At 44.5% G+C, this 57,671-nt stretch carries 54 protein-coding genes, 6 tRNA genes and 2 pseudogenes (1 of these 62 running past the window's edge); 19 read left to right on the top strand and 43 right to left on the bottom strand.

Annotated elements, in window-relative coordinates; all coding sequences use genetic code 11:
* From Xbed_RS15015 to fhuF, 3 genes and pseudogenes are all read left to right on the top strand, one after another.
* Positions 1–976: the 3' portion of a tRNA/rRNA methyltransferase gene (locus tag Xbed_RS15015; protein ID WP_086113710.1), read on the top strand. Its footprint begins 62 nt before the window's first position; the window shows 976 of its 1,038 coding nt (coding positions 63–1,038); the start codon falls outside the window, past its left edge; the stop codon is at positions 974–976.
* A gap of 407 nt (positions 977–1,383) precedes the next feature.
* Positions 1,384–1,764, top strand: a pseudogene (locus Xbed_RS15010) (ABC transporter ATP-binding protein); the annotation flags it as partial.
* 22 nt (positions 1,765–1,786) lie between these two features.
* Positions 1,787–2,554 carry a siderophore-iron reductase FhuF gene (gene fhuF, locus Xbed_RS15005; RefSeq protein WP_086113709.1) on the top strand — a complete coding sequence of 256 codons (768 nt, stop codon included), beginning with the start codon at positions 1,787–1,789 and terminating at the stop codon, positions 2,552–2,554.
* 259 nt (positions 2,555–2,813) lie between these two features.
* Here fhuF and emrB read toward each other — a convergent pair whose 3' ends face one another.
* The 5 genes from emrB to Xbed_RS14980 all read right to left on the bottom strand — a co-directional run bounded on the left by emrB (position 2,814) and on the right by Xbed_RS14980 (position 7,577).
* Positions 2,814–4,355, bottom strand: a complete 1,542-nt coding sequence (gene emrB, locus Xbed_RS15000; RefSeq protein WP_086113708.1) for a multidrug efflux MFS transporter permease subunit EmrB — start codon at positions 4,353–4,355, stop codon at positions 2,814–2,816.
* Positions 4,356–4,365: 10 nt separating this feature from the next.
* Positions 4,366–5,553: a multidrug efflux MFS transporter periplasmic adaptor subunit EmrA gene (gene emrA / locus Xbed_RS14995; protein ID WP_086113707.1), complete on the bottom strand. Its 1,188-nt coding sequence runs from the start codon at positions 5,551–5,553 to the stop codon at positions 4,366–4,368.
* 259 nt (positions 5,554–5,812) lie between these two features.
* Positions 5,813–6,328 (bottom strand): transcriptional repressor MprA, encoded by a 516-nt coding sequence (mprA, locus tag Xbed_RS14990; protein WP_086113706.1) that lies wholly within the window; start codon positions 6,326–6,328, stop codon positions 5,813–5,815.
* A gap of 129 nt (positions 6,329–6,457) precedes the next feature.
* Positions 6,458–6,793: an L-valine transporter subunit YgaH gene (gene ygaH, locus Xbed_RS14985; protein WP_086113705.1), complete on the bottom strand. Its 336-nt coding sequence runs from the start codon at positions 6,791–6,793 to the stop codon at positions 6,458–6,460.
* Positions 6,786–7,577, bottom strand: a complete 792-nt coding sequence (locus Xbed_RS14980; RefSeq protein ID WP_086113721.1) for an AzlC family ABC transporter permease — start codon at positions 7,575–7,577, stop codon at positions 6,786–6,788. Before Xbed_RS14980 ends, ygaH begins: the two co-directional genes overlap by 8 nt.
* A gap of 1,577 nt (positions 7,578–9,154) precedes the next feature.
* Between Xbed_RS14980 and Xbed_RS14975 the strand changes: the two genes are divergently transcribed.
* Together Xbed_RS14975 and cspE are read left to right on the top strand one after the other, a co-directional pair.
* On the top strand, positions 9,155–9,640 hold the full coding sequence (locus tag Xbed_RS14975; RefSeq protein ID WP_086113704.1) for a methylated-DNA--[protein]-cysteine S-methyltransferase: 486 nt from the start codon (positions 9,155–9,157) through the stop codon (positions 9,638–9,640).
* A 187-nt stretch (positions 9,641–9,827) separates the two neighbouring features.
* Positions 9,828–10,037, top strand: a complete 210-nt coding sequence (gene cspE / locus Xbed_RS14970) for a transcription antiterminator/RNA stability regulator CspE (protein ID WP_086113703.1) — start codon at positions 9,828–9,830, stop codon at positions 10,035–10,037.
* 79 nt (positions 10,038–10,116) lie between these two features.
* Here cspE and crcB read toward each other — a convergent pair whose 3' ends face one another.
* From crcB to lipB, 3 genes are all read right to left on the bottom strand, one after another.
* On the bottom strand, positions 10,117–10,491 hold the full coding sequence (crcB, locus tag Xbed_RS14965) for a fluoride efflux transporter CrcB (protein WP_086113720.1): 375 nt from the start codon (positions 10,489–10,491) through the stop codon (positions 10,117–10,119).
* 19 nt (positions 10,492–10,510) lie between these two features.
* The gene (gene lipA, locus Xbed_RS14960) at positions 10,511–11,476 is read right to left on the bottom strand and encodes a lipoyl synthase (RefSeq protein ID WP_086113702.1); all 966 of its coding nucleotides are present in this window, start codon (positions 11,474–11,476) and stop codon (positions 10,511–10,513) included.
* A gap of 117 nt (positions 11,477–11,593) precedes the next feature.
* Entirely contained in the window at positions 11,594–12,241 is a 648-nt protein-coding gene (gene lipB, locus Xbed_RS14955) for a lipoyl(octanoyl) transferase LipB (RefSeq protein ID WP_208612254.1), read from the bottom strand.
* Positions 12,242–12,411: 170 nt separating this feature from the next.
* On the opposite strand from lipB, the gene Xbed_RS14950 reads away from it, so the two are divergent.
* On the top strand, positions 12,412–13,872 hold the full coding sequence (locus Xbed_RS14950) for a TrkH family potassium uptake protein (protein ID WP_086113701.1): 1,461 nt from the start codon (positions 12,412–12,414) through the stop codon (positions 13,870–13,872).
* A gap of 159 nt (positions 13,873–14,031) precedes the next feature.
* On the top strand, positions 14,032–14,955 hold the full coding sequence (locus Xbed_RS14945) for a siderophore-interacting protein (RefSeq protein ID WP_086113700.1): 924 nt from the start codon (positions 14,032–14,034) through the stop codon (positions 14,953–14,955).
* A gap of 147 nt (positions 14,956–15,102) precedes the next feature.
* Here the strand turns inward: Xbed_RS14945 and ybeD are convergent, their stop codons facing one another.
* The 15 genes from ybeD to Xbed_RS14870 all read right to left on the bottom strand — a co-directional run bounded on the left by ybeD (position 15,103) and on the right by Xbed_RS14870 (position 30,206).
* Complete coding sequence (ybeD, locus tag Xbed_RS14940) at positions 15,103–15,366, bottom strand: DUF493 family protein YbeD (protein WP_086113699.1); 264 nt, start codon at positions 15,364–15,366, stop codon at positions 15,103–15,105.
* 109 nt (positions 15,367–15,475) lie between these two features.
* A complete protein-coding gene (gene dacA / locus Xbed_RS14935) occupies positions 15,476–16,690 on the bottom strand; it encodes a D-alanyl-D-alanine carboxypeptidase DacA (protein WP_086113698.1) in 1,215 nt (404 codons plus the stop codon).
* Positions 16,691–16,959: 269 nt separating this feature from the next.
* A complete protein-coding gene (gene rlpA / locus Xbed_RS14930) occupies positions 16,960–17,976 on the bottom strand; it encodes an endolytic peptidoglycan transglycosylase RlpA (protein WP_086113697.1) in 1,017 nt (338 codons plus the stop codon).
* A 12-nt stretch (positions 17,977–17,988) separates the two neighbouring features.
* Positions 17,989–19,101 (bottom strand): peptidoglycan glycosyltransferase MrdB, encoded by a 1,113-nt coding sequence (gene mrdB / locus Xbed_RS14925; protein WP_086113696.1) that lies wholly within the window; start codon positions 19,099–19,101, stop codon positions 17,989–17,991.
* Positions 19,102–19,109: 8 nt separating this feature from the next.
* Positions 19,110–21,035, bottom strand: a complete 1,926-nt coding sequence (gene mrdA, locus Xbed_RS14920) for a peptidoglycan DD-transpeptidase MrdA (RefSeq protein ID WP_244182510.1) — start codon at positions 21,033–21,035, stop codon at positions 19,110–19,112.
* Between the two features lie 36 nt (positions 21,036–21,071).
* Complete coding sequence (gene rlmH, locus Xbed_RS14915) at positions 21,072–21,542, bottom strand: 23S rRNA (pseudouridine(1915)-N(3))-methyltransferase RlmH (protein ID WP_086113695.1); 471 nt, start codon at positions 21,540–21,542, stop codon at positions 21,072–21,074.
* 2 nt (positions 21,543–21,544) lie between these two features.
* The gene (rsfS, locus tag Xbed_RS14910) at positions 21,545–21,871 is read right to left on the bottom strand and encodes a ribosome silencing factor (RefSeq protein WP_086113718.1); all 327 of its coding nucleotides are present in this window, start codon (positions 21,869–21,871) and stop codon (positions 21,545–21,547) included.
* A gap of 98 nt (positions 21,872–21,969) precedes the next feature.
* Positions 21,970–22,647: a nicotinate-nucleotide adenylyltransferase gene (nadD, locus tag Xbed_RS14905; RefSeq protein ID WP_086113694.1), complete on the bottom strand. Its 678-nt coding sequence runs from the start codon at positions 22,645–22,647 to the stop codon at positions 21,970–21,972.
* Complete coding sequence (gene holA / locus Xbed_RS14900) at positions 22,640–23,671, bottom strand: DNA polymerase III subunit delta (RefSeq protein WP_086113693.1); 1,032 nt, start codon at positions 23,669–23,671, stop codon at positions 22,640–22,642. The genes nadD and holA overlap by 8 nt, the downstream gene beginning before the upstream one ends.
* On the bottom strand, positions 23,668–24,213 hold the full coding sequence (gene lptE, locus Xbed_RS14895) for an LPS assembly lipoprotein LptE (protein WP_208612253.1): 546 nt from the start codon (positions 24,211–24,213) through the stop codon (positions 23,668–23,670). The genes holA and lptE overlap by 4 nt, the downstream gene beginning before the upstream one ends.
* Positions 24,214–24,273: 60 nt before the next feature.
* Positions 24,274–26,856: a leucine--tRNA ligase gene (gene leuS / locus Xbed_RS14890; RefSeq protein WP_086113691.1), complete on the bottom strand. Its 2,583-nt coding sequence runs from the start codon at positions 26,854–26,856 to the stop codon at positions 24,274–24,276.
* A 198-nt stretch (positions 26,857–27,054) separates the two neighbouring features.
* Positions 27,055–27,780 (bottom strand): amino acid ABC transporter ATP-binding protein, encoded by a 726-nt coding sequence (locus Xbed_RS14885; RefSeq protein ID WP_086113690.1) that lies wholly within the window; start codon positions 27,778–27,780, stop codon positions 27,055–27,057.
* The gene (gene gltK / locus Xbed_RS14880; RefSeq protein WP_086113689.1) at positions 27,780–28,454 is read right to left on the bottom strand and encodes a glutamate/aspartate ABC transporter permease GltK; all 675 of its coding nucleotides are present in this window, start codon (positions 28,452–28,454) and stop codon (positions 27,780–27,782) included. The genes Xbed_RS14885 and gltK overlap by 1 nt, the downstream gene beginning before the upstream one ends.
* A gap of 4 nt (positions 28,455–28,458) precedes the next feature.
* Positions 28,459–29,199 (bottom strand): amino acid ABC transporter permease, encoded by a 741-nt coding sequence (locus Xbed_RS14875; protein ID WP_086113688.1) that lies wholly within the window; start codon positions 29,197–29,199, stop codon positions 28,459–28,461.
* A 119-nt stretch (positions 29,200–29,318) separates the two neighbouring features.
* Positions 29,319–30,206: an amino acid ABC transporter substrate-binding protein gene (locus Xbed_RS14870; RefSeq protein ID WP_422641367.1), complete on the bottom strand. Its 888-nt coding sequence runs from the start codon at positions 30,204–30,206 to the stop codon at positions 29,319–29,321.
* A 644-nt stretch (positions 30,207–30,850) separates the two neighbouring features.
* On the opposite strand from Xbed_RS14870, the gene Xbed_RS14865 reads away from it, so the two are divergent.
* The gene (locus Xbed_RS14865) at positions 30,851–31,330 is read left to right on the top strand and encodes an Hcp family type VI secretion system effector (protein ID WP_086113686.1); all 480 of its coding nucleotides are present in this window, start codon (positions 30,851–30,853) and stop codon (positions 31,328–31,330) included.
* A 23-nt stretch (positions 31,331–31,353) separates the two neighbouring features.
* Here the strand turns inward: Xbed_RS14865 and Xbed_RS14860 are convergent, their stop codons facing one another.
* The 7 genes from Xbed_RS14860 to miaB all read right to left on the bottom strand — a co-directional run bounded on the left by Xbed_RS14860 (position 31,354) and on the right by miaB (position 38,252).
* On the bottom strand, positions 31,354–31,770 hold the full coding sequence (locus Xbed_RS14860) for a DUF1240 domain-containing protein (RefSeq protein WP_244182509.1): 417 nt from the start codon (positions 31,768–31,770) through the stop codon (positions 31,354–31,356).
* Positions 31,763–32,656: a hypothetical protein gene (locus tag Xbed_RS14855; protein WP_086113685.1), complete on the bottom strand. Its 894-nt coding sequence runs from the start codon at positions 32,654–32,656 to the stop codon at positions 31,763–31,765. The genes Xbed_RS14860 and Xbed_RS14855 overlap by 8 nt, the downstream gene beginning before the upstream one ends.
* Positions 32,657–32,795: 139 nt before the next feature.
* The gene (lnt, locus tag Xbed_RS14850) at positions 32,796–34,325 is read right to left on the bottom strand and encodes an apolipoprotein N-acyltransferase (protein WP_086113684.1); all 1,530 of its coding nucleotides are present in this window, start codon (positions 34,323–34,325) and stop codon (positions 32,796–32,798) included.
* Between the two features lie 9 nt (positions 34,326–34,334).
* Positions 34,335–35,213 (bottom strand): CNNM family magnesium/cobalt transport protein CorC, encoded by an 879-nt coding sequence (corC, locus tag Xbed_RS14845; RefSeq protein ID WP_086113683.1) that lies wholly within the window; start codon positions 35,211–35,213, stop codon positions 34,335–34,337.
* A gap of 73 nt (positions 35,214–35,286) precedes the next feature.
* The gene (ybeY, locus tag Xbed_RS14840) at positions 35,287–35,754 is read right to left on the bottom strand and encodes an rRNA maturation RNase YbeY (protein WP_086113682.1); all 468 of its coding nucleotides are present in this window, start codon (positions 35,752–35,754) and stop codon (positions 35,287–35,289) included.
* Positions 35,751–36,728 (bottom strand): PhoH family protein, encoded by a 978-nt coding sequence (locus Xbed_RS14835; RefSeq protein WP_422641368.1) that lies wholly within the window; start codon positions 36,726–36,728, stop codon positions 35,751–35,753. The genes ybeY and Xbed_RS14835 overlap by 4 nt, the downstream gene beginning before the upstream one ends.
* 93 nt (positions 36,729–36,821) lie before the next feature.
* On the bottom strand, positions 36,822–38,252 hold the full coding sequence (gene miaB, locus Xbed_RS14830; protein ID WP_086113680.1) for a tRNA (N6-isopentenyl adenosine(37)-C2)-methylthiotransferase MiaB: 1,431 nt from the start codon (positions 38,250–38,252) through the stop codon (positions 36,822–36,824).
* Between the two features lie 218 nt (positions 38,253–38,470).
* On the opposite strand from miaB, the gene ubiF reads away from it, so the two are divergent.
* The 4 genes and pseudogenes from ubiF (at position 38,471) to Xbed_RS14815 (ending at position 40,747) form a co-directional block, all read left to right on the top strand.
* Positions 38,471–39,658 carry a 3-demethoxyubiquinol 3-hydroxylase gene (gene ubiF / locus Xbed_RS14825; RefSeq protein ID WP_167371929.1) on the top strand — a complete coding sequence of 396 codons (1,188 nt, stop codon included), beginning with the start codon at positions 38,471–38,473 and terminating at the stop codon, positions 39,656–39,658.
* 189 nt (positions 39,659–39,847) lie between these two features.
* Positions 39,848–39,931 (top strand): annotated as a pseudogene (locus Xbed_RS20825) (Thoeris anti-defense Tad2 family protein); the annotation flags it as partial.
* 281 nt (positions 39,932–40,212) lie between these two features.
* Entirely contained in the window at positions 40,213–40,449 is a 237-nt protein-coding gene (locus Xbed_RS14820) for a ParD-like family protein (protein ID WP_086113678.1), read from the top strand.
* The gene (locus Xbed_RS14815; RefSeq protein WP_086113677.1) at positions 40,418–40,747 is read left to right on the top strand and encodes a type II toxin-antitoxin system RelE/ParE family toxin; all 330 of its coding nucleotides are present in this window, start codon (positions 40,418–40,420) and stop codon (positions 40,745–40,747) included. Before Xbed_RS14820 ends, Xbed_RS14815 begins: the two co-directional genes overlap by 32 nt.
* Positions 40,748–41,186: 439 nt before the next feature.
* Here Xbed_RS14815 and Xbed_RS14805 read toward each other — a convergent pair.
* The 9 genes from Xbed_RS14805 to nagB form a co-directional block, all read right to left on the bottom strand.
* Positions 41,187–41,261 (bottom strand) — tRNA-Gln (locus Xbed_RS14805).
* 18 nt (positions 41,262–41,279) lie between these two features.
* Positions 41,280–41,356: transfer RNA gene (locus Xbed_RS14800), tRNA-Met, on the bottom strand.
* A gap of 42 nt (positions 41,357–41,398) precedes the next feature.
* Positions 41,399–41,473: transfer RNA gene (locus Xbed_RS14795), tRNA-Gln, on the bottom strand.
* An 89-nt stretch (positions 41,474–41,562) separates the two neighbouring features.
* A tRNA-Gln gene (locus Xbed_RS14790) sits at positions 41,563–41,637 on the bottom strand.
* Positions 41,638–41,706: 69 nt separating this feature from the next.
* Positions 41,707–41,791 (bottom strand) — tRNA-Leu (locus Xbed_RS14785).
* Between the two features lie 5 nt (positions 41,792–41,796).
* A tRNA-Met gene (locus Xbed_RS14780) sits at positions 41,797–41,873 on the bottom strand.
* 154 nt (positions 41,874–42,027) lie between these two features.
* Positions 42,028–43,251, bottom strand: a complete 1,224-nt coding sequence (gene nagC / locus Xbed_RS14775; protein ID WP_086113675.1) for a DNA-binding transcriptional regulator NagC — start codon at positions 43,249–43,251, stop codon at positions 42,028–42,030.
* Between the two features lie 12 nt (positions 43,252–43,263).
* Entirely contained in the window at positions 43,264–44,421 is a 1,158-nt protein-coding gene (nagA, locus tag Xbed_RS14770; RefSeq protein WP_086113674.1) for an N-acetylglucosamine-6-phosphate deacetylase, read from the bottom strand.
* 24 nt (positions 44,422–44,445) lie between these two features.
* Positions 44,446–45,252 (bottom strand): glucosamine-6-phosphate deaminase, encoded by an 807-nt coding sequence (gene nagB / locus Xbed_RS14765; protein WP_086113673.1) that lies wholly within the window; start codon positions 45,250–45,252, stop codon positions 44,446–44,448.
* 567 nt (positions 45,253–45,819) lie between these two features.
* Here nagB and nagE point away from each other — a divergent pair.
* The 5 genes from nagE to Xbed_RS14745 all read left to right on the top strand — a co-directional run bounded on the left by nagE (position 45,820) and on the right by Xbed_RS14745 (position 54,106).
* Positions 45,820–47,850 (top strand): N-acetylglucosamine-specific PTS transporter subunit IIBC, encoded by a 2,031-nt coding sequence (gene nagE, locus Xbed_RS14760; protein ID WP_086113672.1) that lies wholly within the window; start codon positions 45,820–45,822, stop codon positions 47,848–47,850.
* Between the two features lie 176 nt (positions 47,851–48,026).
* Positions 48,027–49,694 (top strand): glutamine--tRNA ligase, encoded by a 1,668-nt coding sequence (glnS, locus tag Xbed_RS14755; protein ID WP_086113671.1) that lies wholly within the window; start codon positions 48,027–48,029, stop codon positions 49,692–49,694.
* A gap of 369 nt (positions 49,695–50,063) precedes the next feature.
* Positions 50,064–50,606: a hypothetical protein gene (locus Xbed_RS19485; protein WP_139837501.1), complete on the top strand. Its 543-nt coding sequence runs from the start codon at positions 50,064–50,066 to the stop codon at positions 50,604–50,606.
* A 77-nt stretch (positions 50,607–50,683) separates the two neighbouring features.
* Positions 50,684–50,959 (top strand): hypothetical protein, encoded by a 276-nt coding sequence (locus tag Xbed_RS14750; protein ID WP_086113670.1) that lies wholly within the window; start codon positions 50,684–50,686, stop codon positions 50,957–50,959.
* 450 nt (positions 50,960–51,409) lie between these two features.
* Positions 51,410–54,106: a beta-N-acetylhexosaminidase gene (locus Xbed_RS14745; RefSeq protein WP_086113669.1), complete on the top strand. Its 2,697-nt coding sequence runs from the start codon at positions 51,410–51,412 to the stop codon at positions 54,104–54,106.
* Positions 54,107–54,283: 177 nt separating this feature from the next.
* On the opposite strand, the gene fur is transcribed toward Xbed_RS14745, so the two are convergent.
* From fur to ybfE, 3 genes are all read right to left on the bottom strand, one after another.
* The gene (gene fur, locus Xbed_RS14740; protein ID WP_086113668.1) at positions 54,284–54,733 is read right to left on the bottom strand and encodes a ferric iron uptake transcriptional regulator; all 450 of its coding nucleotides are present in this window, start codon (positions 54,731–54,733) and stop codon (positions 54,284–54,286) included.
* A gap of 175 nt (positions 54,734–54,908) precedes the next feature.
* Positions 54,909–55,442, bottom strand: a complete 534-nt coding sequence (gene fldA, locus Xbed_RS14735) for a flavodoxin FldA (RefSeq protein WP_086113667.1) — start codon at positions 55,440–55,442, stop codon at positions 54,909–54,911.
* Positions 55,443–55,616: 174 nt separating this feature from the next.
* A complete protein-coding gene (gene ybfE, locus Xbed_RS14730; protein ID WP_086113716.1) occupies positions 55,617–55,907 on the bottom strand; it encodes a LexA regulated protein in 291 nt (96 codons plus the stop codon).
* Between the two features lie 289 nt (positions 55,908–56,196).
* Here ybfE and Xbed_RS14725 point away from each other — a divergent pair, with 289 nt between their 5' ends.
* Together Xbed_RS14725 and Xbed_RS14720 are read left to right on the top strand one after the other, a co-directional pair.
* On the top strand, positions 56,197–56,424 hold the full coding sequence (locus Xbed_RS14725) for a BrnT family toxin (protein WP_244182508.1): 228 nt from the start codon (positions 56,197–56,199) through the stop codon (positions 56,422–56,424).
* Positions 56,411–56,713, top strand: a complete 303-nt coding sequence (locus Xbed_RS14720; protein ID WP_086113666.1) for a BrnA antitoxin family protein — start codon at positions 56,411–56,413, stop codon at positions 56,711–56,713. The genes Xbed_RS14725 and Xbed_RS14720 overlap by 14 nt, the downstream gene beginning before the upstream one ends.
* Positions 56,714–57,124: 411 nt before the next feature.
* On the opposite strand, the gene Xbed_RS14715 is transcribed toward Xbed_RS14720, so the two are convergent.
* Positions 57,125–57,671: adhesion domain-containing protein (locus tag Xbed_RS14715; RefSeq protein WP_244182507.1), on the bottom strand; the 547-nt coding region annotated here is incomplete at its 5' end.

Raw genomic sequence — 57,671 nt, 5'->3', positions numbered from 1 at the left:
CAATAATGATAATCGCAAAGACAATGATCGTCGTAAAAACAGTGACAACCGTAAAAACAATCAACGTCCTTTTGGTAAAGGGCGTGAGCAGGGTGACCGCCGTCGTGACAATGAGCGCCCCGCGCGTTCAAGTGAGCGTTCTCCTTGGAAAACAGTTTCTCGTCCGGAGGGAGAGCCTCTTAAACCAGAACACAGTGGTATCAGTGGCAAAAGCCATATTGATCCTGAACAACTCCGTCGCCAGCGTTTGGAAGAAACCCGGATTTATGGGGAAAATGCTTGTCAGGCCATGTTCCAGAACCGCCCTGATGCGATTGTTCGCGCCTGGTTCGTTCAATCAATCACCCCGCGTTTTCGCGATGCCTTAAAATGGATGGCGGCAAATCGCAAGGCTTACCATGTCGTTGACGATGAAGAACTGTCTAAGGCATCAGGCACGGAACATCACGGTGGCGTTTGCTTTTTGATCAAAAAACGCAATGGATTGGATGCAGAAACCTATTTGCAGCAAGCCCCGGCAAAAGATTGTGTGCTGGCATTGGAAAACGTCGGTAACCCACACAACCTAGGTGCAATTATGCGCAGTTGTGCGCATTTTGGTGTGCAGGGTGTGATTTTGCAGGATACGGCGATGTTGGAATCAGGTGCGGCTGTCCGTACTGCTGAAGGGGGCGCTGAGCATATCAAAGGCATTGATGCTGATGGTTTCACAGCTACGCTGAGTAAATTCCGTGATGAAGGCTATACCATTGTGACCACATCAAGTCATAAGGGCAGCACAACGCTGGCAAAAGCAACATTGCCAGAAAAAATGGTTTTAGTATTGGGGCAGGAAAGTGATGGATTAAGCGACAGTACCTGGGAAGATGGAGACATTCGTCTTTCTATTGGTGGTACGGGTTGGGTAGAAAGTCTGAACGTTTCTGTTGCAACAGGTATTCTGCTGTCAGAGTGGTGGCGTCAGAATAAGGCTTAATTTATATAAGAAAGCGACCATTTAGTCTCTTTTATTAATGAGGCGCTGACTAGTGAGTCAGCGCCTTTATTTTATTCCCTGATTTATTGAATCTGTTTTTAATGCTGCCATGAAAAATGATTTACAAAGTTAAATAAAAACATTTTGTTATTATTTTAGTTGAAATCATTAATTTGGTTTTTTATTCCCCTTACTTAGTAAATAACACAAATAAAATTGATGTTATTTATGCTTTTTCCATATTGTCAGGCTCTTTTATTAAACACCCAACTAATCCCTCCAAATACATTACTTTTTTTATGGTTGATAATGGTAATGATTTTAATTATCATTTAATGGGGTGGAAAAAGAAAAACCAAAGCGTTAGTGAGCCAGAATCAATATTGATGTCTCGTCGATACCTAAATTTAGTGAGCGAACTGTCAGGTGGTCAGCGTCAGCGTGCCTGGTTTGCCATGACATTGGCACAACAGACGCCGATTATTTTGTTGGATGAACCGACCACTTATTTGGATATTTCCTACCAGATTGAACTGCTTGATCTTTGTCAGGGGTTACACCGGCAAGGAAAAATACTGGTGTTGGTTTTACATGATATTAATCTGGCTCTGCGCTACGCCTCGCGTCTGGTGATGATGAAAGATGGTCAGATTTATGCAGAAGGAGTCCCTGAGGAGATTGTGACAGTACAGAATATTGCCGATGTATTTGGTTTGGCGTGCCGGATTATTCGCGATCCCGAATCTAACAAGCCCTTGATTATCCCTAAATATAGGCCCGCAGTTTAGAATGATAATAGGAGAATATGGAATGAAAAATAAAAATAATCATGACTCCATTAAATTGGCACCTGAAATATCTATCAAAGATATTGCTCAATTATTTGATGGGGCATTTGATCATTTTAATTCATCAATAAAAATTAACGCAGAAAATATCCCTGCGGACAGCATGATGTTTTGCCAATGGTCTGATGAAAGTGAGTTCCCATTATTAATGAAACGTTATCAAAATTCATATTATGGGGATAATGAATTAAAACCGAATCAAAAAGGACTTTATTCTTTATGGGCGCAATGGTATTTTGGATTAATTGTGCCGCCAATGATGTTAATGTTATTGGAATATCCTCAAGCTGTTGATACAGATTATCATCTTTTCCAAGTGGAATTTCATGAGACTGGCAGACCCAATGTTGTTTATTATCAGTTGACGTGGATGGATGAACCCATATCTTTATTGGAGCGTTATCATTCCATGTTGGATCGGCATATTATTCCTGTATGTAAGAAAATTGAATCCTATCGTGGAATAAATGGGCGTTTATTATGGAATAATATGGGTTATGTTATGCACTGGTATTTAACTAACTTCAAAGAAAGAATGGATCAGAAACAATATGATACATTAATTCAGGGTCTTTTCTTTGAACAAACGCTGCCTGATGGTAGAGATAACCCGCTTTATCGTACAGTGATTATGAGAAACAATGCCATACAGCGCCGTTGTTGCTGCCAAAGAAATAAATTACCGGGAGTAGGGAATTGCCACGATTGTCCTCTTGAATCTACAGCATAAATAGCAGAAATAAAGCTGGTCTGTTTATTGAATGGAGATAAAGTTGAACGTTATTTTGAAAATGCCTTAGAAACTATGTTTAAAAAAATATTACAGCAGGCAAACAAACCATTTTAAGAATCACTTTACAAACACGCTTTAGTCACTGGCAGGACATTTTTTATCTGAAACGTGAAAACCTCACTGATAAAGATGGGGTTTTCATAACGGGAGCGAATACTCCCGTTATTTTCGTTACTGGCAAATCTAATCAATGACGCTAATGTGCTCCTCCTTGATCTTGACTTCCGGCAGAAAATGGCGGTTTCGCCATCCAGACCAATAATGTCAATATCAGGAACACACCTGCCGAGAACCAAAAGATTTCATTGGCAGAAATAATTAATCCTTGCTGGGTGATCTGTTTTGCCAGATAAGCCGAGATCTGCGTCTCATTCATGCCTAACTGACTCAATTGGTGGTGAACCTGCTGATAGTTGGGGTTATAGGGATTGATGTATTCAGTAAGATTTGAATGATGTATAGATTCACGTTGTGTCCACATGGTGGTGGTGAGGGACGTACCGATTGAACCCGCCAATATACGGGTAAAGTTTGACAGGCTGGAAGCTGAAGCCATTTGCTCTGGCGCAAGCCCTGATAATGTGATGGTTGTCAGCGGCATAAAGAAACATGCCATGGCAAGCCCCTGAACGAACTGAGGCCATGCGGCAGCCGCGAAATCCATGCCTGGCTCAAATGTATATGCCCGCCAATAGAAACAGACAGTATAAATGATGAAACTGAATGTCACGAGGTAACGCATGTCTATTTTATGACCAAACTTACCAATGATTGGGGAAAGTAATAAAGGCAACAATCCTACCGGGGCTGCCGCAAAACCCGCCCAAGTCGCGGTATAGCCGAAAACCTCTTGCAATAGTTGTGGCAATAAGACAATCGAACCAAAATACAGCATGAAAGCGAGGCTGATACTCAGCGTCCCAATGGAAAAGTTGCGCCTCTTGAACAGTGATAGATCAATAATCGGGTGATCGTCAGTCAGTTCCCATATAATTAAGAACGTGAGCGCAATAACTGCAGTGATGGTGAGAATAATGATCTCAGTGGAATTAAACCAATCCAGTTCCTTACCTTGGTCGAGCAGGGTTTGCAGGCAACCGATACCCATCACCAGCAAAAACAAACCTACAATATCAATGGGCTTAATCGCAGTTTTTGTTTCCCGGCCACGTAATATCCGCATGACGGCAAAGATAATGGCGATACCAAGAGGAATGTTAATGAAGAAGATCCATCCCCAATGATAGTTGTCACTGATATATCCTCCCAGAATAGGCCCGCAGATAGGCGCAACAACGATCATTACCGACCAAAGCGCTAACGCCATGTTCCGTTTAGCCGGTGGGTAGTTATTGAGTAACAAACTTTGACAAAGAGGAAGTACCGGGCCTGCGGCCAGCCCTTGGATAATTCTGAAAAAAATCAGCATATTGAGGCTGTTGGAAATACCGCATAACCAAGATGAAAGCGTGAAAATGGCGGTAGACCAGAGGAACAGTTTCACTTCGCCAAAACGCTTTGCCAGCCAACCCGTGATGGGGATAGAAATTGCGTTTGCGACACCAAAAGAGGTGATGACCCAGGTTCCTTGCGAGATTGAAGCCCCTAAATTACCCGCAATCGTAGGTATGGCGACGTTGGCAATCGTGGAGTCGAGAACAAGCATGAAAGTCGCCATTGCCAGTGAAATGGTCAGAAGAGCGAGTTTCGCGCCTGTCAGTGGTTCTCTTTTTACCATGACGCTCCCCTTAAATCGGGTTTCCTGAGTTACGATTAATCACGTCAGTAACTATTTGGTTGGCAGGAGCCATATCGATCGTCAACGCATTGGTATGATAGGCAGGGAGAGAGCGTTCGGTGGTTGCCAGTGCAATTCCATTGCTGTCTGTAGTATTGACGGTAATTGAGGTTGATAACCCAATTCGCAGGGGATGCTGTTTTAATTGTTCAGGATCAATCTCAATACGAACGGGTAGGCGTTGGACTATCTTAATCCAGTTACCGCTGGCGTTTTGTGCTGGCAATAGGGAAAAGGCGCTCCCGGTTCCCATATCAATACCTGCTACCTTGCCGGTATAAACCACATCATCACCATAGAAATCACTGATGATTTTGGCGGGTTGCCCGATACGCATATTGGCAAGTTGGGTTTCTTTGAAATTGGCCTCAATCCACATATTGTTGACAGGCACGATAGCCATTAAGGGTGTTCCTGAATTAATACGGGAACCGACCTGAACGCCACGGCGTGCAACATAGCCATCGACAGGGGTGACAATTTTGGTTCTCTGCAAGGCGAGCCATGCATCACGAACCCCAGAGGCCGCTTTTTCCACAGCAGGTTGTTTTTCCAACGGAGTATCTAAAATAGTGGCTTGATTGCTTTTATATTGGGCAATGGCGATATCCAGATCGGCTTGGGCCATCGAGACATTATCGCGCATATGCTGTAATTCTTCTCTACCGATCAAGTCCTTGGCTCCCAGTACTTCTCTCCGGCTGAGATCACTTTGTGCTTTATTGAGAGCTATCTTTTTCAGCTCAATGGTTGCCTGATATTTTTTACTGTCGATCATCCGTTGATGAGTGATGCGAACCGTATTCGCCAATTCATTTTCGGCTTTTTTTAAGGTTAATTCGGCGTCACGGGGATCAAGCTGTACCAGAACATGTCCACTTTTCACATAATCCGTATTGTCAAAATTGACAGTAATAACGCTCCCCGCCACTTGCGACATAATTTGTACTTGATTGCCTGTCACATAGGCATTATCGGTTTTTTGCTGATAACGTAAAACGAGAAACCAGTAAACGGCATAAATTATGCCAAGGAGCAGAAAGAGTGATGTCAGCAATGTAATGATATTACGGCGTTTTCGTTTCTTATCACTCTTTTTTGGACCCGATGGGAGTGGCGTTTTCTCACTAGCACTCATAGAGAATCTCCGTATTTTTTAATTAGCTTATATTGTTCATGTAGTCACTATTGATTGTGTAGTAACCATTGGATGAAACACCCCTCCAGTCGTGTGGTTACACGACTGGAGGGGGGGAACGATATGGATGCAAATATTACCTGAAGATAATAGTTAGCCATATGAGGTATCAGATGATACTGGCTAGCAGAAAAGTTTTTTTAGGTCATGTTGCCATAACGGGTTTTCTTGATTCGAAATTACTCACAAATGGAAACTATTACTTATTGCAATAATCGCTAATATTGTCTAATTGACTTAATACCTTTCTCATCAACTTTTCTAACTGTTTTTGCTCCTCCAAATCGAGAATGGACCAAAGTTTAACCAGGCATTCATGTTGAGGAGGAAGTAAACTATTCAAGAAAGTTGAACCTTTATCGGTAAGGTGAAGATGGAGACAACGGCGATCGTTATGGCTCTCTTTTCTCTCTATCCAGCCTTGCTTTTCTAATTCATCTGCAATTCGCGTTGCATTTGTACGTGAAGAGCCTAATGCTGCGCTGAGTTCTGATGGCTGAATGCTACGACTTTCTTTGGTATCCAGAATCATCAGAGCCATAAACAAGGTTTCATTGATTCCTTGTGCTTTCAGCATGTTGTTGCGATTTTCCAGAATTTTGCTCTGGACATGCATTGACAAGCGAGTGAGTAATATCTCTTGATAGGGCAAACTTTTTTGCTGTGTTACACGGCAATTAAGTAACTCTTCTGTGGGAGTGAATGAACTTTCCATTGTTTAGATACCTTATTAGTTTCAACCGGTAAAGTAACGTCTGTTAAAGACCATACAAATACTATATTAAAAGTTAAATTTAGCAATTATAGTTATTTATTATCATCATATTTCTTTAAATATTGATACCTAATTCATAAATACCTTGAATATTATCCCAAAAACAGCCGCCCCCGATAGTGTGGAGAGGGTAATGCTTCGGGTTTTGTGGAAACACAAACAGATAGTCAGGCATCCGATTAGGGTTGGAAAAAATTTATTGTGTTCTTTCATCATGTCCGGAATGCTTGAAACGATGAGCAATGAACAAATTGAAGCAATGCCAATGCTGTCGAGTATGATGCCCATTTTTCCCGTTTTTCCGGCAGGCGCACGATTGGCCCCTAAACGCAAGGGAAGATAGCGGAATAGGAAGTTGGCAATGCCTACAACCAGGCCGATAAAAAGTATTTTATTATCAATCATGTGATGTACGGTTATTTAACTGTGCGTTTTTGGCTTGCAGAAGTGCTGCGGAACAGCCTCCCATGATCCCGGCAAGAATAGCGATGGGGATGGAAAAAAATACGATACCGAGTAAAGCGCCCAATAAGGCAGCGGTCACACAGTAGCTATTCTGTTTTTTGAAAGATGCCAATAAGAAACTTAGAAACAGCGCCGGAAGCATGAACGTCATAGCTGCTTCAACCGCCGGATATGAGTCCAGATAACCATTGCCTAATACAGCTCCTGCCACAGTACCCAGTACCCAAGAAAGCCAGGAACACGAGGCAATAGCGACCATCCAGTTTTCACTCCAGCTACGTTGATCTTTTATCAATTTAGCCGTTGCTGCGGCAAAAACTTCATCTGTCAGGCCAAAAGCCCAAATCACGGTTTTCTTTCCTGATAAGGTCTGTTTAATGCGGTAGCGTAGAGCCGGGCCATACAGGATATGGCGGATATCCATGGCCATCACGGTTAAAGCGGAAATCCACAATGACATGCCTGCACTCAGTAAAGCGGTGATGACAAACTGGCTGGCTCCTGCATAAATGACACAGGAAAAAAATATGGCTTCTAAAGGCGTAAACCCCAGTTTGACTGCGCTTAGTCCAAATGCAAAGGCGATGGGAATATAGCCAATGGCAATAGGGAGGCTATCAAAAATACCTTCTTTGAATGAAGAGGTCTTGTTGGATTGGCACTTTTCGGGGATGGATGTATCAGATATTGGTATATCAGGTGACGATTTTTCGCGCGTTTGCATGGGGGGTTTTTGTTTTTTTGTTAACAGGTAAAACAACATTAACAAAATATGATGAAAGTGAAAATATGAAATGTCTAAATTATCTAATTAATACATTTAGAACAAAGGGTTTTGGCTGTTGGGGTTAAGAAAAAGGAGGTTATGAGGTTTTGTTAACATTCCCGTGGACATGGGGGTGGAATAGGCAAAGGTCAGTTTGCGTCTCGCTGTACTCTGATCCAACTTTCTGCGTGACGTCCAATTATTCGCCTCAAAAATGCTTCTGGTTGGCAGCGAGTAATATTTTTGGCTAAGACACATGGCTGAATAGCTATTCCGCTGATTATTAGCAGAATTATTCAGGATCTCATCAGGTTTGCCTGCCCCACTGTTTCATCAGCGGAACTATAAATCGAAAAGTGATATTTATGATGAGATATCTCAGGAATAGAAAAGGGTTATTTATGTTAATTGAATAAATATTGGCATGACAAATAAGAAATAAATTTTACATAAAGAACTGATGATGACTTTGTTATTGAGTTAATCTTTATTGTTTATGAGGTTTTTCAATATCAGTTTTTAGTATGCAAAGAGTGTTTCACAAATTAAATTTATAATTCATTTTAATATGATAATTATCTTATTTGTTGATTTTTATGGTTTTTCTTTTTATTGGTGTTATCCAGAATTGGATCTAATCAGTGGTAATACTTATTTTTCATGATGATGTAATTTAATAAGATTTAATCAATGTAGTCATGAAATAAGATTTAAAACAGAGTCTTACATAAGGAAACTATTCTACAGATTTTTATTTTGTATTTACACGTAATTTTCAGTAGCTATGCATAGAACAAATATATTAAACAAAGTATTAAATAAATACTAAGTTCAACATTAATGAATTTAGAAAATAGAAAAATTAATCACTGAATCCTTTATCATAGTTTTACTATGTCCTCAATAAATGAGAGGGTATAGGGCGATAGAAAGCAAATGAACCTCCCAAAATCGGTAAATGTAGGCATTGATCATGATGACAGGAAACCGGAGGTCACTTCATTGATGAATAATTTTCAGCACCATTTGCTGTAAAGGCCCTTAATGACCAACTATAGCCGGCTTTTTCGCATCATTGATTTATTGCTGGCGGTGTAGTGTATAACTTGTATCTTCTCTTTTTTTCGCTTTTTCGCTGAATTTATTCATCACAATCTATGGATGATATACCACAGTGTTTGCCATAAATGATAACACTTCTAGTAAAATTTCTTGGTGGTATATATAGTTAGTAATAATAAAAACTAACACTTGTGTATTGTATTGAGATAATTTCTTTTAGAAACCAATACTACATATTGTGATTTCAATATATACATCATCTATATATGGTGTTTTTATGTTTTTTAAATAGGTGTCATTAAAAATAAGGTGTCATAACTTATTGGCAGATCCATAATTTTAATTGTCAGAGGGCGCGATGGTTTCTTTATCAAATTGTCAGATGTGTAACCGAATTCATCATTGCAAATTGATGAACGAGGGATTTAGGCTAGTACAGAAATTTTTAATAATAAATTAAATGGAGGTAGTTTATGTACCATCATTACCTGAATACTCCAGAAGGATTTCCTAAGCCTTATGTACATATCACTGCGGATGATGAAGGAGTAACGAGCATTTATTTCGTTAATGAAAAGAAAGAATTAGAATCTAAGAATGTGATAACTAAGCAGTGTGCAAAAGAGTTACAGGAATATTTCAAAGGAAAGCGGTTGACGTTTACAGTTCCCCTAAGTATGCAGGGAACTGAATTCCAGAAAAGAGTCTGGCAGCAACTCTGCAACATTCCTTATGGTGAGGTGTGGAGCTATAAGCAATTGGCATTAACGTTGGGTTCGGTAAATTATTGTCGTGCGGTTGGCATGGCAAATTCACGCAATCCCATTTCATTGATTGTGCCCTGCCATCGAGTGGTTGGCCATGATGGTAAGCTCGTCGGTTATACCGGCGGGTTGGATATCAAAGGATGGTTATTGGAGCACGAGAAGAGTAGAAAAACGAAAAGTAAACAAAGTTGAAATAAGACGCCAATTTATTTGTGAAATCACCATGGGCGTATAGAATCAGTCAATGTAATCAAACGGAAAATACGTTTTTTTACATTTTGTTCTATTTTTCGTGATCTATGTTGCAGACAATAGACTATATTATTTGTTGTACTGTACGTGACGCTAAGTTTGTGTCTTTTTTATTAAGGTAAGTTTGATGTCAAAAATTATAGGTAACGTTAAGTGGTTTAATGAATCCAAAGGATTCGGTTTTATCACTCCAGAAGATGGTAGCAAAGATGTTTTTGTACACTTTTCCGCCATTCAGGCCAACGGATTCAAAACTCTGACTGAAGGCCAGAAAGTAGAGTTTGATATTACTGAGGGTGAGAAAGGTCCATCTGCTGCAAACGTTGTCGCAATCTAATTTCGAATCCCACATTCTTAAAACCCGTTCTCAGTAACGGGTTTTTTATATTCTGTCACTTCTTGAGCAGGGTCGATGATTAGAGTTTGTTCATAACCGCAAAAGCAAGCGCCGTCATCAGTAACGACCCGACGACATTCGCCAGAATACCGACCAGCGCCCAACTTATCTTTCCTGCCTGTAGCAGGTAAACGACTTCAGCGGAAAAAGTGGAGAACGTAGTCAGCCCGCCACAAAACCCGGTGGTTAACATTAACTTCCAAACAGGATCAAGCTGCGTGGCTTTATTGAAATAAGCCAATCCCAGCCCAATGATCAAGGCACCAATGCAATTAGCCGTCAGCGTACCAACGGCAATCGGGGAAGAAGGGGTATTCAGGCGGAGGCTGATGAGCCAGCGTAACACGCTACCCAAGCCACCACCGATAAATACAGCAAACGCGATATTCATTATTATTGGTGGTGGCGACAGATTATTTGACTTCCATACCTTTGGCCTGCAAGTCGGCATGGTAAGAAGAACGAACAAACGGGCCGCAAGCTGCATGGGTAAAGCCCATTTCCAGAGCGGCTTCTTTCATTTCTTCAAACTCAGCCGGACTGACATAACGCTGAACTGGCAGGTGATGACGACTTGGTTGTAAATATTGTCCTAAAGTCAGCATAGTGACACCATGACGACGTAAGTCACGCATCACTTCTATAATTTCTTCGTTGGTTTCGCCCAATCCCACCATCAGACCTGATTTAGTCGGAATATTCGGGTGAGCTTCCTTAAATCTTTCCAGCAGTTTCAATGACCATTCGTAGTTAGCGCCCGGACGAACCTGACGGTAAACCCGTGGTACGTTTTCCAGATTATGGTTGAACACATCAGGTGGCGTTGCGGTCAGAATTTCCAACGCACGATCCATACGACCACGGAAATCTGGCACCAAAGTTTCGATTTTAATGGATGGATTTTTTTCACGGATCGCAGCAATACAGTCAGCAAAGTGTTGTGCGCCACCATCACGCAGGTCATCACGGTCAACTGACGTGATAACAACATAACGTAATCCCATATCTTGGATGGTTTGCGCGAGCTTGATGGGTTCATTTGCATCTGGTGTATTCGGACGGCCGTGTGCCACATCACAGAATGGGCAGCGACGGGTACAGATGGCACCAAGGATCATAAAGGTGGCGGTTCCGTGGTTAAAACACTCAGCCAGGTTAGGGCAGGAGGCTTCTTCACAGACGGAATGCAACCCATTTTTGCGCATTGCAGCTTTAATGCCCTGAATGCGGCTGGAATCCGCAGGAAGTTTGATTTTCATCCACTCAGGTTTACGCAAGAGTGCTTCACGTTCTGTGGCGACAGTCTTCACAGGGATCAAAGCCATCTTGTCTGCGTCGCGGTATTTGACACCGCGTTCCATCTGAATTGGTTTACTCATAATCGTGCTGGTTCCAGTTAAATGCTTCAGATTTTGACTTACTGCCTGATGTTTATGACAAGAAGATCGAGGCAATAAATCCATTCAAATTTTTTTGAAAAATGTTAAAAAATTATATCATCTTTCATCGATGAGTTGAAATCCCAAGATCTGACAGAATTTTTCCACCAGAACGGGTTGTACATCTTCAATGGTGACTCCCGTAACAAAGTCACTGAGTTGAACCATTTGCATACCAGCATAACCACATGGATTAATGCGCAAAAACGGCTGTAAGTCCATTGCAATATTGAGTGCCAGACCATGGAAAGAGCATCCTTTGCGGATACGCAGCCCAAGGGAACATATTTTGTTGCCTGAGACATAAACTCCTGGAGCATCAGGGCGGGCATAGGCTTCTACGCCAAAATGAGCCAGGGTTTCGATTACCGTATTTTCGATCGAAGTGACCAGTTGGCGAACGCCAATTTTTGATCGTTTCAAATCAATTAAAACATACATGACTTGCTGGCCTGGGCCATGATAGGTAACTTGCCCCCCTCTATCCGATTGGATAACGGGAATATCCCCTGGCGCAAGTACATGCTCTGTTTTACCGGCTTGACCTTGTGTAAACACTTTTTCATGTTGGACAAGCCAGATCTCATCAGGTGTTTCCGCCGTTCGCTGCTCAGTGAACTGGTGCATGGCATCAGAAACAGGCTCGTAAGGCTGAATACCTAACTGGCGTAAAATAACGGTGTTATGTTGCAATGGGAACGTCATCATTTGTTAACAAAAAGTGCCCGTCAGTATAACGTTCTAAAATGATTCCCACCAGTTTGAGAATGCCTTAAAGCAATAATATTGTTAATTAGACGAATATATTTTAATTTTATATTATCATGGTTATATATTTTGATGATTTTCCCTTTAAACTCTGTTTGAGCTAGCAGATGGTCAAAAAAAACCAACTTTTAATTGTTGGGCATCTCTGTAGTTTTTTGGTGCTCCTTTACAGTCTCTCAATGCTACTGCCTATTTTTGTCGCCCTGTTTTATAAGGAAAAAAGTGTTTTTGCTTTTTTTGAAACGTTTATCATTGGATTGGTTACCGGGGGAGCCGGCTGGTACTTTACCCGTAAAACCAAAGCACAACCCAGTACACAAGATGGATTTCTTATCATTGTCTTATTCTGGTTGTTGTTCTCGTTACTCAGTGCCTTGCCTTTTATGCTCGACAAGAGCCTGAACATTAACCTTGTGGATGCGATGTTTGAAGGCGTGTCGGGCATTACGACCACCGGGGCAACGGTGTTGAATGATGTTTCGGCATTACCTAATTCGGTGCTTTATTACCGTGCCCAGCTCAATTTTATCGGTGGGTTGGGCGTGATCGTCCTTGCGGTTGCCATCTTACCATTACTGGGAATTGGTGGAGCAAAGCTCTATCAATCAGAAATGCCCGGTCCTTTTAAAGAGGAACGGCTGACCCCGCGTCTTGCTGACAGCGCCAAAAGTTTATGGGTTGTTTACCTGTTGCTGGGTGGAATATGTTCAGTCAGCTTCTGGGGAGCGGGTATGTCATGGTTTGATGCCATCTGTCATGGCATCTCAACCGTTTCTTTGGGGGGATTTTCGACCCGCAACGAAAGCCTGGGTTATTATGACAGCGCTGCCATTGAAATGGTGGGGGGGATTTTCTCAGTCCTGTCGGCGGTCAACTTTACGCTCTATTTTGTTGCCCTGACACGCAGGAGTTTAAAACCACTGCTAAAAAATGCTGAATTACAATTTTTCTTGCTGGTACTGGCTGGCGTCGTTTGCATTATCTGGTTGGAGCTATACCGTTCAGGGATGTATGGTGTGAAAGATGCGTTTGTTCATGGTTTTTTCATGACAAGTTCCATGATGACCGATAATGGTCTGGCAACGTCTGATTATGCCCAATGGCCACCCCATACCATCTTGATGTTACTGGCCGTCAGTTTTTTTGGTGGTTGCGTGGGATCGACCTGTGGTGGCATCAAGGCACTCCGCTTTATGATCTTGGCTAAACAGAGTTTCAGCGAAGTTAACCAACTCACTCACCCGAATGCCATTTCAACGATTAAAATTGGCAAATCTGTGGTTCAGGAAAGGGTACTGCGTTCTGTCTGGGGCTTTTTCTTCCTTTATGTTTTTTTCAGTTGCTTTTTTATCTGGGCATTGAACTTGCTTGGCTATGACTTGGTGACTTCATTTGCCACTGTGGCGGCTTGTATCAATAACATGGGGATAGGGTATGGCGCGACAGCACAGGGTTTTGGTGATCTGGATGCCGCAGCGAAATGGATGATGTGTGCTGCCATGCTATTGGGAAGGTTGGAAATTTACCCGATACTGATTTTGTGCTCGAAAGCGTTTTGGCGTTTTTGAACCGGATGTGCATACCAATATCATGAGGCATAAACCCCTGTTAATAATGATTATGAGAATTATTATCATTTCTGAATTGATTTTGATTGCCTTTTGCACTAGTGTTGATAACACTTTATCAATAACGAGAGTAACAAATAGATTTGTTACTATAATATTATGTCTGCAACTTATTCTATTTTTAACTTGTTTCTGAAAGAGCGGATTACCATCTCACCATCCCTATTACGTTGTGTTTTCGAAGGCCCGGAAGTGCATCGCATGTTGCGATATGCGCCTGATCAACGGATTAAGTTGTTATTTCCCCAGCCAGGTCACCCTTTAATCAAAGTCAAGGTGGGGGAAGAATGGCACAGTGATTACCTGTCGATCCCCAAAGCAGCGCGTCCTTTGATGAGAACTTACACATTAAGAGCGCTACGCACGGAAGACAATGAAATGGATGTAGAGTTTGTTTTACATGGTAAAAACACCCCGGTATCCAATTGGCTGAGTCAGGCTAATCTCGGTGATCCTTTACAGATTGTTGCGCCCAAAGCGGGTTCCAGTGATAGCTCAATCAACGGGGCAGAAGGCTGTGAATGGAAGCCATCAGCACAAGTCCGTCAGGTATTGCTGATTGCCGATGAGACGGCAGTGCCGGCGGCATTGGGGATTATTGAAGAGTTATCGTTGCACGAAACGCCGCCCAGCGTACAGGCATTCTTTGAAGTTCCTGAACAGGAAGATTGCCTTAATGTAGAGCAATTTAAATTTGCCAATATTTTCTGGTTACCGCGTAAAGTTAAGTCAGGATATGCTTACGGTGAACGCTTGCTGGAGGCGGTACGTGAACACGTTATCCTTCCTGAATCAGCGTTTATTGCAACACAGTCCTTAACTGAAACGACTTCACCGGATGGGACATTATGGGAAAGGGCAGAAAGTGAGAATAAGACCAGCTATTTTTATGCCTGGGTCGCTGCGGAATCATCTGCTGTCAAAAACCTGCGCCGTTATCTGCTTCAAGAATGCCATTTGGATCGAACATTAATTAACTTCATGGCGTATTGGGCCAAATCTCCGAAAGATAACCACGCCTGATCTCATTTAACCACAAATCCTGACCATAGCTGCTGTCTTGCTCGACAGTAGCTTATGGATTTAACAGGGATATCTTTGACTTTTTTTGATAAGAGCATCACTGAGAAAAAACGCCGACTAAAGCATCAGCGTTTATCAAGCGTAGTGTTACAGCACAACGCGCACCAATTCCAGATTACCTAGCTCTTCATACAGCGTTTCAACTTGCTCAATATGCGTAGCGTTGATCGTAATGGACACGGAGTGGTAATTGCCTTTGCTGCTGGGTTTCACGACTGGAGAGTAATCGCCCGGCGCATGGCGCTGAACTACTTCAACAACCTGATCCACCAGCTCAGGTTGAGCTAAACCCATCACTTTGTAGGTGAATGAGCAAGGAAACTCAAGCAGTTCATTTAATTTTGTTTTCATGGGCGTTCCTCATGTATTTGCCACGGCAGAAGAGTGGGTCTGCCGTGGTGTGATAATTTTCTAACGATGTGTTACTTAATATAAGGCTCAATGCCTGACTTTCAAGAGATCAGCCAAACCAGTGGTGGAACATCAGCCGGATATAGTCGATCATCCGGCTGAAGAAGCCCCCTTCCTGGACTTCCTGCATCACGACCAATGGACGTTGCTCAATGGTTTTTCCATCAAGCTGGAAGTTGATCGTTCCAACAACCTGATCTTTGGCAAGCGGGGCGTGTAGTTCAGTATTGTCTGTGTTCAATACATAGCTGGCTTTCAGATCTTTCAGGCGGCCACGCGGGATTGTCAGGTAAACATCTTTATCAACGCCCAGTTGAACCTTATCCGTGTCACCAAACCAAATCGGTTCTGACGCAAATTCTTTACCCACTTGTAGTGGTGAAACGGTTTCGAAGAAGCGGAAGCCCCAAGTCAGTAATTTTTTGCTGTCGGTTTCACGTCCTTTGAACGTTGGGCTACCCATTACAGCAGAAATCAGCCGCATATTCCCTTCGGTTGCAGAAGCGACAAGGTTATAACCCGCGCCGCTGGTGTGGCCTGTTTTAATGCCGTCAACGTTTAAACTTTTATCCCATAACAAGCCATTACGGTTAGGCTGGCGAATATTGTTGTAGGTAAACTCTTTTTCTTTATAGATAGCATATTCATCCGGTACGTCGCGGATTAACGCTTTTCCAATCATAGCCATATCATGAGCCGAGCTGTATTGGCCATGGGCGTCCAGACCATGAACGGTCTGAAAATGCGTATTTTGCAGTCCCAAATTCTGTACGTATTTATTCATCAGGCTGACAAAAGCGTCTTGACTGCCTGCGACATAATCTGCCATTGCGACACAGGCATCATTGCCGGATTGCAGGTTGATACCACGAGACAGCATGGCAACAGAAACTTGATCTCCGGGTTTTAAAAACATTAAAGAGGAGCCTTTAAAGATCGGGTTTCCTGTTGCCCAGGCATCCTTACCTACGGTAACGGTATCGTTCGGGCCGATTTTTCCTGATTTGATGGCCTGACCAATGACGTAACTGGTCATCATTTTGGTCAAACTGGCGGGATCGCGGCGGATATTCGCATTTTTTTCGGCTAATACCTTTCCTGAGTTGTAATCAATCAGAATATAGGCTTCTGAATCAAGTTCGGGAACACCGGGGATCATAGTCTTGAAATTATCATCCGTGTTGGCGAACGCAGAAATGCTGGTCGCCAGGGCGATACTCAAGCTGGCACTTTTGATAAAACGGGAAGTAACGATGTATTTCATGATTGATTAGATAACATCCGTGAGAAAGGGATTGATGATAAGCGACATAATAACAAATGACAAAAAAGCTGACATTAAACAAAATGGGGTGGCTTAAAGGTTTACACTTTTTTACCCGTATTTTTTACCGGTATTTTTTATCCGTATTTTTTTGCCCATTGTTTTTTGCCACATACTGTGGTCATCATGATTTTATCTGCCTGCTGATAGGAATAAATCATTCAATATCAGCAGGCAATGATGCTATTTATCTCTGTGGGTACAGTGGATCAGGGGGCAACAATAAAAGAGGATTGATGCATCTGGTCCATTAATTTTTTTTGTAGTTCCGTGGCTTGCTGGTGGCTGTCCAGTGGCCCCAGTTGGACGCGATAAACATTGCCAAATTGAGTGACACGGCCTTGTACATTAAAGCGTTGGCTCAATGATTGTTGCCATTCTTTGGCTTTTGGCTCCATGCTGACAGCGCCGACTTGCACCATATAACGGCCCGCTGCTACCGGGTCAGATAACGTTTTTGAGTTAGATGGCGTGTTTGAATCAGATGATCCTTTTGCAACAGACGATACTGTCGCTGGTGGAGGTGTGACAGGCTGGCTTTCTGTCTCACCCGCATGATTTTGTTCAATCGCCGTTTGTTCCACCGTGTTCTGTACTGCGGAGTCATCGGTCATGGAGGATTTGATTGACGCCGGCGAACCAATATTGGGTCTGTCAGGTAAGGCATAGCTTTGTTTGACGATCGTTGACCCTTTTGTGCCTAAACCAGAGAGCGAGCCATCAGGTGCAACTTGAATACCATCCAGTTTCACTTTGCTTTGTGGCATCAAATTGAGCCGCTCCGCCACTGCACGGGATAATTCAATGATTTTTCCCGGTTTATTGTAAGGGCCTCGATCATTAATCCTGACAATTATCATGCGCCCATTACTTAAATTGGTGACACGCACATAACCGGGAATAGGCAGCGTCGGATGCGCAGCCGTTAACGCATAAGGGCTGGCTCGCTCACCAATCGCCGTCATTTTCCCATTGGATTCTTCACCAAACCCACTGGCATAACCTGTTTGGGTAAAGTTAGCGGGATCTTGCACGATGCGATAGGTTTGCCCCTCTTTCTGGTAATCCTGATTGGCGCTTGGGTGATAAGGCTCATATTGAGGCTCAGCACCCAAAACATCATGAGTGGGGACAGGGGGAAGAGAAGATGCCCGCTGATTGTCTGTTGTTGTACAACCTGATATCAGTACCGCTACGATGCTAAATATAAGCCATTGCTGACGCATGAAACTTCTTCCTCATAAACTTTTGGATAATAATTTACGATGTGTATGTATCGACATGATAATGCCGAACCCCGCCATTAGAACAATCAATGCTGAGCCTCCGTAACTAATAAGGGGCAGAGGAACGCCGACTACCGGTAGGATGCCGCTTACCATGCCAATATTGACGAAGACATAGACAAATAAAATCAGTATCAGACCCCCGACCATGACCCGGCCAAAGGTATTCTGTGCTTTGGCGGCAATAACCAGGCCACGCATGATAATCAGCAGGTAGAGTCCGAGTAAAACCAGAACACCGATCATCCCCAGTTCTTCAGACAGAACGGCGAAAATGAAGTCAGTATGTCGTTCGGGAAGGAATTCAAGTTGCGATTGTGTCCCCTGCAACCAGCCTTTGCCGAATAAACCCCCTGAGCCAATGGCAATTTTGGATTGGATGATGTGATAGCCTTTGCCCAGTGGATCGCTTTCTGGGTCCAGCAGCATCATAACGCGGTCGCGCTGATAATCGTGCATCAGGAAGAACCACATTATCGGGATAAAACAGGCAACCAGTAAAACAGCAATGCCAATTAATCGCCAGTTCATTCCTGCCAGAAATAAAATGAATATGCCAGAAGCGGCAACCAGAATCGACGTCCCCAGATCCGGTTGTGCGGCTACCAGCAGGGTAGGTAAAAAAGTCAGGAATAACGCGATGCCGGTGTTTTTTAATGAAGGCGGACAAAGGTCGCGGTTCATATAACGGGCAACCATCAAGGGAACGGCTATTTTAGCAATTTCTGAGGGTTGGAAGCGGACAATGCCCAGATCCAGCCAGCGTTGTGCGCCTTTACTGATCTGTCCAAAAACATCGACCATAATCAGCAGGATAACGCACCCAATATAGAGATAAGGTGCCCAACTTTCATATAAGCGCGGAGGAACCTGAGCCAAGACGAGCATCACGATGAGTCCCATGACCACCTGCCCGATCTTGCGTTCCATCATATCGATGTCTTGCCCACTGGCGCTCCACATAATGAAAAGACTGTAGGCCAGTAATGCCAGAACGCACAGTAGCAGCGGGATATCTATATGTATTCGGGTCCAGAAAGGAACCTTGTTTTGAGAGTCTGTCATGGCTTTACTCAATTGGCTGATGTTCTGGGCGCTGATGTTCTGGTGGCTTGTCCTCCTGTCGTAGCCGGAGCTGCGGCGGAAGGGGCGGCATTGTTATCCTTAAGTAAGATATGATCCAGAATTTGGCGGACGATAGCGCCGACAGGTGGCCCTGAGCCACCATTTTCCAGAATGATGGAAATGGCCACTGTCGGATTGTCATAAGGTGCAAAAGCAATCATCAGCTTATGATCACGCAGATGTTCAGCAAGTTTACTCGCATTATAAGTTTCATAACTGAAAACCTGGGCAGTCCCTGATTTCACTGCGGCTTTGTATGGCGTGCGGGCAAAGAACCGGCGGGCCGTTCCATTTGGGGCATTGGCAACACCATACATGCCATCTTTGGCCATTTCCCAGTATCCGGAATGGATATCCCCAATAGGTGCGCTGACTGGAGGTTGGTAAGGTTGCATTTCACCATTGACACGCGTGTTCATCAAAAAATGCGGGGTCTTGACTTCTCCATCATTGATCAGCGTCATTAGCGCTTTTACCATCTGCATCGGGGTCGCAGTCCAGTATCCCTGACCGATGCCGACAGAAATGGTATCGCCCTGAAACCACTGTTTTTTATAGCGTTTGAGCTTCCATTCACGGGTAGGTATATTGCCCGGGCTTTCTTCTTTTAAATCAATGCCGGTAAATTGACCATAGCCAAATTTTGACATCCATTCAGATAATCTATCAATGCCCATATCATAGGCGACTTGATAGAAAAAGGTATCTGCCGATTCAACAATTGCTTTATGCACATTTAATTTGCCATGTCCCATACGTTTCCAGTCCCGGTAACGTTTTTCTGAATTCGGCAGTTGCCACCAACCGGGATCGTAGATTGTGGTGTTTTTTGTAATGACATCACTGCTAAGGGCTGCGACGGCAATAAAGGGTTTCACCGTCGATGCGGGTGGATAAGCGCCTTGTGTCGCCCGGTTAATCAGCGGACGATCAGGATCGTTAAGCAGGATTTTATAGTCTTTACTCGAGATACCATCAACAAACATATTGGGATTGTAGCTTGGGTTGGAGACCATCGCCAAAACTTCCCCGGTACGCGGATCGGTGACAACAACCCCCGCACGGCTGGTTGTCAGTATCTTTTCGATATAAGTTTGCAGTTCTAAATCAATGGACAGATAAATATCTTTGCCGGCCTGTGGAGGCAGTTCCTGCAATTGGCGTATGACTTTGCCCCGATTGTTCACTTCGACTTCCGCATAACCGGGTTTGCCATGCAAAATAGATTCATAATAACGCTCAATCCCCAACTTCCCGATATCATGGCTGGCGGCGTAATCAGGCAAAATCCCTTCTTTATCGAGCCGCTCTACATCTTTATCGTTTATTTTGGCAACATAGCCAATCACATGGGTGAGGGCGGAATCATAAGGGTAATAACGACGCTGGTATCCCTTGATTTCTAATCCGGGAAAGCGATATTGGTTGACAGAGAACCGGGCCACCTGAACTTGATCCAGTGAGGTTTTCAGGGCAATCGGGGTAAAGCGACGTGCGCGCAGGCGTTCTTTTTTGAATTCTTCGATATCATTATCCGTAAGCCCGACCACAGAACGTAGCTCTTCTAATGTTTTGTTAAGATCAGTCACTTTTTGCGGTACGATTTCTAACTGGTAAATGGTTCGGTTAGTGGCCAATGGTGTGCCATTGCGGTCATAAATGATGCCCCGGCTTGGGGCAATGGGAACGAGCTTAATGCGGTTCCCATTTGATCGGGTCTGGTAATCTTCGTGGCGTGTGATCTGGAGATTATAAAGATTGGCAATCAGAATGCCGGTTAAAATTATAATACCGATAAACGCCACGAGCGCGCGGCGTATAAATAGGGCTGATTCAGCCGAATGATCACGAAAAGGGGTTCGTTTATTCTTCATCCCATTGCCAGAATTCACGGTGATAGATTACCCAATTTATTCCCGATGATAAGGGTGGTTAGTTGTGATGCTCCACGCTCGATAAAGGCTTTCTGCAACCAGAACCCGTACAAGAGGGTGAGGCATGGTCAGCGGAGAAAGTGACCAGCTTTGTTCCGCTGCCGATTTGCAGGCTGGGGCCAAACCTTCCGGGCCGCCAATCAGCAAGCTGACGTTTCTGCCATCCAGCTTCCAGCGATCAAGCTGTTGTGCCAATTGCGGGGTGTCCCAACGAGAGCCGGGAATATCCAGGGTTACGATGCGATGACCTTTACCCACTGCGGCTAGCATCAGCTCGCCTTCCTTTTCCAGAATGCGTTTGATGTCTGCATTTTTGCCCCGTTTTCCCGCTGGGATCTCAATCAGCTCAAAGGGCATATCTTTGGGAAAACGGTTCAAATAATCCATGAAGCCGGTCTGAACCCAGTCCGGCATCTTTGTTCCTACAGCGATCAATTGTAACTTCAAACTCAACTCCAGAGTTTTTCCAGTTCATACATGCGACGGCTGTCTTCCTGCATGACATGAACCATAATTTCGCCGAGGTCGACGACGACCCAATCGGAAATTCCTTGCCCTTCAACACCCAGAGGCATAATGCCAGCCTCGCGACAATCATCAACGAGGTTGTCTGCCACAGACATCAGATGGCGGCTTGATGTTCCGGTGCAGATAACCATACAGTCAGTAATGCTGGATTTTCCACGAACGTCTATAGAAACAATATCCTGTGCTTTGGAATCTTCAAGTTTATCAATAACAAATTGTTGTAGTTCTGTGCCTTGCAAAAGGATCACCTTTATTTTGTAAAATTGGTTGAATAACGCGGAATAATAGCATGCCAATCTCTGTAAAAGTAAGCGACTTGGCGGCAATTCACGGTATGATTTATCTATTATCTATATAGTCCCCGTGAATCGATATAATTTTGTATCGATGGAGGAAGCAGATCATCACAACTTAGGCCCTGTTGGTGACGTTGGCGAATATTGGTCGCCGAAATGTTTAACAACGGAGTGGCGGCCAGGTAAATATAGCCCTGAGGTTTTTGACTCAATGGAAATGGGGTGTCAACATGGTGTTTTTCGAACCATTGTTGCATTTCTGGATTTGAAAGCGGGTTTTGATAACCCGGGCGGGAACAGACCAATAAGTGGCAGATGTCGAGCAATTCTTCCCATTTATACCATGTGTGGAGGGTTTGTAATGAATCCTGCCCGATAATGAATGCCAATGGACGTTGTTCACCTATCTCCTGACGAAAGGATTTCAGGGTTTCTACTGTGTAAGAGGGGGTTTTTCGTTCCAGCTCGCGGGTATCCACGGTAAACAGCGGATTATCTTTTACAGCCAGCCGCACCATTTCCAGCCGTTGTTGGGCGGTCGCCTCTGGCTGAGGACGATGGGGGGGAACGTGATTAGGCAATAAAATAACCTGCTTAAGCCCCACGAGTTGTGCCAATGCTTCCACTGGGCGCAAATGACCATAATGGATGGGATCAAATGTGCCGCCAAACAGTGCCTGAATAATCGGGGCACCGGTATCCGTTGTTGCATCAAGAGAATCAAGCATTCAGGAAGCTCTCTGGTAATGGTTTTCCGCATAACAGCATGGAAAGCGTTTCCAGGTCAGCCCAAATGGATTGGCTATAATCCTGTTTGACGCGCAGTTCCATCTGGGTCAGCAAATGTATGGCGGATTGCAGATCCTGTTGTGACAGGCGCTGTAATGCGGTGGTCAGCAATGGCCGGCGATTTTGCCAAACTTTGTGCTGATCAAATAATGTTTTTAAAGGGACGCTCTTATCCTGACGTTTAAGTACCAGCAGCAGCATCAGCTCCCGCTGTATAGTACGAAGCAGGATGACCGCTTCGGTGTCTTCTTGCCGAAGTTGTTTCAGTATATGGCATGCCCGTTTTACTTTTCCGGCCAGCAGAGCATCAACCCAATGATAGGGGGAAAAATGGGCGGCATCGTTGACCGCTTCTTCAACGCGAAGCAGTGTCAGGCGGTTATCGGGATGGAGCAGGGAAAGGCGTTCCAGTGCCTGGGCAAGCGCCAGTAAATTCCCTTCATAGCAATAGCACAATAGCTGATTGGCTTCACCTTCCAGTGATAACCCCATATTTTTGGCTCGTTGCGCGACCCATTGGGGCAGACGGCTTTGCTCTGGTGTCAGGCAACTGACGTATACGCCATTTTGCCCGATGGCCTTGAACCACGGGCTATTTTCCTGCGCTTTAGTGAGCTTATGCCCACGCAGTATCAGCAGGATGTCTGAATGCAGTAACTCCGACAGCTTGGTTAGCCGTTCTGCCATTGAAGCATTCGGGCCATTTTCCGGCAGCAGCAGGATAAGTGACTGACGGCTGGTAAACAGGCTCAGTGACTGACACAGGCTGAAAATTTCATCCCAATCGGTATGGTTATCCAACGCGAAAGTGAAATGTTCCATAAAGCCATGTTGTTCAGCCACTTTGCGGATACTGTCCTGACTTTCCTGCAATAGCAATGGTTCGTTGCCCCATAGCAGATAGCTGCTTCGCAGCCCTTCATTGAGCTGCGAAAGAAGTTGTTCAGGATAAAGTCGGATCATTGTTTCTGTGCAACCGCAGCTTTCTGCTTTTCTTCAGCTTTCAGCAGTTCTGCGCTATGAACCGTCAACAATTGGCGCATAAGCTGGTGGGCGGCTTGTTCGCGCATTTCCTGTTGAACCAATTCATTTTCAGCATCTTTCGCCAAGGCTTCCAGTGGGTTATCAAAGAAAGAACGATCAACCCTTGCCTGCAATGGATAGATGCTGCCATCTGGCATCAGAATTTGCGCATCCACTTGCAGCACCAACAGACGTTCAGCCGCTTTACCATCCTGAAAGACAGAAACTGTCTCTTTGTTTTCACCAGAACCCAAAAGTTTCAGGATAGGGACTGAAGCATCGCCATGCTCAACAATTTTGACATCGTTCAGACGAAGTTGCTGACGCACTGAGCGTGCCAGTGGCCCGTAAGGATCATTTGAACTCAATTGCAACGTTTGAAGCTCTTTGGGTACTTGTGTTGTACCACGAAGATGAAAACCGCAGCCAGCGGTGACTAGCACCGCCAACCCGAGCAACAACGTGAGAATCCGATGCCGCAAATTATTTCCTGTCACGTTTTTTCCCACCGCGTTCTTTCCCACAAAAGTGGCCTCCTGTTATCAGCCAACAACCAGATTCAGTAACTTGCCTGGAATATAGATAACCTTGCGAATACTGACGCCTTCAAGATATTTCGTCACACTGTATTCTTGTGTCGCCATCTCCTGTACAGACTCTTTTGTTGCATCTGCCGGTACTGTAATGCGGCCACGGACTTTGCCATTAACCTGAATGATGACCAGTTTAGTATCGTCTATCATGGCTTGCTCATCGGCCTGTGGCCATGCAGCTACATCAATGTCACTTTCATTGCCAAGCGCTTTCCACATGACGAAACAGGCGTGTGGGGTAATGGGTGAAAGCATACGTACAACCGCCGTCAGTGCTTCCTGCATCAGAGCACGATCCTGTTCAGTTTCCTGTGGAGTTCGTGTCAGTTTATTCATCAGTTCCATGATGGCAGCAACCGCAGTATTGAATGCTTGACGGCGACCAATATCATCGGTGACTTTTGCGATGGTCTTGTGCAGATCACGGCGCAGATCTTTCTGTTCCGTCGTCAGGCTACTGATATCCAGCGGCTGGGCTGCCCCTTTACTGCTGTGCTCATGAACCAAACGCCAAACGCGCTTCAGGAAACGGTTGGCACCTTCTACACCCGATTCTTGCCATTCCAGGGTCAGCTCTGGAGGGGCGGCGAACATCATGAACAGACGAACCGTATCCGCGCCGTATTTATCGACCATAGTTTGTGGGTCGATGCCATTGTTCTTGGACTTAGACATTTTGCTCATGCCGGTATAAACCAGTTCATGACCTTCTGTGTCTGTTGCTTTGATAGTACGGCCTTTCTCATCACGCTCAACAATAGCATCAGCCGGGGATACCCAGATTTTTTCGCCGTTGTTGCCGGTGTAATAGAACGCGTCAGCCAGAACCATGCCTTGGCACAGCAGACGTTTGGCAGGTTCATCGGAGTTAACCATGCCCGCATCGCGCATCAGTTTGTGGAAGAAACGGAAGTACATCAGGTGCATAATGGCGTGTTCAATACCCCCGATATATTGATCCACCGGTAACCAGTAGTTGGCCGCCGCCGGGTCCAGCATGCCTTTGTCATAATCCGGGCAGGTATAACGTGCGTAATACCATGAAGATTCCATAAAGGTATCAAAGGTATCCGTTTCCAGCAGGGCAGGCTGCCCGTTGATGGTCGTTTTTGCCCATTCCGGATCGGCCTTGATTGGGCTGGTGATCCCATCCATTACGACATCTTCCGGCAGGATCACGGGCAATTGATCTGCCGGAACAGGAACAACGGTGCCATCTTCCAGTGTTGCCATTGGAATAGGGGCACCCCAGTAACGCTGACGGGAAACACCCCAGTCACGCAGGCGATAATTGACTTTACGCTGACCAACGCCCATCGCAACCAGTTTGTCTGCGATAGCATTGAAGCCCTCTTCATTATTCAGTCCGCTGAATTCACCGGAATTAACCAGTGCATTTTTGTCTGTTGCGGCGGCATCCTGAATATTGGGGATATTGCCGTCGTTGTCCAGAATCACCACGTTCATTGGCAGGCTGTACTTGGTCGCAAACTCCCAATCGCGTTGATCGTGGGCAGGTACGGCCATCACCGCGCCAGTGCCGTATTCCATCAGGACAAAGTTAGCCACCCAGATCGCGATTTTTTCGTTGGTCAATGGATGAATGGCGAACATGCCTGTTGGCACGCCTTTTTTCTCCATAGTTGCCATATCTGCTTCGGCAACTTTGGTATTGCGGCATTCGTTGATGAATTCTGCCAGTTCCGGGTTATTTTCTGCGGCTTGTTTTGCCAGTGGATGACCGGCGGCGACAGCAACATAGGTTGCTCCCATGAACGTATCCGGGCGAGTGGTATAAACGGTGAGTTTTTCTTGGCTATCAGCAACATTGAACGTGATTTCGACACCTTCAGAGCGGCCAATCCAGTTGCGTTGCATGATCTTGACCTGTTCAGGCCAATCTTCCAGTTTATCCAGATCGTTCAGCAGTTCTTCAGCATAATCGGTGATTTTAATGAACCATTGAGGGATCTCTTTGCGCTCCACTTGGCTATCACAACGCCAGCAGCAGCCATCAATAACCTGCTCATTAGCCAGAACGGTCAGGTCATGCGGACACCAGTTAACCGCAGAGGTTTTTTTGTATACCAAACCTTTTTCATACAACTGAGTGAAGAACCACTGTTCCCAACGATAGTATTCTGGGGTACAGGTTGCCACTTCACGATCCCAATCATAACCAAAACCCAGCGTCTTCAACTGGTTTTTCATATATTCGATGTTGGAATACGTCCACGGGGCAGGGGCGGTGTTATTTTTGACCGCCGCCCCTTCTGCCGGCAGGCCGAAAGCATCCCAACCGATGGGTTGCAGAACATTTTTCCCTAGCATGCGTTGATAACGGGAAATCACATCACCAATGGTGTAGTTACGGACATGGCCCATATGTAGTCGACCAGAAGGGTAAGGTAGCATAGACAGGCAATAGTATTTTTCTTTGCTGTTGTCTTCTGTCACTTTGAACGTTTGCTTCTCTTGCCAATGAAGCTGGACTTGTTGCTCTATGTCTTCTGGACGATATTGTTCTTGCATGGCACCGATAATCCTATGGTGAGTAATAAAGCGACGCCTTTAGCGTGCATGGTTTGTTTATGAAATCAAAGATTCCATAGCATAGCTGATAAGGGATAGGGGCAACAACTCTTGTTAAAGGTGGAATGTGGAAAATAACTTATTTTTTAATGGCACTTAAAGTCGGCGGTCATTTTACCCACCGCCGACGAGAAAAAATTAATGCAGAATTTTTGCCAGAAAATCGCGGGCGCGTTCCGATTTAGGATGGGCAAAGAAATCCTCTTTCTGACTGTCTTCGACAATTTTACCCTCATCCATGAAAATAACGCGGTGGGCGACTTTTCTGGCAAATCCCATCTCATGGGTGACGACCATCATGGTCATGCCTTCCTTTGCCAACTCCACCATGACATCCAGCACCTCATTGATCATTTCGGGATCAAGTGCAGAAGTCGGCTCATCAAACAACATCGCAATCGGGTCCATGCAAAGTGCACGGGCGATGGCAACACGTTGTTGCTGACCACCGGAAAGTTGTGAGGGGAGCTTATCGGCCTGATTGAGCAACCCCACTCGTTCCAGTAATTTTAGCGCTTTTTCCGTCGCGGCTTTCTTATCGCGTTTTAGCACCTTAACTTGAGCCAGCGTCAAATTTTCAATGATCGAGAGGTGGGGAAACAGTTCAAAGTGTTGGAACACCATACCGACCTTGGAGCGCAATTGTGCCAGATTCGTGCCCTTGTCATTGACTTTTGTTTCGTTGACCAGAATTTCACCCTGTTGGACGGGTTCAAGGCCATTGACCGTTTTTATCAGTGTGGATTTACCGGAACCAGAAGGCCCACAGACTACAACCACCTCGCCTTTTTTAACTTCAGTTGAGCAGTCAGTAAGAACCTGAAATTGGCCATACCATTTGGATACATTTTTCAGGGAAATCATTAAACAGTCCTTTTCTTCAAATAGTTAACCAGCATAGAAGCGGCAAAGCTAATGACAAAATAAACCAGGCCAGCAAACAGAACCATTTCAACCTGAGTGCCGTCACGTTCACCAATCGTTGTCGCTGTACGGAAAAAATCCGCCAGACTCAGTACATAGACCAGAGAGGTATCTTGGAATAAGACAATGCCTTGCGTCAGCAATAATGGAATCATCGCCCGGAATGCCTGCGGCAGGATGACCAGACGCAGGCTTTGCATATGGCTCATACCCAGCGCCAGTGCCGCAGAGGATTGCCCGCGGGAGATACTCTGAATGCCCGCCCGGATGATTTCAGAATAGTAAGCGGCTTCAAATAGTGAGAAAGCTACCATTGCGGAAATTAAACGAATATCGGTTTTTGGTGATAAGCCTAGAACATTTTGTAATAAGTTAGGCACAATCAGATAGAACCAGAGTAACACCATCACCAATGGCACTGAGCGAAAGAGGTTAACATATAGCGTGGCAAACCAGCGCAATATCTTAATGGATGAGAGACGCATCACCGCCAGAACCGTGCCCCAGACAATACCTATGATAATGGCGACCACAGTGATCTTAGCCGTTATTACCAATCCATTCAGCAGAAAGGGCAAACTGGGAATAATCGAACTCCAATCGAATTGATACATTGCTTTATCTCCCTCCCAGATTGCCCGGTAAACGTATTTTCTTCTCAAGTCTGCTCATGGCAAGCATGATCACGAGATTGATGCCAACATAAGCCAGCGTGATCGCGGTGAATGATTCATAGGCGTGTGCTGAGTAATCCAGTAATTTTCCGGCTTGTGCCGCCATGTCAACCAGCCCGATAGTGGAAGCGATGGCCGAATTTTTCACCAGATTAAGCATTTCCGACGTCATTGGCGGAATGATAATCCGATAGGCGTTTGGCAGCAGAACATAACGGTAAGTTTGTGGCAGGGTCAATCCCATTGCCAGCCCTGCGGCTTTCTGTCCTCTGGGAAGTGATTCAATTGCGGCGCGCACCTGTTCACATACGCGGGCGGCAGTGAATAATCCCAGGCAAATGACTGAAGAAATAAAAAACTGAATATTGGGGTCCAGTTCCATTTTGAACCAATCGCCCAGGCTTTGGGGCAAGAACTCTGGGACTACCAGATACCAGGTAAAAAATTGGACAATCAGGGGCACATTACGAAACAGCTCCACATAACAGGCACCCAATCCAGAAAGAAATCGGTTCGGGGCCGTCCGCAGAATACCAAACAACGATCCGACAACAAGTGCAATAATCCAGGCGCAGATGGAGAGTGCGATGGTGACTTGAAACCCAGAAATTAGCCACCCCAAATAGGTGGTGTTACCAAATGGGGCCGCTTGTAATAAGATGCCCCAATTCCAATCAACAGACATAATCATGCTCCCTGAAATGGGGTTGGCGGTAATGCCTAAAAACGATCTAAAAAATGAGGTAGGAAACGACTACCTCATACCCGTCGTACCAATAAAATCGGGATTTTTTAGTTCGTTGCTTAATCCAATGCTTTGTCGTTTGGTGATTTAAACAAGGCTCTCATTTCATCTGACATGGAGAAGTTCAAATTCAGGTTCTTAGGTGGAATGGGTTCTTTAAACCAACGATCAAACATTTTTTCTGCTTCACCGGAGGTTTGCACTTTGACAATAACCTCATCAATCAATTTTTTGAATTGGGGATCATCTTTGCGTAGCATACAGCCATAGGCTTCTTCCGATTGTGGTTTGCCAACAATGATCCATTGATCGGGTTTCTTGGCTTTTGCGCGTTCACCCGCGAGTAAAGCATCATCCATCATAAAGGCGACAGCGCGGCCTGATTCCAGGGTACGGAATGAATCACCATGGTCTTTGGCGCTGATGATGCGCATTTTCATTTGTTTCTCATCATTGAGTTTATTCAGCAAGATTTCAGACGTTGTACCAGAAGTGACAACCACATTTTTCCCTGCCAGATCATCAAATCCCTTGATGTTTGAATCTTTTTTAGCCAGAAGACGAGTGCCGACGGAAAAGATGGTGTTGGAGAATGCTGCTTGTTTTTGCCGTTCATGGTTGTTGGTTGTAGAACCACATTCAAAATCGAAGGTCCCGTTTTGCAGCAGGGGAATGCGGTTCTGAGAGGTAATCGGGATCAGCTTGACTTGCAAGTTAGGCATATCCAGCTTTTTCTTGACAGCATTGACGATCAAATTGGAATAATCTTGAGAGTAACCGACAACGTTTTGCTGATTATCGTAGTAAGAGAATGGAACCGAAGATTCTCTGTGCCCAACAACGATAATGCCATTATCTTTGATTTTTTTTAGTGTACCAGCCAGTTCCTCAGCATGGGCAGCTCCTACCGCGCTAAGTAACATCATGCTTAACATCAACTTACGCATATACAGCTCCTTTATCGATTATGTTTGCGAACTTGGGTTTGCTAGATATTGGTGTTTCTACGTTGGTGGATGGAACTGTTTATAGAAACGATTCCTTGAGTTTTTTGTTTATGTATCGTAAAAAAATAATACAAAATGTTACTTTTTTGAAACTATTATGTTTCTATTTCGCGAGCCGTCTCGCACTATTGAATAAACAATTTCACTTGAAGTGATTTGAAAGAGAGCAATATTAGATGTTGTTCACATTTTGCACTGTTTGGCATGATGTTTTGTTTTTTATTTGATCTGATTGTATATATGTTGTTCTTTGTGGATAAATTTTGTCAAAAATAGTGACAGGGAGAGTTTTATTGGAATTTCCTGTGGAAATGGGAGGCATGATCTCAAAAAGGATGTTCTGTAGTCGCCCTGCACTTTAGATTCAAAGAAGACAAATAAATGAAAATGGCGCTTTAGGTCGCCATTCAAAATATCATTTAATGGAAGTATTGGGATATTTTAATAAACATCAGGAATAAAGGCGATTTAAGCAGTTTTTTGTTCTTGATAAGGCTATCGATATTATTTTTAATATGTTAAATTTTTCTGGCAAGACTTAATGCCTAACTTCATTTTAACAAAAAATTAGGATGGTAAGTGCTATGTCATATCTGATTTATTTATCATTAAATGGTAAAAAACAAGGCTTAATTTCAGCCGGATGTTCAACCATCGATTCAATAGGAAACAGATATCAAAATGGACACGAAGACCAAATACAGGTACTGAGTTTAAACCACACAATAACGCGCCAGCAGAATGTCAGTCATCAACCCATAGAATTTATTAAGCCAGTAGATAAGTCATCACCATTGTTAGCTATGGCAATAGATTCAAATGAATCGCTAAATGGTAAATTTATTTTTTACAGAACAGGTCAAACTGGACAATTGGAATTATTTTATGAAGTAAAAATCACGGAAGCCACTATCACTGATATTTCCTGTGTATACCCACATTCTATCAATAATTTCGATGCCATGCCACATGAAAGAGTTTTTTTAAATTACAAATCTATATCATGGAATCATATCACAGCCGGAACATCAGCCTATAGCATATGGGAAGACAGAAACTATTAAATAATAACGGGCATAGCAATATGCTATGCTTGTTTACATAATGATATTTCTTTCACATATTTATTAGGTGCCATCCATGATGATTTATCACATGTAATGTAATTTTCATTTTTTAGTTTAAAATCAACATAGAAAGAAAAAAACAAAGTAAAAATAAATCCTATTACAGCTAACAGCCCAAAAGCACTCCCTATTTTATTATTGAATACTATCTTTTTTTTAGTTATAAGGTATTTGAGTAATAGTAAAGAGAAATACATGCATAATGGACTACCCCAAATAAACCAAGCGCTTTTTGACGAAAAAGTAATAATATCACTTCTGGTAAAAAGACCATTATAATCAACTATTGATGCTAATCCGCCAAATATAGCAACGCTCATAAAAACGAGTGATACAATAAATATTTTTACTCTGGATGGAATGTTTTCATTATCCACGAGAATATCTGCCCCATATGTTAAAAAATTGGTCTGGATGATAAGGTTTAGGCGATCTTGCCTTATGTTCTTTTAAATTTTTAATTATAGTTTCACTGATTTTATATTTGCTATCTAAGTAATATAAGCCATAAACAACAGCTACTCCAACTAGGAAAACACCAATAGCTACAACAGTAGCACTAGCCCCAATAGCAAAAATTGGCGAAGTTACTATTGCTCCAACAGTAAGCCTAGCTATTGTTGTCGATACAATTAACTTTGCCATATCCATTGATACGTTAACAAAAAAATCTGTCAGACTATATTCATCTTTAAGCATTAATTCAACGGCTCTATATGCAGCAGAAAATACAATACCGAACCTGGCACCTGAGGCAATACTACTTTCCATAGCCACAGAACCAACGCCAACTTCCATTATTTTTTTATTATTGATAAGATATCTTGTCGCATTCAGGTATCGTCTGACACCTGGGGTGTCAGTTAGTTTTATATATCTTACGCCATTTTTCCCTAAATATTCTATCGCTTTTACACCTTTTCCTTTTAATTCATTTATTATATGCGTTGTTATTCCGATATTTATAGGTTTAAAATGTTTGGCTACTTTAAAAACGCCAGGGGCATCTTTTATGTTACCAGCAAATGATGACAATGGATCAGCTATTGAATAGGTATCATCCCGTAATGATTTAAGATCACGCCCTAATGCTTTCAAAAAGATAATAGCTTCATCTTGATCTAATAGTGCATAGTAATCTATGTTTTCATTGAGTTGCTTTTCAAGATCTTTATAATTGATATGATCCATTTGTTTTTTGAAATTTGCTTCATAATTGAAATCATCTTCAACCCATGTTCTTAAGCGGGGATCATATTTCATTTTATAACTCCCTCTATATTTAATGTTTATTCATTTTTCTCTTCTTATCTTATCGGACTCAGCTATTTTTTCTTTAGATTTTCTGAATTATTGAGAGCTGGATCAGGTTTTTCTGCCTACATTTTAATAACCGCAGAAATTAAATTCTGCGGCGATTTTTGATAAAACCAAGGATGAGAAACAGAACCGTTGCTCCCCATATTGGCCAGTTTCCGAAGCGGAAATAAGGCGTTAGACCGGTAGCGGGAGTCACTTTGGCTTCCAGTACCTGTCGGGTAAACTGTGGAATCTCCGCTTGAATTGAGCCATCGGGATTGATGACGGCGGTAATACCATTATTGGTTCCCCGCAGGAGAGGGCGACCCAGTTCAAGGGCGCGCATACGAGCCATTTGGAAGTGTTGCCACGGGCCGATGGAACGCCCAAACCAGGCATCATTAGACACCGTGAGCAGAAACTCCGTATCAGGTTTGAAGTTATCACGTACCTGTTCGCCCAAAATAATTTCATAGCAGATAGCCGCAGTAATATTGTGGCCGGCAACAGAAAGCTGGGGCTGGATATAATCACCACGGCTGAAAGAGGACATCGGCAAATTGAAGAAAGGTGCCAATGGGCGCAATATCGACTCCAATGGAACAAACTCACCAAACGGGACCAGATGATGTTTGTCATAACGGGTCGGGGCCGGATATTGATAAGGGGTTTTATCACCCAATACGATAATGCTATTGTAGAATTTATAACCTTCCAGCGTGGGTCTGGCATCAACAATGCCGGTAATCAAGCTGGTTTTGTGCTGTCTCAGTAAGCTATCCAGATGAGTCAGGAAATCACTCTGGTTGTATTCATCATCAGGAATGGCAGATTCAGGCCAGATGATAATCGGCGTTTTGCCAATGAAGGGACGGCTATTATCCAGATAAATATCCAGCGTCTTCCCAAGAACCGCCGGGTCCCACTTGATGTCCTGGGGGATATTGCCTTGAACCAGTGCGATATCAGTGGCTTTTTCCGGTTGTAGGTTATACCACTGGTAGTGTCGCATTGGCCACGGTAACAGCAGCAAGATAATGGCAACGATGGCCGATGCCCCTTTTTTATGCACAACCGCAAAAACCAGCAACCCGCTGATCATCATCAGTAAGAAGGTTATACCTTCCACACCCAGAATAGGCGCAATGGCTTTCATGGGGCCATCAATTTGACTGTAGCCGAATTGTAACCACGGAAATCCGGTTAATACCCAGCTCCGCAAGAATTCGGTTAATTGCCATAGCGCTGGGCTGGCAATGATTAGCCTGATACCACTGGAAGCCGGAAAAAAACGGTTCAGTAGGCCAGCAAATAGCGCAGGATAAAGCGCGAGATAGGCAGAGAGCAGGATCACCAAAAAGATATTGATGGCGGTTGGCATACCGCCAAAATTGGCGATACTGACATAAACCCAGTTGGCACCACTGCCAAATAAGCCCAGTCCCCAACATAAACCGATGGAGAAAGCCTGACGGTGGGTTCTGTTTAAGGTTAGGATTTGCAGGCCGAAAAGAGAAATGAGGGCAGCAGGCCAGAAATCAAAAGGTGAAAAAGCCAGTGTGCCACTGGCTCCGAAAAGAAGTGCCAGCACAGCACGTAGCCGCTGGCAACTCATTAATGAGGCTTTGTTCATCAGGTCCTGTTATTGTTTATCAAGGCTAGGAACGTCAGCATCATTCGGTATTTTTACATGAACCTGAATGATCTTACGGCTATCAGACATGGCCACTTTGAAAAGATAACCATTGATGGCAACGGACTCCCCACGGGAAGGCAGATGCCCAAATGCCTGCATAACCAGCCCGCCAATAGTATCCACCTCTTCATCGCTGAAATGAGTACCGAAAACGTCGTTGAAATCCTCAATTTGAGTCAATGCCCGAACGGAATAGGAGTGGCGGCTTAACGTGCGAATATCGTTATCATCATCATCATCGTATTCGTCCTCTATTTCACCCACAATCAGTTCAAGAATGTCCTCAATGGTGACCAGTCCCGAAACACCACCAAACTCATCGATCACAATCGCCATATGGTAACGTTGGGAACGGAATTCTTTCAGCAGACGGTCAACACGTTTGCTTTCTGGCACCACAACCGCTTGGCGAAGAACTTTATCAATGCTGAAAGGCTCTGCGTTCGTGCGCATGAACGGCAGCAGGTCTTTTGCCATCAATATGCCTTCGATGTGATCTTTGTCTTCGCTGATCACGGGAAAACGTGAATGGGCCGAATCGATAATAACATCCAGACATTCGTCCAGAGATTGATTGCGTTTTAAGGTAACGATCTGTGAGCGTGGGATCATAATGTCACGCACGCGCTGGTCAGCAATATCCATTACCCCTTCGAGCATCTCTCGGGTATCAGGATCGATCAGGTCGTTCTGCTCAGAATCACGGATCAGTTCAACCAAATCATCACGGTTTTTCGGCTCACCGTGAAAAAGCTGATTAAGTAGCGCAAAGAAGCCTTTCTTAGGGCCAGGGCTATCGTTACTTGAAGGATGGTCGTCGCTCATGGCGTTTTAATGAAAATTTCCCATTAATAAAAATCGTAGATTTTAATGTTTAACATAAAAATGTCGGTAGGGGTTATTCTTTTTCCGCTAGATAGGGATCAGGATAACCCATTTTTTTTAGAATTTCTGTTTCCAGAGATTCCATTTCCTCTGCTTCATCGTCCTCGATATGGTCATATCCCAGAAGATGAAGGCTGCCGTGAACGACCATGTGTGCCCAGTGTTCTTCGGCCGTTTTCTGTTGTTCCTCTGCCTCTTTTTCAACAACTTGTCGGCAGATGATTAAATCACCGAGCAAAGGTAACTCAATTTCAGGTGGTGCTTCAAATGGAAAGGATAACACATTGGTTGGTTTATCTTTCCCTCGATAAGTGAGGTTTAAATCGTGGCTTTCTGCCTCATCGACCAAACGTATTGTGACTTCACTTTCTGCCTGAAATTGTGGCAGAACCCCTTCCAACCAATGTTGGAAGAGGGCTTCATCAGGAAGCCCCGCCGGATTTTCACATGCAATTTGCAAATCTAATATTACTGAACTCATTGTGCTTCCTGTCTGCGTTTTTCATTAAGCGCTTTTTTGCGCTCCTGCTCTGCGGCTTCCCATATTTCATAGGCGACAACCACTTTTGCAACCACCGGATGGCGGACAACGTCTTCGCTATGCAAGAAGTTAAAACTCAGTTCGTCAACATCAGATAAAACTTCCACTGCGTGGCCCAAGCCTGATTTTTGCCCTCTTGGCAGGTCAATTTGGGTGACGTCACCCGTAATGACTGCCTTGGAGTTAAAGCCAATGCGGGTCAGAAACATTTTCATCTGTTCGATGGTCGTGTTCTGGCTTTCATCGAGAATAATAAAGGCATCATTGAGGGTTCGTCCACGCATATAAGCCAGTGGTGCCACTTCAATAACGTTTCTTTCGATCAGCTTCTCAACTTTTTCAAATCCCAACATTTCAAACAGGGCGTCATAAAGTGGACGCAGATAAGGGTCGACTTTCTGACTCAGGTCACCGGGCAGGAAGCCTAATTTTTCTCCGGCCTCAACCGCAGGGCGGGTCAGCAGAATACGGCGAATTTCCTGACGTTCCAGTGCATCAACAGCAGCAGCGACGGCCAAATAGGTTTTCCCTGTTCCCGCAGGCCCGACCCCGAACGTGATATCGTGCGTCAGGATATTGGCAATATATTGCGCCTGATTGGGTGTACGGGGCTTTATAACACCCCGCTTGGTTTTGATATTCACGGCCTTGCCGTATTCAGGCACACTTTCTGCGACCTGTTCCAGTATGCGGCTTTCGGTGATGGCCAGATGAACCTGTTCAGGTTCAAGAGCGGGTATCACGCCGCGTACAGGAGCGGTTTCGACATAAAGGTGACGCAGAATTCCTGCGGCTGCGTTTACACACAGTGGCTTACCTATCAGTTTGAAACGATTGTCGCGGCGGCTGATTTCGATACCCAAACGACGCTCAAGTTGTTTCAGATTATCATCAAGTGGTCCACACAGGCTCATTAGACGTTGATTATCTGTGGGTTCCAGAAAAATTTCTTGTGTTGCTACTTGTGGGTTAATTTGTGTCACTGATTATCTCTATGTTAGGACCGGTTAAGGTTGATAAAAACCAACGCCGATTTCATCTTCCTTGCGAGTACGCGCAATGACGGATTCAGGTGACTCATGGACACGGAGATCCATCTCATCTTCCGTTCGGATAACTTTACCGCGCAGGGAGTTGGCGTAGACATCAACAATTTCGACATCAACGAATTTGCCAATCATGTCCGGCGTCCCTTCAAAGTTAACCACGCGGTTATTCTCAGCACGGCCGGAAAGTTCCATGATATTTTTGCGGGATGGGCCTTCAACGAGAATACGTTGTGTACTGCCAATCATCGCACGGCTGAAACTCATGGCCTGTTGGTTGATGCGTTGTTGGAGTAAGTATAAACGCTGTTTCTTTTCCTCTTCACTCACGTCATCAGGCAAATCGGCCGCAGGGGTTCCTGGACGTGCTGAATAGATAAAGCTGAAACTCATGTCGAAGTTGACATCGGCGATCAGTTTCATGGTTTTTTCGAAATCATCCTGAGTCTCCCCCGGGAAGCCGATGATGAAGTCAGAACTAATCAAAATGTCAGGGCGGGCTTTACGCAGGCGGCGAATGATACCTTTGTATTCCAGCGCGGTATGGGCACGTTTCATCATGGTCAGAATGCGGTCAGAACCACTTTGGACGGGCAGGTGCAGGTAGCTGACCAACTCGGGCGTGTCCTCGTAGACTGCGATGATATCATCTGTGAATTCAATGGGATGGCTGGTGGTGAAGCGGATGCGGTCGATACCGTCAATGGCCGCAACCAGACGCAGCAGTTCCGCAAATGTGCAGATATCTCCATCAAATGTGGCACCACGGTAGGCATTGACATTCTGACCGAGCAGGTTAACTTCACGGACGCCCTGTGCGGCAAGTTGAGCAATCTCAAACAGAATATCGTCACAAGGACGGCTGACTTCTTCCCCACGGGTATAAGGAACGACGCAGAATGTGCAGTATTTATTACAGCCTTCCATGATGGAAACGAATGCGCTGGGGCCTTCGGCACGAGGTTCCGGCAGACGGTCGAATTTTTCTATCTCAGGGAAACTGATATCAACGATTGGGCTGCGGGTGCCTTTTACGTGGTTAATCATTTCAGGCAGGCGGTGCAGGGTTTGTGGCCCGAAGATAATATCGACGCTAGGTGCGCGCTGGCGAATGAAATCCCCTTCCTGAGAAGCTACGCAACCCCCTACGCCAATAATGATTTCAGGGTTTTTGTCTTTTAATCCCTTCCAGCGACCAAGTTGGTGAAAGACTTTTTCCTGCGCTTTTTCACGGATTGAACACGTATTCAGGAGTAAAATATCCGCTTCTTCGGCGACATCGGTCAACTGATAACCGTGAGTGGTTTCCAGAAGGTCGGCCATCTTGGATGAATCGTATTCATTCATCTGACAGCCCCAGGTTTTGATGTACAGTTTTTTTATCGTCGACATTTTTTTGTATCCGGTGTTTCCAGTGGAATGATGCTTCAACACTGAAAAGCGCAATGTATTGCACATAGTGTATTTAGCATAATATTGTTGGCTATTGTAGTCATTTGAGGCACGAGTGACCAGACTGTAACAGCGGATATTCACAGCCGGAAAGCGAAAATTCCGGTACACTATTTCCGGTACACTCTTTTAATCAATAAGCTAATCATGTGATAGGTATGAATAATCCACAACCAAAATTCGATATCGTTGTCGTGGGAGCCGGCATGGTTGGTGCCGCGACAGCACTGGGATTGGCACAGGAAGGCTGGCGCGTTGCATTATTGGAACACCAGCCACCCGTGCCTTATGATGCGGGCAGTAAACCTGATATTCGTGTGTCTGCGATTAGCTGTGCTTCCGTGGATTTATTGAAACAATTGGGAGCGTGGAAAAATGTATTGCAGATGCGCAGTGCCCCTTATCGCAAACTGGAGACATGGGAACAGAATGATTCCAATGTGACTTTTGATGCCAATAGCCTTGGGTTGCCAGAATTGGGCTATATGGTGGAAAACCGCATTTTGCAGCTGGGATTGTGGCAGGAGTTTGAGCGTTACCCGAACCTGACTCTGTTTTGTCCTGCGGCGCTGAAATCGATGCAGCGTCGACATGAGGATAAAATATGGCGGGTGACATTGGCAGATGGCATGGAAATCGATACTCGTCTGATCATTGGTGCAGATGGTGCCCGTTCTCAAGTCCGTCAATTGGCCAATATTGGCAGTCGGGGATGGGAGTATCGGCAGTCGTGTATGCTGATAACCGTGAAGACTGAGCAGCCTCAACAAGATACAACATGGCAACAGTTTTTCCCTTCTGGCCCCAGAGCTTTCCTGCCGCTGTTTGATCAGTGGGCTTCACTGGTTTGGTATGATTCCCCCGCCCGTATTCGCCAATTGCAGTCAATGACAATGGGGCAACTTGAGCGAGAAATTTTTAAGGCATTTCCGACCCGCTTGGGCAAAGTGACCCCGATTGCGGCCGGTTCATTTCCTTTGGTTCGCCATCATGCCAGCCGTTATGTGCAAGAAGGGTTAGTTTTGCTGGGGGATGCGGCTCATACCATTAACCCATTGGCGGGGCAGGGCGTGAACTTGGGATATAGAGATGTTGATGCTTTGCTCAACGTGCTGACCAATGCTAAGGACTTGTCGGAAGATTGGGATTCCCTGACGATTTTGATGCGTTATCAGCGCCGCAGGATGCCGGATAATTTGGTGATGCAGGCGGGGATGGATCTTTTCCACACCGCGTTCAGTAATGATTTGCCAGGATTGAAAACGGTACGAAACCTGGCATTGATGGCCGCGCAGCGTTCAGGAATGATGAAAAATCTTGCGCTGAAATATGCATTGGGATTGTGATGGGTATTAAGGCGTTTCTCTAAAGCATTCTCTAAATTACCTGAGAATCTTCTTATCGTAGTGGAAGAAACTTGTGGCCGCAGATATCCGGCTCTATTCCTCTATAAAGGGGATCAGCCATATATCACTCATGAAAGCGGTGCGACAGTAGACGTTGTTAAATAAGCCGCTCAGTTCTCATATGTTTTTGATTTTGAAGGCGCAGAACAATTAGGCGCTTTACTGAAACAAAACGTAGGTAAAACACTGCATTTTGGCTTCAACTGGAAATAAATCATCCTACACTCTGAATTCAAGGCTGCGCCCCGGTGTGGCCTTTTTTATTTCTACCCGTTGTCAACTTAGAGTTTACAACCCGCTCTGTTCATCACGGATATCCCAATCCGACAGGATTAATTGAACACCTGATGAAGGTCACGGATAGCGAAGATATCATTTATTTAATTATTCAACGCGACAAAAGATTGCATTACTAAACAAAATGACGCATATTATAAGTGCGCAGGCGTATGCGTTAGTACCGCATGTAACACAAAAATCGAGAGAGCAAGCAAATGGCTATTAGCATCCGTTTAGATGATGACTTCGTGAATGATGTAAAAATTCACGCAGAAGCATCAAGTAGGAGTGTGCCAAAGCAGATCGAGCATTGGGCAAAAATAGGCCGCATCGCTGAAGATAACCCTGATTTGCCATACTCTTTTATCCTTGATGTCTTGCTGGCGAAAAGCGAAGTCAACAATGGTAAGGTGTCGCGTTATGTCAGAAGGACAAAAAATCCCCAAGATTGATGTTTATGAAACAAGGCGTTTCTCTAAGGCATTATCTAAGTTACCTGAAAATCTTCTTGCCATCGTGGAAGATGAAATAGAAAAAATTATCGACAACCCTGAAATTGGCGAACAAAAGAAAGGTGATTTGAGTTTTCTTCGTGTTCACAAGTTTCAATTGAGTAACCAGCTAACATTGCTTGGTTATCACTGGGTTGAAGAGAAAATAGAGCTTTACCTGTTAAATTTGGGTCCTCATGAAAATTTCTATCAGGAACAAAAGCGGCACAGGAAAGATGATCTAAAGTTTATTAAATGATACACAAGGCTGCGCTATTTGCGTGGCCTTTTTCATTTCACCACCGCAATCACTTACAGAACCTCAGTATCTTCTATTGCGGTTGGCATTCTATTAACTTACCCGCAGGAACGCGCTTAGACGTCCGTGTCCAGATGCCGAAAGATTCGGTGTGGAATGTGGGACAGGGGGAGGCGGGCGATTTGGGGTCGTGATAGATGTGAATATGCGCATTCCGCCCCTGAGAGCTTATCCCCGTAATCAGCAACTGTTGCATCATTTGGTGGCAGGTTAAAAATTTTCAATAGGGGAGTTATGGCTTGAATTTTGATAACGGAAGAACAAAAAAACCACCTTGTGGTGGCATTATGAATCAAAGAATATTCTTACTGTATATTCTTTTTCTGTTCTTTCTTTACTCTTTTCCAATGTTTCACTTCACGTAACACATTGAAAAATATGGCTGGGGTACCAGGATTCGAACCTGGGAATGCCGGAATCAGAATCCGGTGCCTTACCGCTTGGCGATACCCCAATTGGATTCGTAAAAGAATGGTGGCTACGACGGGAATCGAACCTGTGACCCCAGCATTATGAGTGCTGTGCTCTAACCAGCTGAGCTACGTAGCCATTTACGATAATCGTAAGGGATTGTGATAACGTTCAGTAATATGGCTGGGGTACCAGGATTCGAACCTGGGTATGCCAGGATCAAAACCTGGTGCCTTACCGCTTGGCGATACCCCAACTGAATATTATCAATGCAACCTTTGTTGTTCTTAAACTGTTTTGATCTAACGCGACATCGTTTTAATGTTACTGCTGCTTCAGTTGTATGGCTGGGGTACCAGGATTCGAACCTGGGCATGCCAGGATCAAAACCTGGTGCCTTACCGCTTGGCGATACCCCAACTGAAACAACACACTAAAACTTAAAATCGTGACTAAAACACATTTTAAGTACAAACCGATAAAGAAAATGGTGCGGGAGGCGAGACTTGAACTCGCACACCTTGCGGCGCCAGAACCTAAATCTGGTGCGTCTACCAATTTCGCCACTCCCGCAAAGATGGTGGCTACGACGGGAATCGAACCTGTGACCCCAGCATTATGAGTGCTGTGCTCTAACCAGCTGAGCTACGTAGCCATCTTTTTTTGCTTTGCCTTCATCGGCGGTGCGGGGCGCATTATGCGTATATCAGAGAGATGCGTCAACTGCTTTTTTAAATAAATATGCACAAAAGCATTCGTTTGTTTGTCCTGTAATCATTTTGCGGACAAACTCGACAAAAAAGCTGAAATTATCCCCCAAGAAGATGTTGCAGCAGTACACCATTAAGCATAGCGCGTTTTGTGAGTGCAAAGGCACCAATAGCAGAACCGTGATTCAGCTCAGAAATGACGACAGGGAGGTCTTCACGGAATGCCTGTAAGACCTGTGTATTGATGCAACTCTGTATGGCAGGGATTAAAACCGATTCTGCCTCTGTGATTTCTCCCGCAATGACGACCTTCTGAGGATTAAATAAGTTAATCGCGATGGAAATGGCTTTGCCAAGATAATGCCCTACCTGCCTGATCACTTCTGTTGCCAGTGGGTCACCCGCATTGGCTGCGAGGCAGATGGCATGAATGTTGCAGTTATTCAAGGCAAGCTGGCTTGGGAAGCCTTGACGTAACTGATGCTGTACTCTGGCTTCTATGGCTGAATTAGACGCGATGGTTTCCAGACAACCAAAATTACCGCAATGACAGCGTTCACCCAGCGGCTCGATTTGGATATGGCCTATTTCGCCCAGATTACCACGTTTGTTGCGCAGGATATTGTTGTTTACGATAACACCCGCTCCCGTGCCGCGATGGATACGCACCAGAATGGAGTCCTCACAATCACGGGTTGCCCCAAAGTAATTTTCAGCCAATGCCAGGCTGCGGATATCATGCCCAATAAAACAGAAGGTATTGAAATGATCTCTGAGGGTTTTAACCAGAGGCCAGTTATCTACCTTAATGTGTGGCATATAGCGGACAACGCCTTTATCAGGATCAACCAAACCCGGCAGGATCACTGAAATTGCGATCAATTCACGGAGCCGGCGTTGGTTTTTGTCAATGAAATCCTCAATGGCGAAAATAATTCGCTTTTCGACTGCCTGTTGAGTATTTTCCGACACCGGGTAATGCTCTTCCACCAATGTCTTACCGTTCATATCGAATAGCGCCACCGTTGCATCATGGCGCCCAAGTCGAATGCCAATAGTATGGAAATGGCGGGTTTCAGTGATAATGGAAATTGCACGTCTTCCTCCCGTGGAGGCTTGGTGTTCGACCTCTTTTATCAGGCCGCGTTCCAATAACTGACGAGTAATTTTGGTTACACTAGCGGGGGCAAGTTGGCTCTCTTCTGCAATTTGAATGCGTGATATTGGCCCATGCTGATCAATCAACCGATAGACCACAGCACCATTCAGTTGCTTGACTAAATCAATATTACCGATTTGCTTTTGTGCGTTTTCATTACTCATCAGTCGTTATACTCACGATAGTTTGACTTCATTTCCGTTAACAATGGTCTTGCAGATTTTGAAATCGTGAGTAAATGCAGTCAAATTCGCTACCTTTCCGGACTCAATCGTGCCGAGGTGTTTATCAACACCGATCGCCCGGGCAGGGTAAAGCGTTACCATCCGCAACGTTTCATCCAAAGCAATACCAACATGTTCCACACTATTCTTGACACAATCAATCATGGTGATTGACGAACCGCTCAGTGTGCCATTTTCATCAACACATAAGCCATTTCGATAATATATTGTTTTATTGGCAAAGGTAAATTGTTCCATTGCGTCAGAAGCAAGTCCGGCAGGAACAATCGCATCTGTTACCAAAATCAGTTTTTCATTCTTCATTCTCTTGGAATTGCGGATATTTGGCCATGATACATGCATTCCATCACAGATAATGCCGGCATAGACTTCGGAGGAATCATAAATGGCACTGACCAGCCCCGGCTGACGGCCAGAAATCGGCGGCATGGCATTATATAAATGGGTAGAGAACGTAATGCCATGGTGGAAACCCTGACGTGCTTCTTCATAGGTGGCATTGGAATGGCCGGCAGAAACAACAATACCCGCTTCGGCTAACTGCCGAATATATTGGCTTTCCACCATTTCAGGGGCAAGGGTGATTTTAGTGATGACATCCGCATTAAGGCATAAATAATTAACCATTTCCGGTGTTGGCTGACGGATATAAGCGACGTTGTGAGTGCCTTTTTTGATGGGGTTGAGATAAGGCCCCTCCAAATGTAACCCCAATGCCTGATTCGGATTTTTTTTCAGGTAGGCGCGGATCACGTCAATGGCTTTTATCATCAACTCATCGGGGCTGGTGATGAGGGTGGGCAGGAAACTGGTACAGCCATAGCGCTGGTTGGTTTGCTGCATGGTATGCAGGGTTTCTTCTGAAAGATTTTCCGGCCGCTCATTAAACTGGACTCCACCACAGCCATTGACTTGCAGGTCTATAAACCCCGGGGCGAGGTTTGCACCCTGTAAATCGTGTTTTTCAATCTCTTCGGGCAGTTCATTGACCGGGCAAACCTGTTTGATTAAACCGTCAGCAATGATCACTGCATGGTCATTGAGCCTGTCATATCCGGTATAAATAATGCCGTTGATTAATGCGTACATATTGGTTTCTTAACTCCTGACTAATTAACTGGCGAATTCATTGATAATGCCGGCTTCTAACTGACGGAAATACTTCACCGTTTTTACTTTTAATTCCATCGTCGCGGGTTCATCACAGACGATGAGGGATTTGGGATGCATCTGTAGACAACTTACTGTCCACAGATGGTTGATGTTGCCTTCTATGGCCGCTTGCAGGGCTTGTGCCTTATTCATTCCGGTTGCCAGGATCATGATTTCTTCGGCATCCATTAAAGTGCCAACCCCAACAGTCAATGCGTATTGGGGAACCTGTTCTATATCATGATTGAAAAAACGGGAATTGGCTGCCCGTGTTTCAATCGTCAACGTTTTGATGCGGGTGCGTGAAGCGAGAGAAGATGCTGGTTCATTAAAGGCGATATGCCCATCATTGCCAACCCCGCCCATAAATAAATGTACTTTGCCATAAGATTTGATCTTATTTTCATAACGTTGGCACTCAACATCAATATCTTCCGCGTTTCCGTTTAACAAATTGATATTTTCTTTCGGAATATCAATGTGACTAAAGAAATTTTGATGCATAAAAGAATGGTAGCTTTGAGGATGATCCTCTGACAGGCCGACGTATTCATCCATATTAAATGTCACAACGTGCTTGAAGCTCACTTTCCCGGCCTGATGGAGGGAGATGAGTTCCTTGTAAGTCGCCAATGGCGTGCTACCGGTGGGCAGCCCAAGGACGAAAGGACGCTCGTTATTGGGATTGAATTTATTGATTTTACTCACAATATAGTGAGCCGACCATCGACCAACATCATTTGCCGTAGTTAGGGGGATCAGCCTCATGGTTACCTCTTATAAAATCATCGTTAATTTAATTATGCGTACTATGCACGATGAGACATTAATGTCATGCGTGATAGCGATACCCTTCGTCTTTAAAGTTGCTGCTTTGTTGGCTGCGCTCACTCACCCCAGTCACAGAGTTATCTATGCTCCCGGGGATTACTGAGAGGCTCCTGCCTCTCACCGGAGGCCAGCCTTTGGCTGGGCAAATTCGTTCCCGACGAATTTGTCGCTTCCTTGCCGCCACGCTGCATCTTGAAATCCATTGGGTATATAGGGTACACCCACATCATACCTGTTCTGGGTGGGTTCTTGTTTCATGCAATGTGATAAAGATATTTTATATCATAAAATAAGTTTTGCGTGCCAGCCATGTTTTTGATTAAAAATTTATCAAATCTGGTGACTCCAGTCACATATCAGAAGGATTTAATTTGCGATGCGAAATATATTTTTCTAGATTAAAAGAGTTTTAACAATAAATACATAGATAATGACATTATGTTATTAACTAATCGTCATTAATTAACTAAAAGACTCCACTAACGGAGCTTCAAGGGGGCGTAAGTGAGTATTCTGAGCTACTTGCAACGAATTGGCCGGGCATTGATGGTGCCTGTAGCGACATTGCCCGCAGCGGCAATATTGGTTGGTGTCGGTTATTGGATTGATCCAACGGGATGGGGGGCTGACAATGCGTTGGCGGCATTTCTGATTACGTCAGGTAATGCCATTTTGGAAAACATGGGGATGCTGTTTGCGGTTGGGATCGCCTATGGAATGTCGAAAGATAAGGATGGTGCGGCCGCGCTGGCAGGGCTGATCGGATTTATTGTTGTCGTGAAGCTGTGTTCTCCGGCTGCGGTATCAATGATTAAAGGCATTCCATTGGCAGAAGTGCCGGTGGCATTTAGCAAGATCAATAACCAATTTGTTGGGATCTTGGTGGGAGTATTCTCTGCTGAATTGTATAACCGCTACAGTAGTGTAGAACTACCACAGGCATTGTCGTTCTTTAGCGGTCGTCGCTTAGTTCCTATCTTAAATTCTTTCTTAATGATCATCGTCTCTTTTATCCTAATGTTCATTTGGCCGGTAGTTTATGGTTGGCTGGTGGCATTTGGTGAAAGCATCATGGGCCTTGGATCAACAGGAGCGGGTATTTACGCTTTCTTTAACCGGCTGCTGATACCTGTGGGCCTACATCACGCACTGAATTCAGTATTCTGGTTTGATGTTGCCGGTATCAATGATATTCCTAACTTCCTTGGTGGACAGAAATCCATTGAAGCCGGAACGGCTATTGTGGGTATCACAGGCCGTTATCAGGCGGGTTTCTTCCCTATCATGATGTTCGGCTTGCCGGGGGCGGCATTGGCGATTTACCACTGTGCTCGTCCTGAAAACAGAGCCAAAGTTGCCGGTATCATGATGGCAGGGGCAGTTGCGGCTTTCTTCACTGGCGTAACAGAACCGCTTGAATTCTCCTTCATGTTTGTTGCTCCTGTGCTTTATGTATTGCATGCCATCTTGACGGGGATTTCAGTTTACATTGCGGCGGCGATGCATTGGATCGCAGGCTTCGGCTTTAGTGCCGGTCTTGTCGATATGGTGCTCTCTTCCCGTAACCCGCTGGCTGTCCATTGGTACATGCTGATCCCGCAAGGCTTGGTTTTCTTCTGCTTATACTATGTGGTCTTTCGCTTCACCATCAAAAAATTCAATTTGATGACCCCGGGGCGTGAGTTGTCGGCCACGGACGAAACGGATGGTTACAATATCAATATAGCGAAAAAAGAGGGCAATTCAGCGAATACCATTCAGGAAGAAGCACTGCACTATATTGCGGCAATAGGCGGTTCAGACAATTTGACGGGAATCGACTCCTGTATCACCCGTTTGCGCCTTTCCGTAAAAGATTCAAGTTTGGTTAATGATCGATTAACCAAAAGCCTCGGTGCCTCTGGCACAATTCGCCTGAATAAACAGAGTGTCCAGATTATTGTTGGAACCCGGGCAGAATTAATTGCCAGCGCCATGAAAGCCGTTCTGGCAAAAGGTCCGGTTGCAGCAGCAACAGACACGCAGTCACCAGAATCTGATCTTTCGGTGAAAGAAGAGGGTCAGCAAGAAGGTCAACCTATTCTGACTTTAATTGCACCGGTAACCGGTGAGTTGATCAAGTTGGAAGATGTGCCTGACGAGGCTTTTTCCAGCAAATTAGTCGGGGATGGGGTTGCCATCAAACCGACATCGGATACGGTTTTTGCCCCTGTTGCGGGCACTGTGGTGAAAGTCTTCGATACAAATCACGCAGTCTGCATTGAAGCGCATAATGGTGTTGAAGTCATTATTCACATCGGGATTGATACCGTTTCATTAAATGGCCGGGGATTTGAACGATTGGTTGAAGAAGGCATGAAAGTAGACGCAGGGACTCCAATCTTGAAATTAGATCTTGATTACCTGAATGCCCATGCCAAGTCGATGATCAGCCCGGTGATTATCAGTAATATCGATGACTATGCGGGTATTACCATGCTAGCGAAGGAGAAGGTTGTTGCGGGCAAGACAGACTTATTTCAGGTATTGAAGTAAGGTCGTTTCCACGATCACCGATTGATTTTATCGCGGGAAGCACTTTGGCTTCCCGTTTTTCCCGGCTAACTTCACCCATTCCCGCATTTCCCACGAACAAAGTATTGTTTCTCGGCTCAGCTTCATAGATTATAGAGGGTTATGTTAAAGCGCTTTTTGCATTGAGGAAAAAAACGATGAGTGAGGCAGATGCCCGCCCGACAAACTTTATTCGTCAGATTATTGACGAAGATCTGGCAACGGGTAAACATACATCCGTACATACCCGTTTCCCGCCTGAACCCAACGGTTATCTGCATATTGGTCATGCCAAATCGATATGCCTGAATTTCGGCATCGCTCAAGACTATCAGGGACAATGCAACCTACGTTTTGACGATACAAATCCAGTCAAGGAAGATATTGAGTACGTTGAGTCGATTAAAACTGACGTCCAATGGTTGGGCTTCCAGTGGAGTGGCAATATCCGTTACTCTTCTGACTATTTCGATACGCTTCACCAATATGCCATTGAATTAATCAACAAAGGCTTGGCGTATGTGGATGAACTGAGTCCTGAAGAGATCCGTGAATATCGCGGCTCGTTGAAAGAAGCGGGTAAAAACAGCCCGTACCGTGATCGTAGCGTGGAAGAAAACCTTGCCCTGTTTGAAAAAATGCGTGCGGGTGAATTTGCAGAAGGCAAGGCGTGTCTGCGTGCCAAAATTGATATGGCCTCTCCGTTCATCGTGATGCGTGACCCGGTCATCTACCGGATTAAATTCGCGGAACATCATCAGTCCGGCAATAAATGGTGCATCTATCCGATGTATGACTTCACGCACTGCATTTCCGATGCGCTGGAAGGGATCACCCACTCTATTTGTACGCTGGAATTCCAGGATAACCGCCGTTTGTATGATTGGGTATTGGATAACATCACGATTGAGTGCCATCCACGTCAGTACGAGTTTTCTCGCCTGAATCTGGAATATACGGTGATGTCAAAGCGTAAACTTAACCAGTTGGTGACAGAAAATATTGTCGATGGATGGGATGATCCACGTATGCCAACGATCTCTGGTTTACGTCGCCGTGGTTATACTTCTGCCTCTATCCGTGAATTCTGCCGTCGCATTGGTGTGACTAAACAGGATAACAACGTTGAAATGGCAGCATTGGAATCCTGTATTCGTGATGATTTGAATGAGAATGCCCCGCGTGCTATGGCGGTTCTTGACCCGGTGAAACTGGTGATTGAGAACATGCCGGAAGGTGAGGTTATCCTGACCATGCCTAACCATCCGAATAAACCAGAAATGGGGTGCCGTGAAGTACCGTTCAGCCGTGAGCTGTACATTGATCGGGCGGATTTCCGTGAAGAAGCCAACCGTCAGTATAAGCGACTGGTTCTGGGCAAAGAAGTACGCCTGCGTAATGCATATGTGATTCAGGCGGAGCGTGTTGAAAAAGATGCGCAAGGCAATATCACGACAATCTATTGCCAATACGATGAGCAAACCCTGAATAAAGATCCGGCTGATGGCCGCAAAGTGAAAGGGGTTATTCATTGGGTAAGTGCGGCACATGGCGTACCTGCGGAGTTCTACCTGTATGACCGTCTGTTCAGCGTGGCAAACCCGGGAGCGGAAGATGACTTCCTGTCCACCATCAACCCGAAATCATTGATGGTTCGTCAAGGATTTGTGGAGCCGGGTCTGGTGAACGCTTTGCCGGAAAGAACCTATCAGTTTGAACGTGAAGGCTATTTCTGTGCTGATAGCCACCTTTCAAGTGCTGAACGTCTGGTGTTTAACCGTACGGTTGGCCTGCGTGATACATGGGCAAAAATCTCACAGGGATAATGTGAGTCAGATTGCCTGATCCACAGAATCAAAAAACGTGATGATTTTTGTGTGTCAAATAACTGACAACCTACTGACAAAGTGCTGGTTTTTTTATCCGGCACTTTTTTTATATCTAAAAGTTATTCGAGTATTACAAGCTGTAGCTGAAAAGTGGGATCTCTGTTTATCGTTTGAGCATATTCCAGAAATCATAATTAAGCGGGGGGGATATTGCCATTTTGTTTATTGAAGGGCAATATTTACGTCTATACTTATCAATAGACATATTCATTTTTATTCTGGCCATTAATATTCCCGGGTTGTTTTGGGTTTAATCTTATTTTTGATTTAAATGAATTTATTCATTTTTATTATAAGGAGATAAAAATGAAAGATGTTCATGAACTTGCTAATGTATATGCGGCATATTTAGCAGAACAGAAAGGGCAGAAAGTCTATTCAGTTGAAACTTGGAATTATGGCAATACACCTGAACTTGAACCTTATAAATCGGATCAGGTACATGTAGAGGTTCATGACGATATGCAGTGGGAAATTCCTGCTATAAAAGAATCTGAATTTAAATTCTCTGAATATAGTTGGTATAATTATACTTCTGATATAATAGAAAAACATTTGAAATATGAAAAGTTACAAACAGAGAGTGCAACTTGGTCTGTTACGTCATCGATAAAAGTGGAAATGGATTTTCAATTAAGGGCCTTATTTCCATTTATTTCTGAAGGACGGGAAGAACTTTCCATAAATATCAAGGTAGGTGAAAATTTTTCGAAAACCGTGACTAATACACGGAAATATCAGGAAAAAAGAATATTGAGAATTAAACCACATACCCATTCATGGGGTTATATACCCAAAATAATTCGAGTTGCATCGCGGCGGCAAGGGAGCTCATCCCCGGGAGCATAGCTAACTATGTGACCGGGGTGAGTGAGTGCAGCCAACAAAGAGGCAGCTTGAAGTATGACGGGTATAAGCAGTTATTGATGGGAAGTGGAACGGCATATTGGACGCAATCCTGTCAGTATATTGGCGCTGCCGGTATTTTATTGCGTGATGGTGATAATTTGAGATTACATATTGTTTACTTGGGGGAAATATTTAATAGAATTAAATACGATATGCATGAAAATTCACTGCTTGAAGGCTATGAATCAACATCAAGAGGAGATGTTATATTGGCGAAAGCATCAGGAGAACTTTATTATAATTATTTCATTAAATTAAATGAATATGCCTATGAAGAACCTCTGGATCGCTGAGGTTAAGAATTCCGGCTTTTCAAGAAACCGAAATCCACGTCCCACTTTTGCCTGATATTCTTGCCCACATTGAACGAAGATTCGCGGCAGTATTGAGTTGGAAGTGGATAGCGAGTCAACCATTTTGCAACTCATTGAAAGAAGTAAAGCGAAAAAAGTCAAGCAGCCTCGGTTGAATATTTGTTTGCGGTTCCAGAGCCAAAGAAAAACGGTTAGTGTTCGATTTGTAATTTAAAGAATCGTAATGAAAATTGATTCTTTCAATCAGGATTAAAAAATTGCCTTATAGTCCCATATTGTATAGGGTTATTGGCTAGCCAAATCTGTACACTATTTACACAAAAACAAGTTACACAAAAACAAGTTACACAAAAACAAGTTACACAAAAACAAGTTGCACAAAAACAAGTTACACAGAAACAAGAATAATAAATCCGGACGAGGTAGTTTATGAAAACCGTAAAATTACGTACCTTGGCAGCACTCATCACGGCAGTTGGATTTATAGGCTGTGCCCATGCAGAAGAAATCCCATCAACGATGTCTATGTCGCCACAACAGATCGTGGATTCACTGAGCCAGTTAAAGGTCAATTTCACAGTGATTGATAATCAGGCGGGTTCGCATGGCACGGACTGCGCCATCTTAGGTGCAAATTCGGCTGCCTGTTATCGGATGAATATCACCTTGAGCAATGGTCATCAGGCAATCAACTCTTCTGACTGGGCGATCTATTTTCACAGTATTCGCCAAATCCTGAAACTGGAAAATGATCAATACAAAATCACCCATGTTACGGGTGACTTGCATAAATTGGAACCGACCAAAAAATTCACCAGCATCAAGGCCAATGAAAAGATCGTACTGCCGATTATTGGCGAATACTGGCAGATCTACAGCACAGATTTCATGCCACGTTGGTATGCAACTTCCGGCGATGCCACGCCTAAGATATTGGTGAATACCGATACGGAAAACATCAGTGAATTTTTATCCGATCTGGAAGGGGAGCAGTGGAAACGCACCACAACGGATAACAATATCCTGATGACCCCAGAGAACCGTTTTACCAAAAATCAGCAGGTGGCAAGGATCAGTGAGGATAAACTGCGTGGGCAGATTATCCCGACACCGAAAGCGCTGACCATTCATTCGCAGGATGTCGATTTATCCCGTGGCGTGAAATTGGAGCTGGGAGGCTTGGGCGGCGATGCGATTAACGTGATCAGAGAACGCTTTCAGGCTCATAACATCAATTTAACCGAGAGCGGTTATCAAATAGCGACGCAAATCAACGCAAACCAATTTACCGGGCCTTGGCGGGTAAAAGGGGCCTATTCGTTGGAAATTACCACCAAAGGCGCACAGGTTGTCGCGTTTGATCAATCTGGCGTATTTTACGGGCTGCAATCGCTGTTTTCTTTACTTCCCGCCAACGGTACGCCCAGAATGGCGACATTGACGGTAAAAGATGCGCCACGATTTGAATATCGCGGTGTATCCCTTGATGTCGGGCGGAATTTTCATAGCAAAGCAGCCGTCTTGCGTCTGCTTGACCAAATGTCCCATTATAAGCTGAATAAGTTCCATTTCCATTTGAGTGACGATGAGGGCTGGCGTTTGGAAATTCCCGGTTTACCGGAATTAACCGAAGTCGGCAGTCAACGTTGCCATGACTTGAGTGAAACGCGATGCCTGCTACCACAATTGGGTTCAGGGCCGAATAACAACACGATGGGAAGTGGTTATTTTAGTCGTCAGGATTACCTCGATATTCTGACTTATGCCAAAGCGCGCCAGATTGAAGTGATCCCAGAAATTGATCTTCCTGCCCACGCTCGTGCTGCTGTCGTGTCGATGGAAGTTCGTTACAAGAAATTCATGGCACAGGGGAAAGAGCAGGAAGCCAATGAATACCGCTTGCTCGACCCGACAGATACCTCAAACACAACATCCGTACAATTTTATGATCGTCGGAGTTACCTTAACCTGTGCATGGATTCCTCTAAACGATTTATCGATAAAGTGATTGGCGAAGTTGTCGCCATGCACAAAGAAGCCGGACAACCGTTGAAGACATGGCATATTGGCGGGGATGAGGCCCAAAATATTCGTTTGGGTGCGGGATATCAGGACAAAGACGGGCCGATTGTGCCGGGTAAAGGGATTATCAACAAAAAAATTGAAGATAAGCCGTGGGCTAAGTCTCAGGTTTGCCAGAAGATGATCACACTGGGTGTGATTAACGATTTTGATGACTATGTCAATCACTTCGCTAATGATGTCAGTAAAATCGTCAACGCGCACGGCATTGACACGATGCAGGCATGGAACGACGGCCTGAAATATGCCAAATCAGCCAAAGACTTTGCGACTCAACATGTTGCGGTGAATTTCTGGGATACCCTTTCCTGGGGCGGTTATGACTCCGTCAATGATTGGGCAAATAAAGATTATCGGGTCATTGTTTCCAGCCCTGATTATATTTACCTTGATATGCCGTATGAAGTACATCCGAAAGAGCGGGGTTACTATTGGGCAACCCGGTTTAGTGATGAGGCGAAAATTTTCAGCTTTGCCCCGAACAATATGCCACAAAATGCGGAAACCTCGGTAGATAGCAATGGGGATCGCTTCAATGCCCACAGTAACAAACATTGGCCGGGGGCCTATGGCATGTCCGGATTATTATGGAGTGAAACCGTGCGTACTGATGAGCAGATGGAATATATGATTTATCCGCGTTTACTGCCGTTAGCGGAACGTGCATGGCATCAAGCGGATTGGGAGCTTAAATATCAGCAGGGCAGGGAATATAAAGGTGGCATGACACGTTATGTCGATACGGGTGCCCTCAATCGTGACTGGGAACGCTTTGCCAATCTGATGGGGCAGCGTGAGCTGACTAAACTGGACAAATCCCATATTGCCTATCGTTTGCCGATACCGGGCGGAAGAATTGTTGCCGGTACATTCGAAGCCAACATTGCCTTGCCGGGTGTTGTTATCCAGTATTCACTGGATGAGGGAAAAATATGGCAGGTTTACGATGATAGACAGCGCCCCCATGTCAGCGGCAATGTAAAAATCCGCTCGGTCAGTGCCGATGGAAAACGTTTTAGCCGGATAGATGAGGTTAAATTTTAACGCTGATACTTTAATGGATTTCAACATGCGGCCAACAAAGCGGCAACGTGAAAGACGACAGCTATAAAGCAATCTGCCGATTAGCTTACGCTAATCGGCAGGAGCTTATCCAGACTAAACCAGACACCAGAAGCGAACAACTTGGCTCATTGACTCACTTCTTATTGTGCCGGCTTATCATGCTTTATCATCATGCAGCGAGTTATCTTTGCGGCAATCACCCGCAGCACAGTGACCATATAAATAGAGGCTATGGTTTGAAAGTTTAATTCCATGGCGTTTAGCGATGTCTCTCTGGCGTTCCTCAATGGATTCGTCACTGAATTCAATGACTTTACCGCAATCGAGACAAATTAGATGGTCATGGTGATGTTGTTGAGTGAGTTCAAAAACCGATTTACCGCCTTCAAAATTGTGGCGGGTAACAATGCCGGCATCATCGAACTGGTTCAACACGCGATAGACAGTGGCGAGGCCAATCTCTTCACCGATATCAATCAGTTTTTTGTAGAGATCCTCCGCACTGACATGATGGCATTCTGGGTCCTGTAGCACTTCCAAAATTTTCAAGCGTGGAAGTGTTACTTTAAGTCCAGCATTTTTCAATGCTTTATTGTTGTCGGTCATGCGGATTCAGTCCTGTAACTTGAGTTAAGTGAACCTATGATACTTGGGGGTATCGTGAGGGAATCATGATTCTGTTTCACGTTGTTGATTATAGGCATGGATATTCAAAATGAAAACCATGCCAGACCTAGTATCATGACACATTATGCAGGTGCGTGAAAGGAAGCTGATGCCCTTATGCACCCAGAATCTCAGATAGGCTCATTTCAACCTTGATTTGTTGTACCCAGGCTTCAACGCGCTCATCAGTCAATTCCGGTTGACGATCTTCATCGATAGCCAAACCAATAAAGTGATTATCGTCAGCCATACCTTTAGAGGCTTCAAAGTGATACCCTTCGGTCGGCCAGTGACCCACAATGATAGCGCCCTGAGGTTCAATAATATCGCGAATGGTGCCCATCGCATCACAGAAATACTCTGCATAATCCTCCTGATCACCACAACCGAATAAAGCGACCAGTTTTCCTTCGAAATTAATCTCTTCCAACGTCGGGAAAAAATCATCCCAATCACATTGAGCTTCGCCGTAATACCAAGTTGGGATGCCAAGCAGCAAAATATCAAAGGCTTCAATGTCTTCCTTGCTGCTTTTGGCAATATCGTGGACTTCAGCAACATCAGCACCGCCCAATTTTTCTTGGATCATTTTGGCGATGTTCTCTGTGTTGCCTGTATCACTGCCGAAGAATATACCTATTATTGCCATAAAATGGGTTAACCTCTTGTTTTATCTGTGTATTAAAGCTATACACATCACGCTGAAATCAGCAGGAAAAATGTCAGTTTTAATAAAATGAAAAGCGTTATTTTGACCAAACATCCATGACAAATCTGTCAAATTTGTGTGGTGAGCCGCTTCATTGCTGTTGAATAAAAGCCGTTAATCGGCAAGGTGATTTTGTTCTGCCAGTTGGGCTAACAGCATTTGTTCAATCAGTTCGCTACGACTGACATTACGTTGTTTTGCCAGATGATTGAGTGCATCGACCGCATCTTCGTTGAGTTTTAGTTCCACCCGACGCAGTCCCCTGACTTTATCTCGTCGCAACTGGTTGCGTTTATTGATCCGAAGCTGTTCATCTCTGGACAGCGGATTTGTTTTAGGTCGCCCTGGCCTGCGTTCATCTGCGAACAAATCCAGTGTGGTGCGATCAGTTTGTTCTTTTGCCATAAATTCAATTGATAAAGGGCGTGCCAACAATATAGCGGGCAATAATACCTTAGCTGGGCGCGTGTCGCTACTGGTTGATGGGGGAGATTGCCGGAATCGATCTTTACGGTGTAAAGGCTTTTCGTATTGAGGCGGAGAGTGGAACAAATGTTATGGTAAATTCTTCGCTAACGATGTCATTTTGTATATACATATATGTATATACAAAAGTGTATTCCATGATATGAAGACGGAGCTTGAGTTTGAATAGGATCTCGCCAAAGCGGAAATTAATTTCCGTAAACACGGGATGCGTTTTGAAGAGGCGGTTCTGGTTTTTGACGACCCTTTTCATTTGTCCATGCAGGATTGCTTTGAAAATGGTGAATATCGGTGGCAGACGATCGGTACAATAAAAGGCTGTGTGGTTGTTTTGGTCGCTCACACGATACGGTTTGAGGATGATAGCGAAGTTATTCGCATTATCAGTGCACGAAAAGCAGAACGAAATGAGAGAAAACGTTATGAGCATGATTAGATACAAACGAAGCGAACTCCCTCATCTGACTGAAAAACGGGAATCTGAACTTAAAACGCTGGCTGGTAATCCTGATAGTGATATTGATTGCAATGATCTCCCGTTGTTGAATGAGACATTCTGGAAGAATGCCGCGCAAGGGAAGTTTTATCGTCCGGTAAAAACACAGACATCAGTCAGGATTGATGCTGATGTGTTAGCTTGGCTTAAAGAATCAGGAAGAGGTTATCAGACGAGGCTTAACGCTATCTTACGTGAAGCCATGATGCGTGATTTGCATCGAAAGTAATCTCAAACCCAGCATGGAACGATAACGCCATCGATTGGCATCACTTTTTGCGGGTTTATCGCTGAAAGTGGCGTCATTGTATGAAAAAAGTTTGGTTTGGGGATCTTTAATTTGTCTCGTGCTTTGAATGTTGTTTTTTTATGTATGGAAACGGTTTAATAAAACCGTGGGAATTCTTAACACTGGCTATGCCCCAATGGTTGATGGGCATTTTTGCCTCTTATTTCGTGGTGGGTGTATTGGTGCGGGTCAGTCAGGTTGTTCAGGTTCGGGATAGAAATCGGTTCTGAGGATGAAAAACAGCCCCTTGTTGTTGGTGGGGACAAGGCGCTGTTTGGGTTTTATTGATGATTTAATTTGAATATGAACTTAAGTGAAGTTCGGGTTAATTGCCAAACCATGATATAGATATTAGTTAATACACGATACTCGATGGCCAAAGTGAGTCATCTCGTAACTTCCATCCACAAGCGATACGGCCTCTCTAAATCTGTCACTGGTGATATAGTTATCGTAATATACCTCATTAGTCGGCCAACCAAGTTTGGTTTGTACCCCGTTATGACCATATGTGCTTTGCAGTTTTTGCAATTGTCCTCGAGTTGGTAGAGATTTACCTTGGTTTGCACAATATAGCAGGGCGCCCGTAGGTTCATCGTCAGTATGTCCATGAGCGATTAGTACCCAAATTTCATTGTGCCATTCAGGACTTGCGCCGTATCCTGAAAACTCCGCTTTAAGTTGTGGACGGTTGAAGGTTACACCATCAATTTTTATAAAGTTTGGCATATGCCCCCAATAGTTAGCCTTATTCGTATCCGGACTGGTCAGCACAGTAAAGATCACATCCTGATTCTTTGAACCACTGGCTCCCTCAGCCGTCACTTTCAAGGTAGTTTTCACGCCTTTCCCATCCGGGTCGGTGACCTTGATAATCAACTCCCCATTCTCATTTGTA

Origin of the sequence: Xenorhabdus beddingii (assembly GCF_002127545.1) — a bacterium.
GTDB lineage: Bacteria > Pseudomonadota > Gammaproteobacteria > Enterobacterales > Enterobacteriaceae > Xenorhabdus > Xenorhabdus beddingii.
The sequence above is the reverse complement of the archived record's forward strand: the minus strand, read 5'-3'. Positions and strand labels throughout refer to the sequence as shown.

Coding starts and splice junctions, on each gene's coding strand:
- glnS (WP_086113671.1), top strand. CDS start 48,027: ATGAGTGAGGCAGATGCCCGCCCGACAAACTTTATTCGTCAGATTATT.
- holA (WP_086113693.1), bottom strand. CDS start 23,671: ATGATCCGACTTTATCCTGAACAACTTCTTTCGCAGCTCAATGAAGGG.
- Xbed_RS14875 (WP_086113688.1), bottom strand. CDS start 29,199: ATGTCTGTTGATTGGAATTGGGGCATCTTATTACAAGCGGCCCCATTT.
- Xbed_RS14725 (WP_244182508.1), top strand. CDS start 56,197: ATGCGTTTTGAAGAGGCGGTTCTGGTTTTTGACGACCCTTTTCATTTG.
- mrdB (WP_086113696.1), bottom strand. CDS start 19,101: ATGACAGACTCTCAAAACAAGGTTCCTTTCTGGACCCGAATACATATA.
- Xbed_RS14885 (WP_086113690.1), bottom strand. CDS start 27,780: ATGATTTCCCTGAAAAATGTATCCAAATGGTATGGCCAATTTCAGGTT.
- rlpA (WP_086113697.1), bottom strand. CDS start 17,976: ATGCGTCAGCAATGGCTTATATTTAGCATCGTAGCGGTACTGATATCA.
- Xbed_RS14975 (WP_086113704.1), top strand. CDS start 9,155: ATGTACCATCATTACCTGAATACTCCAGAAGGATTTCCTAAGCCTTAT.
- fldA (WP_086113667.1), bottom strand. CDS start 55,442: ATGGCAATAATAGGTATATTCTTCGGCAGTGATACAGGCAACACAGAG.
- ybeY (WP_086113682.1), bottom strand. CDS start 35,754: ATGAGTTCAGTAATATTAGATTTGCAAATTGCATGTGAAAATCCGGCG.
- Xbed_RS19485 (WP_139837501.1), top strand. CDS start 50,064: ATGAAAGATGTTCATGAACTTGCTAATGTATATGCGGCATATTTAGCA.
- lipA (WP_086113702.1), bottom strand. CDS start 11,476: ATGAGTAAACCAATTCAGATGGAACGCGGTGTCAAATACCGCGACGCA.
- leuS (WP_086113691.1), bottom strand. CDS start 26,856: ATGCAAGAACAATATCGTCCAGAAGACATAGAGCAACAAGTCCAGCTT.
- Xbed_RS14980 (WP_086113721.1), bottom strand. CDS start 7,577: ATGCAAACGCGCGAAAAATCGTCACCTGATATACCAATATCTGATACA.
- lnt (WP_086113684.1), bottom strand. CDS start 34,325: ATGAACAAAGCCTCATTAATGAGTTGCCAGCGGCTACGTGCTGTGCTG.
- emrB (WP_086113708.1), bottom strand. CDS start 4,355: ATGGTAAAAAGAGAACCACTGACAGGCGCGAAACTCGCTCTTCTGACC.
- Xbed_RS14865 (WP_086113686.1), top strand. CDS start 30,851: ATGTCATATCTGATTTATTTATCATTAAATGGTAAAAAACAAGGCTTA.
- ybfE (WP_086113716.1), bottom strand. CDS start 55,907: ATGGCAAAAGAACAAACTGATCGCACCACACTGGATTTGTTCGCAGAT.
- nagB (WP_086113673.1), bottom strand. CDS start 45,252: ATGAGGCTGATCCCCCTAACTACGGCAAATGATGTTGGTCGATGGTCG.
- Xbed_RS14720 (WP_086113666.1), top strand. CDS start 56,411: ATGAGCATGATTAGATACAAACGAAGCGAACTCCCTCATCTGACTGAA.
- corC (WP_086113683.1), bottom strand. CDS start 35,213: ATGAGCGACGACCATCCTTCAAGTAACGATAGCCCTGGCCCTAAGAAA.
- dacA (WP_086113698.1), bottom strand. CDS start 16,690: ATGAAATACATCGTTACTTCCCGTTTTATCAAAAGTGCCAGCTTGAGT.
- Xbed_RS14945 (WP_086113700.1), top strand. CDS start 14,032: ATGTCTGCAACTTATTCTATTTTTAACTTGTTTCTGAAAGAGCGGATT.
- gltK (WP_086113689.1), bottom strand. CDS start 28,454: ATGTATCAATTCGATTGGAGTTCGATTATTCCCAGTTTGCCCTTTCTG.
- nadD (WP_086113694.1), bottom strand. CDS start 22,647: ATGCTTGATTCTCTTGATGCAACAACGGATACCGGTGCCCCGATTATT.
- Xbed_RS14950 (WP_086113701.1), top strand. CDS start 12,412: ATGGTCAAAAAAAACCAACTTTTAATTGTTGGGCATCTCTGTAGTTTT.
- Xbed_RS14870 (WP_422641367.1), bottom strand. CDS start 30,206: ATGCGTAAGTTGATGTTAAGCATGATGTTACTTAGCGCGGTAGGAGCT.
- miaB (WP_086113680.1), bottom strand. CDS start 38,252: ATGTCGACGATAAAAAAACTGTACATCAAAACCTGGGGCTGTCAGATG.
- ygaH (WP_086113705.1), bottom strand. CDS start 6,793: ATGATTGATAATAAAATACTTTTTATCGGCCTGGTTGTAGGCATTGCC.
- emrA (WP_086113707.1), bottom strand. CDS start 5,553: ATGAGTGCTAGTGAGAAAACGCCACTCCCATCGGGTCCAAAAAAGAGT.
- Xbed_RS14855 (WP_086113685.1), bottom strand. CDS start 32,656: ATGAAATATGATCCCCGCTTAAGAACATGGGTTGAAGATGATTTCAAT.
- ybeD (WP_086113699.1), bottom strand. CDS start 15,366: ATGAAAACAAAATTAAATGAACTGCTTGAGTTTCCTTGCTCATTCACC.
- cspE (WP_086113703.1), top strand. CDS start 9,828: ATGTCAAAAATTATAGGTAACGTTAAGTGGTTTAATGAATCCAAAGGA.
- ubiF (WP_167371929.1), top strand. CDS start 38,471: ATGAATAATCCACAACCAAAATTCGATATCGTTGTCGTGGGAGCCGGC.
- Xbed_RS14835 (WP_422641368.1), bottom strand. CDS start 36,728: ATGAGCCTGTGTGGACCACTTGATGATAATCTGAAACAACTTGAGCGT.
- Xbed_RS14820 (WP_086113678.1), top strand. CDS start 40,213: ATGGCTATTAGCATCCGTTTAGATGATGACTTCGTGAATGATGTAAAA.
- Xbed_RS14815 (WP_086113677.1), top strand. CDS start 40,418: ATGTCAGAAGGACAAAAAATCCCCAAGATTGATGTTTATGAAACAAGG.
- lipB (WP_208612254.1), bottom strand. CDS start 12,241: ATGACGTTCCCATTGCAACATAACACCGTTATTTTACGCCAGTTAGGT.
- fur (WP_086113668.1), bottom strand. CDS start 54,733: ATGACCGACAACAATAAAGCATTGAAAAATGCTGGACTTAAAGTAACA.
- nagC (WP_086113675.1), bottom strand. CDS start 43,251: ATGAGTAATGAAAACGCACAAAAGCAAATCGGTAATATTGATTTAGTC.
- mprA (WP_086113706.1), bottom strand. CDS start 6,328: ATGGAAAGTTCATTCACTCCCACAGAAGAGTTACTTAATTGCCGTGTA.
- fhuF (WP_086113709.1), top strand. CDS start 1,787: ATGAAAAATAAAAATAATCATGACTCCATTAAATTGGCACCTGAAATA.
- Xbed_RS14745 (WP_086113669.1), top strand. CDS start 51,410: ATGAAAACCGTAAAATTACGTACCTTGGCAGCACTCATCACGGCAGTT.
- mrdA (WP_244182510.1), bottom strand. CDS start 21,035: ATGAAGAATAAACGAACCCCTTTTCGTGATCATTCGGCTGAATCAGCC.
- Xbed_RS14750 (WP_086113670.1), top strand. CDS start 50,684: ATGGGAAGTGGAACGGCATATTGGACGCAATCCTGTCAGTATATTGGC.
- nagA (WP_086113674.1), bottom strand. CDS start 44,421: ATGTACGCATTAATCAACGGCATTATTTATACCGGATATGACAGGCTC.